57 protein-coding genes and 3 pseudogenes (1 of these 60 only partly in view) are annotated in these 55,341 nt (G+C 70.9%); 32 read left to right on the top strand and 28 right to left on the bottom strand.

The annotated features are described in order from the left end of the window. A partial coding sequence (locus tag ABEA33_RS05865; RefSeq protein WP_345525744.1) for a hypothetical protein occupies positions 1–242 on the bottom strand: 242 nt, incomplete at its 3' end. Between the two features lie 112 nt (positions 243–354). Beyond that, positions 355–2,265: a fibronectin type III domain-containing protein gene (locus tag ABEA33_RS05870; protein WP_345525745.1), complete on the bottom strand. Its 1,911-nt coding sequence runs from the start codon at positions 2,263–2,265 to the stop codon at positions 355–357. Positions 2,266–2,454: 189 nt separating this feature from the next. On the opposite strand from ABEA33_RS05870, the gene ABEA33_RS05875 reads away from it, so the two are divergent. Further along, positions 2,455–3,435: a hypothetical protein gene (locus ABEA33_RS05875; protein ID WP_345525746.1), complete on the top strand. Its 981-nt coding sequence runs from the start codon at positions 2,455–2,457 to the stop codon at positions 3,433–3,435. A gap of 33 nt (positions 3,436–3,468) precedes the next feature. Here ABEA33_RS05875 and ABEA33_RS05880 read toward each other — a convergent pair whose 3' ends face one another. Beyond that, positions 3,469–5,613 (bottom strand): MMPL family transporter, encoded by a 2,145-nt coding sequence (locus tag ABEA33_RS05880; protein WP_345525748.1) that lies wholly within the window; start codon positions 5,611–5,613, stop codon positions 3,469–3,471. Between the two features lie 351 nt (positions 5,614–5,964). On the opposite strand from ABEA33_RS05880, the gene ABEA33_RS05885 reads away from it, so the two are divergent. After that, positions 5,965–7,470: an acyl-CoA synthetase gene (locus tag ABEA33_RS05885; protein ID WP_345525750.1), complete on the top strand. Its 1,506-nt coding sequence runs from the start codon at positions 5,965–5,967 to the stop codon at positions 7,468–7,470. A 72-nt stretch (positions 7,471–7,542) separates the two neighbouring features. Here the strand turns inward: ABEA33_RS05885 and ABEA33_RS05890 are convergent, their stop codons facing one another. The 3 genes from ABEA33_RS05890 to ABEA33_RS05900 are packed head-to-tail and all read right to left on the bottom strand — an operon-like array spanning position 7,543 to position 10,219. Continuing rightward, positions 7,543–8,433 (bottom strand): phosphatase PAP2 family protein, encoded by an 891-nt coding sequence (locus ABEA33_RS05890; RefSeq protein ID WP_345525751.1) that lies wholly within the window; start codon positions 8,431–8,433, stop codon positions 7,543–7,545. Beyond that, positions 8,430–9,866: a hypothetical protein gene (locus tag ABEA33_RS05895; protein ID WP_345525752.1), complete on the bottom strand. Its 1,437-nt coding sequence runs from the start codon at positions 9,864–9,866 to the stop codon at positions 8,430–8,432. The genes ABEA33_RS05890 and ABEA33_RS05895 overlap by 4 nt, the downstream gene beginning before the upstream one ends. Further along, on the bottom strand, positions 9,863–10,219 hold the full coding sequence (locus ABEA33_RS05900; RefSeq protein WP_345525753.1) for a YidH family protein: 357 nt from the start codon (positions 10,217–10,219) through the stop codon (positions 9,863–9,865). The genes ABEA33_RS05895 and ABEA33_RS05900 overlap by 4 nt, the downstream gene beginning before the upstream one ends. 42 nt (positions 10,220–10,261) lie before the next feature. Between ABEA33_RS05900 and ABEA33_RS05905 the strand changes: the two genes are divergently transcribed. Further along, complete coding sequence (locus ABEA33_RS05905; RefSeq protein WP_345525754.1) at positions 10,262–11,086, top strand: thioesterase family protein; 825 nt, start codon at positions 10,262–10,264, stop codon at positions 11,084–11,086. A gap of 5 nt (positions 11,087–11,091) precedes the next feature. Then, positions 11,092–11,250, top strand: coding sequence for a hypothetical protein (locus ABEA33_RS05910; RefSeq protein ID WP_345525755.1), 159 nt, complete (start codon positions 11,092–11,094; stop codon positions 11,248–11,250). A gap of 328 nt (positions 11,251–11,578) precedes the next feature. Here the strand turns inward: ABEA33_RS05910 and ABEA33_RS05915 are convergent, their stop codons facing one another. From ABEA33_RS05915 to ABEA33_RS05925, 3 genes are all read right to left on the bottom strand, one after another. Continuing rightward, positions 11,579–11,761: a hypothetical protein gene (locus tag ABEA33_RS05915; RefSeq protein ID WP_345525757.1), complete on the bottom strand. Its 183-nt coding sequence runs from the start codon at positions 11,759–11,761 to the stop codon at positions 11,579–11,581. 38 nt (positions 11,762–11,799) lie between these two features. Next, entirely contained in the window at positions 11,800–12,264 is a 465-nt protein-coding gene (locus ABEA33_RS05920) for a VOC family protein (RefSeq protein WP_345525758.1), read from the bottom strand. A gap of 72 nt (positions 12,265–12,336) precedes the next feature. Beyond that, positions 12,337–13,236 (bottom strand): hypothetical protein, encoded by a 900-nt coding sequence (locus ABEA33_RS05925; protein WP_345525759.1) that lies wholly within the window; start codon positions 13,234–13,236, stop codon positions 12,337–12,339. A 25-nt stretch (positions 13,237–13,261) separates the two neighbouring features. Here ABEA33_RS05925 and ABEA33_RS05930 point away from each other — a divergent pair, with 25 nt between their 5' ends. The 5 genes from ABEA33_RS05930 to ABEA33_RS05950 are packed head-to-tail and all read left to right on the top strand — an operon-like array spanning position 13,262 to position 17,009. Then, complete coding sequence (locus ABEA33_RS05930; RefSeq protein ID WP_345525760.1) at positions 13,262–13,660, top strand: (deoxy)nucleoside triphosphate pyrophosphohydrolase; 399 nt, start codon at positions 13,262–13,264, stop codon at positions 13,658–13,660. A 4-nt stretch (positions 13,661–13,664) separates the two neighbouring features. Then, entirely contained in the window at positions 13,665–13,961 is a 297-nt protein-coding gene (locus tag ABEA33_RS05935) for an SPOR domain-containing protein (protein WP_345525761.1), read from the top strand. A 52-nt stretch (positions 13,962–14,013) separates the two neighbouring features. Beyond that, on the top strand, positions 14,014–14,922 hold the full coding sequence (gene mshB / locus ABEA33_RS05940) for an N-acetyl-1-D-myo-inositol-2-amino-2-deoxy-alpha-D-glucopyranoside deacetylase (protein ID WP_345525762.1): 909 nt from the start codon (positions 14,014–14,016) through the stop codon (positions 14,920–14,922). A gap of 5 nt (positions 14,923–14,927) precedes the next feature. Continuing rightward, positions 14,928–15,263, top strand: coding sequence for a DUF6113 family protein (locus ABEA33_RS05945; RefSeq protein ID WP_345525764.1), 336 nt, complete (start codon positions 14,928–14,930; stop codon positions 15,261–15,263). 9 nt (positions 15,264–15,272) lie between these two features. Beyond that, entirely contained in the window at positions 15,273–17,009 is a 1,737-nt protein-coding gene (locus ABEA33_RS05950; protein WP_345525765.1) for a VanW family protein, read from the top strand. A gap of 3 nt (positions 17,010–17,012) precedes the next feature. Here the strand turns inward: ABEA33_RS05950 and ABEA33_RS05955 are convergent, their stop codons facing one another. Both ABEA33_RS05955 and aspS read right to left on the bottom strand, forming a co-directional pair. After that, the gene (locus tag ABEA33_RS05955) at positions 17,013–18,215 is read right to left on the bottom strand and encodes an AGE family epimerase/isomerase (protein ID WP_345525767.1); all 1,203 of its coding nucleotides are present in this window, start codon (positions 18,213–18,215) and stop codon (positions 17,013–17,015) included. After that, positions 18,212–19,501, bottom strand: coding sequence for an aspartate--tRNA(Asn) ligase (aspS, locus tag ABEA33_RS05960; RefSeq protein WP_345525768.1), 1,290 nt, complete (start codon positions 19,499–19,501; stop codon positions 18,212–18,214). The genes ABEA33_RS05955 and aspS overlap by 4 nt, the downstream gene beginning before the upstream one ends. 206 nt (positions 19,502–19,707) lie before the next feature. Here aspS and ABEA33_RS05965 point away from each other — a divergent pair, with 206 nt between their 5' ends. Continuing rightward, on the top strand, positions 19,708–20,673 hold the full coding sequence (locus tag ABEA33_RS05965; RefSeq protein ID WP_345525769.1) for a DUF389 domain-containing protein: 966 nt from the start codon (positions 19,708–19,710) through the stop codon (positions 20,671–20,673). Here ABEA33_RS05965 and ABEA33_RS05970 read toward each other — a convergent pair. Beyond that, a complete protein-coding gene (locus ABEA33_RS05970; RefSeq protein WP_345525770.1) occupies positions 20,670–21,617 on the bottom strand; it encodes a GNAT family N-acetyltransferase in 948 nt (315 codons plus the stop codon). The genes ABEA33_RS05965 and ABEA33_RS05970 overlap by 4 nt on opposite strands. Before the next feature lie 60 nt (positions 21,618–21,677). Between ABEA33_RS05970 and fdxA the strand changes: the two genes are divergently transcribed. Then, the gene (gene fdxA, locus ABEA33_RS05975) at positions 21,678–22,004 is read left to right on the top strand and encodes a ferredoxin (RefSeq protein ID WP_345525772.1); all 327 of its coding nucleotides are present in this window, start codon (positions 21,678–21,680) and stop codon (positions 22,002–22,004) included. After that, a complete protein-coding gene (dapC, locus tag ABEA33_RS05980; RefSeq protein WP_345526290.1) occupies positions 22,004–23,113 on the top strand; it encodes a succinyldiaminopimelate transaminase in 1,110 nt (369 codons plus the stop codon). Before fdxA ends, dapC begins: the two co-directional genes overlap by 1 nt. Here dapC and ABEA33_RS05985 read toward each other — a convergent pair. From ABEA33_RS05985 to ABEA33_RS06020, 8 genes and pseudogenes are all read right to left on the bottom strand, one after another. Next, positions 23,102–23,284: a DUF5999 family protein gene (locus tag ABEA33_RS05985; protein WP_345525774.1), complete on the bottom strand. Its 183-nt coding sequence runs from the start codon at positions 23,282–23,284 to the stop codon at positions 23,102–23,104. The genes dapC and ABEA33_RS05985 overlap by 12 nt on opposite strands. Before the next feature lie 138 nt (positions 23,285–23,422). Next, entirely contained in the window at positions 23,423–24,385 is a 963-nt protein-coding gene (locus tag ABEA33_RS05990) for a VldE C-terminal domain-containing protein (protein ID WP_345525776.1), read from the bottom strand. Positions 24,386–24,420: 35 nt separating this feature from the next. After that, positions 24,421–24,837: pseudogene (locus ABEA33_RS05995) on the bottom strand (transposase); the annotation flags it as partial. 397 nt (positions 24,838–25,234) lie between these two features. Then, positions 25,235–26,002: an SDR family NAD(P)-dependent oxidoreductase gene (locus ABEA33_RS06000; protein WP_345525778.1), complete on the bottom strand. Its 768-nt coding sequence runs from the start codon at positions 26,000–26,002 to the stop codon at positions 25,235–25,237. A gap of 86 nt (positions 26,003–26,088) precedes the next feature. Next, positions 26,089–27,240 (bottom strand): annotated as a pseudogene (locus tag ABEA33_RS06005) (transposase). 131 nt (positions 27,241–27,371) lie between these two features. After that, the gene (gene dapD / locus ABEA33_RS06010; protein WP_345525780.1) at positions 27,372–28,343 is read right to left on the bottom strand and encodes a 2,3,4,5-tetrahydropyridine-2,6-dicarboxylate N-succinyltransferase; all 972 of its coding nucleotides are present in this window, start codon (positions 28,341–28,343) and stop codon (positions 27,372–27,374) included. Positions 28,344–28,354: 11 nt separating this feature from the next. Continuing rightward, entirely contained in the window at positions 28,355–28,849 is a 495-nt protein-coding gene (locus ABEA33_RS06015) for a mycothiol transferase (protein WP_345525782.1), read from the bottom strand. A 46-nt stretch (positions 28,850–28,895) separates the two neighbouring features. Continuing rightward, positions 28,896–29,195, bottom strand: coding sequence for a hypothetical protein (locus ABEA33_RS06020; RefSeq protein WP_345525783.1), 300 nt, complete (start codon positions 29,193–29,195; stop codon positions 28,896–28,898). 481 nt (positions 29,196–29,676) lie between these two features. Between ABEA33_RS06020 and ileS the strand changes: the two genes are divergently transcribed. Next, positions 29,677–32,889 carry an isoleucine--tRNA ligase gene (gene ileS, locus ABEA33_RS06025; RefSeq protein WP_345525784.1) on the top strand — a complete coding sequence of 1,071 codons (3,213 nt, stop codon included), beginning with the start codon at positions 29,677–29,679 and terminating at the stop codon, positions 32,887–32,889. A 72-nt stretch (positions 32,890–32,961) separates the two neighbouring features. Here the strand turns inward: ileS and ABEA33_RS06030 are convergent, their stop codons facing one another. Continuing rightward, positions 32,962–33,753 (bottom strand): ABC transporter permease, encoded by a 792-nt coding sequence (locus ABEA33_RS06030; RefSeq protein ID WP_345525786.1) that lies wholly within the window; start codon positions 33,751–33,753, stop codon positions 32,962–32,964. A 47-nt stretch (positions 33,754–33,800) separates the two neighbouring features. Beyond that, the gene (locus ABEA33_RS06035; protein ID WP_345525788.1) at positions 33,801–34,745 is read right to left on the bottom strand and encodes an ATP-binding cassette domain-containing protein; all 945 of its coding nucleotides are present in this window, start codon (positions 34,743–34,745) and stop codon (positions 33,801–33,803) included. Between the two features lie 91 nt (positions 34,746–34,836). Between ABEA33_RS06035 and ABEA33_RS06040 the strand changes: the two genes are divergently transcribed. Beyond that, complete coding sequence (locus ABEA33_RS06040) at positions 34,837–35,598, top strand: TetR/AcrR family transcriptional regulator (protein ID WP_345525790.1); 762 nt, start codon at positions 34,837–34,839, stop codon at positions 35,596–35,598. Here ABEA33_RS06040 and ABEA33_RS06045 read toward each other — a convergent pair. Next, positions 35,585–36,436, bottom strand: a complete 852-nt coding sequence (locus ABEA33_RS06045) for an LLM class F420-dependent oxidoreductase (protein ID WP_345525792.1) — start codon at positions 36,434–36,436, stop codon at positions 35,585–35,587. The genes ABEA33_RS06040 and ABEA33_RS06045 overlap by 14 nt on opposite strands. Before the next feature lie 62 nt (positions 36,437–36,498). Between ABEA33_RS06045 and ABEA33_RS06050 the strand changes: the two are divergent. From ABEA33_RS06050 to ABEA33_RS06075, 6 genes and pseudogenes are all read left to right on the top strand, one after another. Continuing rightward, positions 36,499–36,933: pseudogene (locus ABEA33_RS06050) on the top strand (SRPBCC domain-containing protein); the annotation flags it as partial. Between the two features lie 36 nt (positions 36,934–36,969). After that, entirely contained in the window at positions 36,970–38,031 is a 1,062-nt protein-coding gene (gene dapE, locus ABEA33_RS06055; protein WP_425577368.1) for a succinyl-diaminopimelate desuccinylase, read from the top strand. Continuing rightward, positions 38,028–38,759 (top strand): LOG family protein, encoded by a 732-nt coding sequence (locus ABEA33_RS06060; RefSeq protein ID WP_345525794.1) that lies wholly within the window; start codon positions 38,028–38,030, stop codon positions 38,757–38,759. The genes dapE and ABEA33_RS06060 overlap by 4 nt, the downstream gene beginning before the upstream one ends. Next, positions 38,759–39,061, top strand: coding sequence for a DivIVA domain-containing protein (locus ABEA33_RS06065; protein ID WP_345526292.1), 303 nt, complete (start codon positions 38,759–38,761; stop codon positions 39,059–39,061). Before ABEA33_RS06060 ends, ABEA33_RS06065 begins: the two co-directional genes overlap by 1 nt. Positions 39,062–39,076: 15 nt before the next feature. Beyond that, positions 39,077–39,502: a hypothetical protein gene (locus ABEA33_RS06070; protein WP_345525795.1), complete on the top strand. Its 426-nt coding sequence runs from the start codon at positions 39,077–39,079 to the stop codon at positions 39,500–39,502. Positions 39,503–39,515: 13 nt separating this feature from the next. Next, positions 39,516–40,280, top strand: a complete 765-nt coding sequence (locus ABEA33_RS06075) for a M14 family zinc carboxypeptidase (protein ID WP_345525796.1) — start codon at positions 39,516–39,518, stop codon at positions 40,278–40,280. 22 nt (positions 40,281–40,302) lie between these two features. On the opposite strand, the gene ABEA33_RS06080 is transcribed toward ABEA33_RS06075, so the two are convergent. Next, positions 40,303–41,097 (bottom strand): enoyl-CoA hydratase-related protein, encoded by a 795-nt coding sequence (locus tag ABEA33_RS06080; RefSeq protein WP_345525798.1) that lies wholly within the window; start codon positions 41,095–41,097, stop codon positions 40,303–40,305. Between the two features lie 12 nt (positions 41,098–41,109). Beyond that, positions 41,110–41,886, bottom strand: coding sequence for a PaaX family transcriptional regulator (locus ABEA33_RS06085; protein ID WP_345525799.1), 777 nt, complete (start codon positions 41,884–41,886; stop codon positions 41,110–41,112). A gap of 149 nt (positions 41,887–42,035) precedes the next feature. Here ABEA33_RS06085 and ABEA33_RS06090 point away from each other — a divergent pair, with 149 nt between their 5' ends. After that, on the top strand, positions 42,036–42,203 hold the full coding sequence (locus tag ABEA33_RS06090; protein WP_082574674.1) for a DUF3117 domain-containing protein: 168 nt from the start codon (positions 42,036–42,038) through the stop codon (positions 42,201–42,203). Between the two features lie 4 nt (positions 42,204–42,207). After that, the gene (locus ABEA33_RS06095) at positions 42,208–43,755 is read left to right on the top strand and encodes a leucyl aminopeptidase family protein (RefSeq protein WP_345525800.1); all 1,548 of its coding nucleotides are present in this window, start codon (positions 42,208–42,210) and stop codon (positions 43,753–43,755) included. Here ABEA33_RS06095 and ABEA33_RS06100 read toward each other — a convergent pair. After that, entirely contained in the window at positions 43,752–44,405 is a 654-nt protein-coding gene (locus ABEA33_RS06100) for an O-methyltransferase (RefSeq protein WP_345525801.1), read from the bottom strand. The genes ABEA33_RS06095 and ABEA33_RS06100 overlap by 4 nt on opposite strands. Positions 44,406–44,603: 198 nt before the next feature. Between ABEA33_RS06100 and sigE the strand changes: the two genes are divergently transcribed. From sigE to ABEA33_RS06120, 4 genes are all read left to right on the top strand, one after another. Continuing rightward, positions 44,604–45,197, top strand: a complete 594-nt coding sequence (gene sigE, locus ABEA33_RS06105) for an RNA polymerase sigma factor SigE (RefSeq protein WP_345525802.1) — start codon at positions 44,604–44,606, stop codon at positions 45,195–45,197. After that, positions 45,197–45,673 (top strand): anti-sigma factor family protein, encoded by a 477-nt coding sequence (locus ABEA33_RS06110; RefSeq protein ID WP_345525803.1) that lies wholly within the window; start codon positions 45,197–45,199, stop codon positions 45,671–45,673. The genes sigE and ABEA33_RS06110 overlap by 1 nt, the downstream gene beginning before the upstream one ends. Positions 45,674–45,735: 62 nt before the next feature. Then, entirely contained in the window at positions 45,736–47,025 is a 1,290-nt protein-coding gene (locus ABEA33_RS06115) for a S1C family serine protease (RefSeq protein ID WP_345525805.1), read from the top strand. 38 nt (positions 47,026–47,063) lie between these two features. Beyond that, complete coding sequence (locus tag ABEA33_RS06120) at positions 47,064–48,062, top strand: class I SAM-dependent methyltransferase (protein WP_345525807.1); 999 nt, start codon at positions 47,064–47,066, stop codon at positions 48,060–48,062. Between the two features lie 750 nt (positions 48,063–48,812). Here ABEA33_RS06120 and ABEA33_RS06125 read toward each other — a convergent pair. Next, a complete protein-coding gene (locus ABEA33_RS06125; protein WP_345525809.1) occupies positions 48,813–49,049 on the bottom strand; it encodes a helix-turn-helix domain-containing protein in 237 nt (78 codons plus the stop codon). A 100-nt stretch (positions 49,050–49,149) separates the two neighbouring features. Between ABEA33_RS06125 and ABEA33_RS06130 the strand changes: the two genes are divergently transcribed. From ABEA33_RS06130 to ABEA33_RS06140, 3 genes are all read left to right on the top strand, one after another. Next, a complete protein-coding gene (locus ABEA33_RS06130; RefSeq protein ID WP_345525811.1) occupies positions 49,150–49,863 on the top strand; it encodes a hypothetical protein in 714 nt (237 codons plus the stop codon). Position 49,864: 1 nt separating this feature from the next. Beyond that, positions 49,865–51,085, top strand: a complete 1,221-nt coding sequence (locus ABEA33_RS06135; RefSeq protein WP_345525812.1) for a CpaE/TadZ family protein — start codon at positions 49,865–49,867, stop codon at positions 51,083–51,085. 100 nt (positions 51,086–51,185) lie between these two features. Further along, positions 51,186–51,929, top strand: a complete 744-nt coding sequence (locus ABEA33_RS06140) for a hypothetical protein (RefSeq protein WP_345525814.1) — start codon at positions 51,186–51,188, stop codon at positions 51,927–51,929. 13 nt (positions 51,930–51,942) lie between these two features. Here the strand turns inward: ABEA33_RS06140 and ABEA33_RS06145 are convergent, their stop codons facing one another. Beyond that, positions 51,943–52,308, bottom strand: coding sequence for a hypothetical protein (locus ABEA33_RS06145; RefSeq protein WP_345525816.1), 366 nt, complete (start codon positions 52,306–52,308; stop codon positions 51,943–51,945). A gap of 96 nt (positions 52,309–52,404) precedes the next feature. On the opposite strand from ABEA33_RS06145, the gene ABEA33_RS06150 reads away from it, so the two are divergent. The 3 genes in view from ABEA33_RS06150 to pruA are tightly spaced (at most 48 nt apart) and all read left to right on the top strand, a layout consistent with a single transcriptional unit that may run on beyond the window. Further along, entirely contained in the window at positions 52,405–53,853 is a 1,449-nt protein-coding gene (locus tag ABEA33_RS06150; RefSeq protein ID WP_345525817.1) for a WS/DGAT/MGAT family O-acyltransferase, read from the top strand. After that, complete coding sequence (locus ABEA33_RS06155; RefSeq protein ID WP_345525818.1) at positions 53,850–54,197, top strand: DUF6912 family protein; 348 nt, start codon at positions 53,850–53,852, stop codon at positions 54,195–54,197. The genes ABEA33_RS06150 and ABEA33_RS06155 overlap by 4 nt, the downstream gene beginning before the upstream one ends. Before the next feature lie 48 nt (positions 54,198–54,245). Beyond that, a protein-coding gene (gene pruA, locus ABEA33_RS06160; RefSeq protein ID WP_345525819.1) for an L-glutamate gamma-semialdehyde dehydrogenase crosses the window boundary here: on the top strand, positions 54,246–55,341 show its 5' portion. Its footprint extends 548 nt past the window's final position; only the first 1,096 of its 1,644 coding nucleotides appear in the window; the start codon lies at positions 54,246–54,248; its stop codon lies off the right edge, out of view.

Consider the following 55,341-nt stretch of genomic DNA (forward strand, 5'->3'; position numbering starts at 1 on the left):
CACCGGTCGCGACACAGCTTCGTGACCGGGATGAAGACCTTGGGCGAGTACGTGACCACCCCGGGCCGCCCGGCTGCGACCAAGCCGGCATCGCGGACCTTGGCGGCGGCCGTGGTGAGCCGGTCGAGATCGGCGCCGGTGGCTGCGAGAAGGACGGTCGCCTCGGCGACGTCGAGGGCGGCGCCACGCTCGGCCCGCGCCAGCGCTCGGCGTACCTGCTGGGGGGTCGGCACCTCGGTCACCACCTCAGGCTAGTCAGCAGCACCCAGACCCGGGACGGCCGGTCGCCTGTCGGTCGTTCCTGCGCCGGCCCGCCCCCGTGAACGGGCCGGCGCAGGATGGCGGGGGGACCGATCAGCGGCGGACCTTGCCGGTCTGCGCGCTCGTCTTGGTGGCCTTCGTGTAACCGGCCAGGGTGCCCGTGACGGCGACGCTGATCTTCTTGCCCTTGAGGGCCTTGGTCAGCTTGAGCTTGCTGTCGTCGGCCCCCTTGATGCGCTTGCCGTTGGCCGACCACGCGTAGGTCAGCTTGGTGCCGGCGGTCCACGACCCGGCCTTCGCGGTGAGGGTCTTGCCGACCTTCGCCTTGCCGGTGATCTTCGGCTTCGGGGCCGTGAGCTTGCCCGGCGTGGCCGCTGCCGGCGGCGGGCTGGTGACGGGCGGCGTCGTCGTGGGCGGCGTCGTGGTGGGCGGGTTCGAGACCGCGGCGGTCGCCGGCGAGCTGATCGTGACGCCGGCCGCGTCGGCCTTCGTGCCGATCGCGAGGACCGAGATGGACATGCCGAGGTGGTCGGCGGTCAGGGGAAGGGTCGGACCGGAGCCGATGGCGCCGCCCATCTCCCCGTTGGAGCCGTACCACTCGTAGGAGACGACGGTGCCGGCCTCCCACGCGCCGGTGCTCGCCACGCTGAGCTGGCTGCCGACGGTCGGGCTGCCCTGGACGGCGATGGCCGAGGGGGCGCTCACGTACCGGCCGTGCGTCGTGACCTGGTCCGTGGCGGGCTCGCTGGCGAGCAGTCCGTTGCTCGCCGCGACCTGGATCGTGTACGTCGTACCGGGCTGCAGGTCCTCCAGGTAGAGGTTCTGGTCAGAGGTCGTGCCGGAGGCGACGACCACATCGTCGGGGTTCCGGACGCTGTAGACGTACCGGATCGGGTCCTCCTCCCGCTCCCACGAGTACAAGCCCTCGTCCCAGGACGCGAAGAGCGCGGTGGTCGACATGGTGTCGGGCGCGGCGGACAGGTCGGCCGGAGCGGCGGGGGTGCTGAAGGCGTTCACGGCACCGTCGTCGGTGGCGGCGAAGACATCTCCGTCACCGTCGACCGCCAGCGCGGTCACGCTCGCGTCGAGGTAGACGCCGGGCGCGTCCGTCTCGTCCTCGTAGTCGGCGAGCCGGTCGGTCTCGAGCGCGAACACGCTGTCACTCTGAGCCAGGTAGAGCGTCTCGCCGTCGGGGGAGAGTGCGATCTGCTGCGCGCGGTAGCGCAGCGGGAAGTAGGTGTCGGGGCCCTCCTGCACGACGGTGACGCCGTAGCTCTGCGGAGCATCGTCGTTGTCCCGGAAGCTGAGGGCGTAGACGGCGCCGCCGGTCTGGTCGGCCACCACGTCCAACGTGTACTCGTCCGGGTTGCCCTCGGCGCCCAGGGCGACAGGTGCCCCCTCGGTGCCGGAGCCCTCGGAGTAGCTCCACAGCGTCGCGGTGGAGATCTCGTCCTCGTTCCACTGGGTGCCGGCGACGTACCAGCTCCGGACCTCGCCGGCGCCTCGGGCGTCCGCGGCCGTCGCCGTGGCGCTCTCGGCGAGGGAGACCGGGGCCACTCCCCAGGGGTCCAGGTCGAGGGTCTCGCCGCTCAGGACCTCGTAGATCCCGACGGAGTCGGTGCCGAGAACCTCGACGGAGGTTCCCTCCTGGGGCTCTCCGTCCTCCTCGAACTGCAGATCGTCGGTCGCGACGTGCCAGTAGTGGTAGTCGTCGTCGAAGGTCACGACCTTCAGGCCGGAGCCGCCGGGCTCCACAGCCGCGTCGACGGAGAAGGCCGGACCGATCGCGACCTGGGTGCCGGCTCCGACGTCCGCCACGTAGGCGGTGTCGTCGTCAATGCCGATGGCGTACACGGCGTCGTCGGTCGCGATCAGCTTGCTGGGCGCAAAGCCCAGGTCGTGCGGGTACCCGCTCGGGTCGGCGGCGACCGCGGCGCCCGGGCAGACCAACCCGGCCCCGAGCAGTGCGGCAGCGACCAGGCCGCCGGTGAGTTGTGACTTCATGTCTGAATCCCTCGTCTCGGCGCACCCGCCATCGGGTGCTGTGACGGATACTTCGGCAACTTCTCCGCAGAGTCGTGTCCGAAAGCGGCCATGTCCGACATCGGACTGTCCGATCTCGGCCATGGCCGTCTGCGGACACGCGCCGGCCGCGACGGGCTGGTTCGCTGAGTGGCGTGCAACGATCACCCGGTGCGCTCGGACCCCCACACCCGCTCCGCAGAACTCGTGTCTCTCGAGCTGCTCGGGGTGGGACTGCGCTCGCGCGCGGGCACGGTCGCCGAGCTGGCGGCCCTCGCCGTGCGTGACGAGGCCGGCGTACGCCGCGACCTCGAGTGGCTCGACGCCGAGGGCTTCGTCGACCTGCGGGGCGACCGGATCGGCTACACGGCGCCCGAGGAGGTCGTGGCCGACGTCGTACGACGGCGCGCGGGTGACCTGGGCGCCGAGATGCTCCGACACCTCGCCGACCTCGCCGAGGTGGTCGGCCAGCTCCCCGCGCTAGCCCGTGAGTGGGACACCGGCACCGACGACCCGCACCTGCTCGACATCGAGGTCTTCCACGGGCCGGAGGCGGTCGTCGATCTCTGGCACCTCCGGCAGAGCCGGGAGCCGATCCGCCGCACCGACGTCGTGCTGCCCGACGCCTCTCGCCTGTACGTCGCCGACCCGGCGATGCAGCGGGTGTGGCACGAGGCGAGCCGGGGCGAGGGGAGCTCCGCGCGCGTGATCGCCGCGATCGGGGACGCCGTCCACCCGGAGGCGCAGCAGCGCCTGACGGAGGAGCTCGACGCGGGCGTGCAGATCCGGCTGCTGCCGGAACCCCCGGGCTGGTTCTGGATCACCGACGAGACGACGGTCGCCCTGCCGATGACCTGGGGCGAGGCCTGGCCGACCTCGGTCGTCGCCGTGCGTGGGCGCGCCGTCGCCGGCATGGTGAGCTGGCTCTTCGAACGCCTCTGGGAGCGAGCTGTCCCGGCCCGCTCCGAGACCGCGGACTGGGACTCCCTGCTCACGCTGATGGAGCGCGGGGCCACTCTCGAGGCCGCGTCCCGGGCGCTCGGGATCTCCGAGCGCACCGGTCGGCGGCGGGTGTCCGAGGCGATGGACCACTTCGGCGTGAGCTCGACCCTGGCTCTCGGAGTCGCCTGGGGCGACGCGCGCCGAGGCTGACGCGCGCTGACGCGCGCCGCCGTCCGGGCGCCGTCAGACCCCGGCGGTCTCCTGCTCGGTCTCCGAGGCCGGCTCGGCCGGTGGCACCACCGGCGGCTTGCGGTCGAGCGCGCTGGGCCACCAGATCTTCCCGCCGAGGTCGAGGTTGATCGCGGTGACCAGCACGGACCGGACGATCATCGTGTCGAGCAGCACGCCGAGCGCGATGGCAGTGCCGATCTGGAGCGCGAACGTGAGCGGCATCGTGGCCAGCGCTCCGAACGTCGCCGCGAGGACGATGCCGGCCGCCGTGATCACACCCCCGGTGGATGCGAGCGCGATCAGCGAGCCGCGGCGAGTCCCCTTGGTGACGGTCTCCTCCCGGACCCGGGTCATCAGGAAGATGTTGTAGTCGATGCCGAGGGCGACCAGGAACACGAACGCGTACAACGGGAACCCGGGGTCGGTGTGCGGCCGGTCGAAGACCAGGTCGAACACCACGCCCGAGAGGCCCAGCGCTGCGGCAAAGGACAGGATCACCGTCCCGATCAGGATCAGCGGTGAGGTCAGCGCCCGGAGCAGTCCCATCAGGATCAGCATCACCGCGAGGAGCATGATCGGGATGACGACCTTGTTGTCGCGGGCCGAGGCCTCTTCGATGTCGATGGTGACGGCGGTCCAGCCGCCGACCTGGGCGTCCGCACCCTCAACGCCGTGCACCGCGTCGCGAACCTCGTGCACCGCCTCGATCGACTGATCGTCGAGAGCGTCGGCGGTGAGGTTCACCAGGATCAGCGCGGTGCCGTTCTCCTCGGCGGCGACCACCGGCTCCGCGATGCCGTCGATCCCCTTCAGCGATGCGACGACCTCGCCGGCCTGATCGGCGTTGGCCACGATCTGGGCCGGGGAGCTCGCGTCGACCAGCCCGTGCTCGACCAGGAGCTCGTTGCCCGCGACCGACTCGACGTCGTGGCCGGCGACGTAGATCTCGTCGTTGGGGATGCCCGAGGTGTCGAGGCGCAAGGCACCGAGAGCGACCACCAGCAGCACACCGGTGGTGATGATCCAGACCGTGCGAGGCCGTGGTGCGATCCGGTTTCCGGTGCGGGCCCAGAAGCCGGACTCGGTGGGCTCCGCGGTGCCGAACCGCGGGATGAACGGCCAGAACACCCAGCGGCCGCAGATAACCAGCAGCGCGGGCAGCAGGGTCACCATCACCAGGAAGGTGACGGCCACCGCGACGGCGTTGGCCGGGCCGAGTCCCGCGGTGGAGTTGAGCTCGGCGAACATCAGGCAGAGCAGGCCGACGACGACCGTCGTGGCGCTGGCGAAGATGGCCGGTGCGGCGCGGTGAAGCGCGTAGGCCATCGCCTCGTGCCGGTCCTCATGTCGGCGGAGCTCTTCTCGATATCGGGCGACCAGCAGCAAGGCGTAGTCCGTTCCAGCGCCGATCACCAGCACGGTCATGATGAACTGGGTCTGGCCGTTGATCGTCATGTCGCCGTACTTGGCCAGCAGGTAGAGCACACCCATCGCGATGCCGAGACTCACGACGGCGCAGAAGATCGGCAGCGCCCACAGCACCGGGCTGCGGTAGCTGACCAGCAGGATCAGGACGACTGCGCAGAGCGTGATCAGGAGCAGCCGTCCGTCCATGCCTGCGAATGCCGCTGCTTGGTCGGCGGTCGTGCCCCCGGCGCCCGCGACGTACACCTCGACCCCGTCGATGGCGGTGATGTCGCGGACCTCGTCGGCGACGTCGGGCATGTCCTCCCAGAGCTCGTCACCGCGGTTGATCGTGAAGTCGAGCTTCGCGACCTGTCCGTCCTCAGAGACGTACGGCGCGGGGATGCCTGCCGTCGCGGCGCTCTGCGGGGTGATGACGTTCGAGACGCCCTCGAGCTCCGCGATCTCGGGGCCGTGGCCCTCGATCGCGGCGAGGTCCTCGTCGGTGAGCCCGGACTCCTTGTAGTAGACGACGGTCGTCACCAGGTCGTTCGGGTCCTGGAACTCCTCGAGGCGCTGGATCGCCTGGGTCGACTCGGCGCTCTGGGGCAGCCACGACTCGGCCTCGTTGTTCTGCACGCTGGTGAGCTTGCCGGCGAGGGACCCGAAGATCCCGAGCAGCACGAGGACGCCCACGAGGACGATCCACTTGGTCACGCGTCCGGTGAGCTTGCCGGCGATCTGACGGTGCATGGTGTCCACTCTTTCAGGGGGCGGGGACAGTGGCATCGGGGTTTTCCCCTAGTCCGACCGATCAAGGACTGCGGACTCATCGGTCACTCGTACGACGAACGGACTAGTCCGAATGCGACACCATTTCGCGACGATCTGGGTCCCTATGCCACCGGGACGTGGATCGCTGATGTTCTAGTGGCGCGCGCACGAAATCCTTGGGCGGTTCGACGCCGCCATGGCACGCCCCTCGCTGCGTTGGCAGCACTCGGAAGACAGCCGGTATGCCGTCGTGCCGCCGCCTTGCGAGGCACGCACCCTGACGACGCCAACCATCCAACTACTTCGCACCCGCGCCACTAGGTTCGAGACATGTATCCCGGCACCTGGGCGGCTCGGACGCCCGACAAGCCCGCGCTGGTGATGGCCGGTTCGGGGCGCACCCTCACGTACGCCGAGCTCGAGGAGCGCAGCCTGCGGCTCGCGCACGTGATGCACGACGCCGGCCTGGAGATGGGCGACGTGGTGGCGCTGCTGTCCGACAACCGTCCCGAGACGTACGAGGCCTACTGGGCCGCGTTGCGCTCGGGGCTCTACATCACTGCCGTCAACCACAACCTCTCCGCCGAGGAGGTGTCCTACATCGTGCGCGACTGCGGTGCGAAGGCACTGCTCGTGTCGCCGGCGAAGTCGGAGCTGGCGGCCAGCCTCGACGTCGAGATGCCGACGATGCTGACGTTCGGGGGCGACTACGAGGACGCTCTCGCGGCGGCGACCGCCGAGCCGCTGGCCGCGCAGCCGCACGGCGACGACCTGCTCTACTCCTCGGGCACCACCGGCCGGCCGAAGGGGATCAAGCCGCCGCTGCCACCGATCGCCGTCGACGAGCCCGGCTACGTCTATCCCACCGTGTTCGGTGCCCTCTACGGGTTCGACGAAGACACCGTCTACCTCTCCCCGGCACCGGCCTACCACGCGGCGCCGCTGCGGTTCGGCGGCGTGATCCACACGCTCGGCGGCACGCTCGTGATGATGGAGAAGTTCGACGCCGAGGGCGCGCTGCGTGCGATCGAGCGCTACCGGGTCACGCACACGCAGATGGTGCCGACGATGTTCGTGCGGATGCTCAAGCTGCCCGACGACGTGCGGGCGTCGTACGACGTGAGCTCACTGCGCGTCGTCGTCCATGCCGCTGCGCCGTGCCCGGTCGACGTGAAGCGCCGGATGATCGAGTGGCTCGGCCCGATCGTGCACGAGTACTACGCCTCGACCGAGTCCAACGGCGCGACGTTCATCGACTCGCAGGCCTGGCTGAGGAAGCCCGGCTCGGTCGGCACGGCGCTGATGGGCACCGTCCGGATCTGCGGCGACGACGGTGGCCTGCTCGGGCCTGGAGAGGTCGGCACCGTCTACTTCGAGCGCGAGCAGCGGACCTTCGACTATCACAACGACCCCGACAAGACCGCGTCGACGCAGCATCCCGAGCACGACAACTGGACGACCGTCGGCGACCTGGGCTACCTCGACGAGGACGGCTACCTCTTCCTGACCGATCGCAAGGCGTTCATGATCATCTCCGGCGGCGTGAACATCTATCCGCAGGAGATCGAGGACCTCTTCAGCCTGCACCCGGCGGTCACCGACATCGCCGTCATCGGGGTCCCCGACGACGAGATGGGGGAGCGGGTGGTGGCGTTCGTGGAGGTCGCACCCTCGGCCGTCCCCGGTGACGAGCTCGCGGCCGAGCTCACGGCGTACGCCCGCGAGCGCATCGCGCACTTCAAGGTGCCGCGGGAGTTCCACTTCCGCGACGAGCTGCCGCGCACGCCGACCGGGAAGATGGTCAAGGGCAAGCTGCGGGACGAGTACGCCGGATAGCCAGTGTCGCGCGCACGAGATCCTTGGACGGTTCGACGCCGCCAACCATCCAACTATCTCGCACCCGCGCCGCTAGGCCGCTCGCTTCCGCTCCCACCGGCCCACGCCCACCATCACCAGCCAGGCCAGCAGGCAGCCGGCGATCGCGTCGATGACGTAGTGCTCGGCGAAGTAGGTCAGCGCGAGCGCCATCGCCAGGGGGTAGAGCAGCAGCAGCCAGCGCCACGGTCGCCGCAGGCGGGAGATGCCGTAGAACGCCACCAGGCAGGCGATCCCGCAGTGCAGGGAGGGCATCGCGGCGACCTTGTTGGCCATGCCCCACATGATCATCGTCTGCCGGTGCAGGTCGACTCCGAGGACTTCGAGCTGGGACCACCCGCGTGAGGTGATCCGGGAGACCTCGGGCAGGTAGCCGTCGCGGGCCGCCATCCACGGTGGCGCCATCGGGTAGGCGACGTAGATCGCGAGACCGGCGAAGAGCAGGGTGATGTAGCGGCGCAGCCACCGGACCCACTCGTCGCGGTTGCGCACCCACAGCACTCCGGCCAGGGTCAGCGCGACGAGGAAGTGGGAGGCGTAGACGGTCGTCAGGAGCACGTCGTACCAGTGCGGCGGGAGCGTCTTGAGGCACGGCTCGCCGCACCAGTTCTGCTGCAGCCACACCGTCGGCACGGTGCCTCCGAAGAGCCAGTCGTCGACTCGGATCGGCATCGAGTAGTGCGGGGCGATCCCGACCTCGTCGGCGAGTCCGCGGCCGAGCCAGTAGAGCACCATCAGCAGCAGCGGCCTCCACCAGTCGCGCCAGAACGCGAGGTGGTCGCGCGGGGTCTCCTCGACCTGCCAGGCGATCGTGCCGAACCAGATCCACACGACCACGCCCGCTGGGTCGTTGGGGATGCCGACGAACCAGCACCAGGCGAGGAGCAGCACGGCGTACGCCGTCGTGGCGGTCCTTCGGGTCACTGTGCGTCCTTGCGGTAGATCGTCCAGCCGTCCGTCGTCGCCTGGAGGTCGTAGTGATCCGCGAGGATGCGATCGGCGTTCGTGCCGTCGATGCCCCACGAGCCGAGGGACTTGCCGGCGATCACGACCCAGGTCGGCCGGTCGGGGCCGTCGAGGAGCTCACCGAGGTCGTGGAGCTCCGGGTCGTGCACCCGCACCGGCAGGCTCCACAGGTCCGGATAGGGGCTGCGCAGCCCGGTCGCCTGCAGGATGTTCGGAGCGCCGAAGGCGACGACGGCGGTGTCGCCGGGCGTGGCGTGATCGTCGAGCCACGCGATGACCGGGTGCTCGGGGCGCTGGATCGGCTGGACCGCCACGAAGGCGAGCGCACCGACGGCCGAGACCGCCATCAGTGTGTACGCCGCCGCCAGGACGCGCCGCCCGGGCAGCGGCCGCTGGCAGGCGGCGGCGGTGAGCAGCACCAACCCCGGGACCAGCCCCATCAGGTAGTGCAGCCAGTAGCTGCCGCCGCCCAGCACCACGAACAGCTCCCACGCCAGTGTCGCGAGGGCCGGCCCACGCAGGTCGACGACTCCGGGGGCAACCCGCGTCGGCAGCCGCCGGGCGAGCACGACGGCCAGGATCGGGGCACCGGTGGCGACCAGCGCGAGCAGCATCGCGCCGAGGCGCCGTGGGGTGGTGTCGGTCGCGGAGCTCGCGATGACCGAGGCGGCCTGCTGGCGGAAGACCACGACGGCATCCCACAGCTCACCCGGGTCGGTGCCGCGTGCCGCGGCCGCCCAGATCGCGATCCCGACGGCTGCCGCGGCCCCGACGGTGACGCCGAGCACCGGCCGGGCGCGGCGGCTGACCAGGCACAGCACGACCACGAACACGAAGACGTCGAGCAGGCTCTGCTTCACCAGTGCACCGCCGGCACCGGAGGCACCGGCGAGCACACCCCACCACAGCGCAGCATGTCCCGACTCCGACCGGACGGCGCACGTCGCCGCGACGATCCCGCCGAGCAGGAAGGGCAGGCCGAGCACCTCGCCGTTGACGACCGTGCCGCCGAAGAGAGGCGTGGCGGTGAGGAGGGCGGCCGTGGCGGCGGTCAGGACCGGAGCCGACGGCCGGTCCGGTGCACCGAGCCGGCCCAGGACGCCGCTGAGCACCACCGTGGCGACGACCGCGAGGATGCCGAGCCCGCGGAGCGCCCACCCGCCGCCGGCGGCGTCGGCGACAGCGGCCAGCGCGATCAGCCCGGGCGGACGGTCGACGAAGTAGTCGCCGTACAGCGACGAACCCGGCGACCACTGTGCGGCCAGCAGCAGCAGGCCGCCCTCGTCGGGGCTGAGCCTGCGGCCGGCGTACGGGAGCCAGCAGAGTCCCGCGACAACAGCCAGGGCCGCGACCCGGGCGCGCGCGGACCGGGTCCAGTCGGGTGCTGTCACGCCGCGAACGAGATGGCGAGCAGGACCGCGCCGACGAGCACTGCGCCGGTGAGCAGGAATCCGAGGTTGAATGCCGGCAGCGGTGTGCTCGTGCGCATCGCTCGCTCGACCCGCGCCCAGCGGATCATCGCGAAGGCGGTGACCAGACCGCCGAGCAGCACCAGGGCGATCGCGAGGACGTTGCGGACCCAGGTCGTGTCCGGGAGGCCCAGCGCGTGCAGGGCGACGCCGCCCGCGAGCATCGCCAGCGCGGTGCGCACCCAGGCCAGGAAGGTGCGCTCGTTGGCGAGCGTGAAGCGGGGGTCGGGCTCCTGCCCGGCGTCGTAGACCCAGTGCGGCCGACGTTGCGTCATGGCCCCATCCTTCCGTATGCGTCGCGCCCTAGGCTCGTCGGCGTGACGTTCGAGTTCGACACCCACACCGAGGTCCAGTCCAACGGCGACGGGAGGTACGCCGCCGAACTCGACCCGGGATGGGTCGTCGGTGGCGGCGTCAACGGCGGCTACCTGCTCGCGGTGATCGGTACGGCGCTGCGTGCGAGCTTCCCGACGAAGCCGGACCCGCTCGCCGTCTCGGCCTACTACCTCTCGGCCGGACGACCCGGTCCCGCCGAGGTTGCCGTCGACGTACGCCGTGAGGGGGGCAGTGTTGCGACCGCGTCCGTCGAGCTGCGCCAACAGGTGGGCCAGGGCGACGAGACCCGGATCGCCGCGCTCGCGACGTACGGCGACCTCGACCGGCTGGGTGACGACGTGCGAACCACGGCCGAGGAGCCGGTCCTACCGCCGCCGGACGAGTGCGTCGCCAATGCGTTCGCGCCCCCGGAGATCCTCGAGATGGCCCCGATGATGGGCCGCTTCGACATGCGCTTCCACCCCGAGCAGGTCGGGTGGGCTGTCGGTCAGCCGAGCGGCCGAGGTGAGATCTCGGCGTGGTTCCGGCTCATCGACGGCCGCGAGCCCGACCCGGTCACGCTGCTGATGGTCCTGGACGCGCTGCCGCCGGTGACCTTCGACCTGGGCATGATGGGCTGGGCACCCACCTTGGAGCTCACCGCTCACGTGCGGGCGAAGCCCGCGCCCGGTTGGCTCAAGGTCCGGCACGCGACCCGCAACATGGCTGGCGGGATGTTCGAGGAGGACTGCGAGGTCTGGGACTCCGCCGGCCGCCTCGTCGCCCAGAGTCGCCAACTCGCCCGTCAGCCGCGCCCGATCGGCTGAGACTCGTGTCGCGCGCGCTGAGCTTCGGATCCGTGGCGGCGGCGTACGAGCGGTTCCGGCCCGGCTACCCCGACGAGCTGGTCGACGAGGTGCTCCCCGAGCGGGTGACGCTGATGGCCGACCTCACCCTCCACCTCGCCAGGATGTCCGACACCGTCGGTTGAGGTGTGAGGCGCGGTACGCCGTCCCCGGTGGTTGAGGTGCGAGGCGCGCCAGCGCCGAGCCTCGAAACCCCCGCAGCGTGGGCAGGGCGGTGGGTGGCGTGCGGGGGTCTCGACAGGCTCGACCGCCGGAGGGGGCGGTGGGTGGCCTGCGGGGGTCTCGACAGGCTCGACCGCCGGAGAGGGCGGTCGGTGGCCTGCGGGGGTCTCGACAGGCTCGACCGCCGGAGAGGGCGGTCGGTGACCTCCACCGGCTGACCTGGCTTCTCGGTTGTTCACACGTTCGTCCTCGGCCGTCTCGCCACCATGTGGCGTCGACGACCGCACCGCCTCAGCCAGCGTTGGTCGGGCACCCCGGGTTGGTGCAGACTCGCTCATCGACGGTGGAGTCGCCGTCCCCGACGAAGCCGTCCGGATCGCCGACCTGGCCTCCGGTTGCGGCGACGGGCTCCTCACGAGCAACCAGTCGGACCTCGGAGCCACAGACCGAGCAGGGCTTGGTGTCGAAGTACATGCCGGTCAGGTACCCACGAGAGGGACTCCGAAGCCGTCCTACTGCGGCTCGCGGTCGGTGTCGGTCCTGAACCCCTCGTGCTGGACGCGCTCCTCCAGGCTCTCGAGCTCCTGGAAGAAGGTCACCTGCCATCCGGCCGGGCCCTGGACGCGCGCGTTGAGGGTGCGGAACGGTGTGGTGACCGGCGGGGCGAGCGTCGTCGCGCCCGCGTCCTCGGTCAGGGCGACCGCGGTGGCGGTGTCGTCGACCTCGAGGGCGAGCCTGAGGACGACGCCGTCCGCCGGCGGCGCCCCTTCGACCTCGTCGATGTTCCGCGCGTGCACTGGGGACGCGACCTCGATGGTCGCGATGCCGGCGTGCAGGATCGCGACCCGGTCGTCACCGCCCGAGGCGAACGCAGGCTGCTCGGGCATCCCGAGGACGTCCCGGTAGAAGTGCACGGCCTCATCGAAGTCGTCGGTCTCGATGATCAGACGCAGCTGTCGTGGCGACTGAGTGCTCATGCCCGACATCGTCTGCTTCACCAGGGGGTCAGGGTCAACCGCCGAGACGACTGCGCACGTCCCGCGAGGGCGTCAGCCGAACGACGATCGCCGCATCGAGACCACCCAGCGGCGCCGTGGATGCTCGGTGACCGTCCAGAGCCGGTCGGTGCCCGCGTCGTACGCGAGGTCCTCGGGCCCCATCGGCAGGGCCCGCCGGCGCTCCCGGAAGCCCCCGGTCTCGCCCGACCAGACCGAGCCCAGCGCCCACGGGCCGTGGGACGAGGTGAGGTAGAGCCGACCGCCGACACGCGCCACCCCCTGAGCGCGTACGACGTCGTGGCGGATCACGGTGGCGTCGCCGCCGTCGATCGGGACCTCGGCCAGGCGACGCGTCTGACGGCGGTTGCCGTACTCGCCGACGACCAGGTTGGGTGGCTGGGTGGCGTCGTCGACCGACACGAACGAGAACCGCAGCGGCTCGCCGTCGTCGGCGACCGGTGCGAGCCGGAAGCGGACGGGCAGCAGGTGCTCACCGTCGTCGCCCCGCACCACGTCACCGGTGTCGCACACCCAGAGGCCGGCTCGGGTGGCGGCGACGTACAGCCGGGACCCGTGCCAGCCCAGGCCGCCGGCGTGCACCCGCAGCGGCTCGTGCCCGGATGCCGTCGGCACGACCAGCGTGACGTGGCGGTAGCGCCGTTTCGTCGGCGACAGGAAGGAGATCCGGACGCCACCCTTCTTCGCGTACCAGGAGACCGCGACGTGGCGCCCGCCCGGCTCCACCGACACCCCCTGCGGCCACCACTCGGGGTCGCGGCGGTCCGCGCGGTCCCAGGTCCAGGCGCGGTGCCGGGTGAGGCAGGGCGCCCAGGTGCGCCACAGGCGCCGGTCGAGCTCGCCGAGCACGGCGGCCAGGCCGACGCGGCCGCCGTGCCGCTCGGCGAAGGCGTCGACCTCCGTGGTCAGCTCGGCTGTGCGGGCGAGATGCACGTCGCGAACGGTAGCGTCCCCGGTCATGGACGCAGCCAGGATCGCCGTCGTCGGAGCGGCGATCGTGCGTGGCGGCCGGGTGCTCACGGCCCGTCGTACGACGCCGCCGGAGGCCGCAGGCCGCTGGGAGTTCCCGGGTGGCAAGGTCGAGCCGGGCGAGAGTCCGCAGGCAGCCCTGGTCCGCGAGATCCGCGAGGAGCTCGGCTGCGCGGTCGAGGTCACCGGCTGGCTCCCGGGCGAGGTGCCGATCGGGGAGCGACACGTGCTGACGGTCGCGCTCGCCGTACTGACCGAGGACGGAGACCCCGACGCCCGTGAGCACGACGAGATTCGCTGGCTCACGGTCGCCGAGCTGGACGACGTCGACTGGCTGGAGCCGGACCGGCCCTTCCTCCCGCACCTGCGGGCCGTGCTGGGAGGATGAGCGGGTGCGGGGCATCTTCCGGGGCATTTTCTTCGACGAGGACGACGCGGCGGCGGTGGTCGCCCGGTTGCGGTCGTCGGGCTATGACGCGCACGTCGAGCGCGAGCGGCTGTCCGGAGAGGACGACGACGAGGACCACCCCTGGGCTGTCCTGACGGACGCTCCGGAGCTGGTGCTGGACCTCCTCGTGGACGAGTACGACGGCTGGCTCGACGTCGCGGACTCCACCGTGGTCGAGCCTGTCGCGACTCCGCCGCTCGAGCTCCCGACCGCACCGCGGAAGATCAAGCGCCCCTCCTGACGTTGCGGGACTGGACACACTCGTTGTCCGACCCCCTACCTAGGATCACCACATGTCTGCTGACCAGCGCCTCCTGCTCGTCCACGCGCACCCCGACGACGAGTGCATCGGCAACGGCGCCACGATGGCGAAGTACATCGCCGAGGGGCGCCACGTCACGCTGGTGACCTGCACCGCCGGGGAGATGGGCGAGATCCTGGTGCCCGAGCTCGAGCACCTCGCTGCCGACAAGGAGGACCGCCTCGGCGAGCACCGTCGCGGCGAGATCGCCAACGCGATGCAGGTCCTGGGCGTCACCGACCACCGCTGGCTCGGTGGCTTCGGACGGTTCCGCGACAGCGGGATGAAGTGGCACGAGGACGGCTACGCCATCCCGGCTGATGACATCCACGACAACGCGTTCTGGGCGGCCGACCTGACCGTCGCCGCCGACTACCTGGTCGAGATCATCCGCGAGGTGCGCCCGCAGGTCCTGGCGACCTACGACCCGTTCGGCGGCTACGGCCACCCCGACCACATCCAGGCCCACCGGGTGGCGATGTACGCCGCGCAGCTGGCCGCGGTGCCGTCGTACCGCAAGGACCTCGGCGACCCCTGGGAGATCGCCAAGATCTACTGGAACGCGATGTCGGAGAGCCGGATGCGCGCCGGGCTCCGGGCGCTGCGCGACGCCGGCGACACGACGAGCTTCGAGGGCATGGACCCCGACGGCCCGCTGCCGCCGTTCGTCACCGCCGACGACAACCTCGCGGCCGCCGTCGACGCGCAGGACCACGTCGAGCAGAAGCTGGACGCCCTGCGCGCCTACCCGACCCAGGTGACCACCGACGGTCCGTTCTTCGCGCTCTCCAACAACGTCGGCAGCACGGCGTGGGGCGTCGAGTTCTACCGGATCGTCAAGGGCGAGCTGGGCGAGCTGGGCGAGGACGGTCTCGAGACCGACCTGTTCGCCGGCCTCTGATCCACGTGAAGCTCCTCGTGGCCGTCGGGCTGCTGCTGGCGGGTGCGGTCACCGGCCTCACGGCGGTCGCGGTCCACGAGCTGGTGTGGGGGTTCGTGCTGGCCCTGGTGGCGACCGCCGTCACCGTCTTCGCGCTGCCCGCGGGCTGGTGGAGCAGGTTGGCGTTCGTGGTCGGCTGGGTCGTCATGGTCGGCTGGCTCACGGTGCCGCGGCCCGAGGGTGACTACCTCGTCAGCCAGGACTGGCAGGGGTACGGCGTGCTCGCCTTCGGCATGGTGTTGCTCGTCGCTGGACTCGCGACGCTGCCCCGCCCCGGCGGACCGCCAACGGACGCTCCCTAGGATGACCGCGTGACGAAGCCCTCCACCGCCCGCGAGTCCGCCGGCGGCAAGGTCGTGATCCTCCTCCTGGGCGGGCTGCTGCTCCTCGCGGCGGGCGCGTACGCCGCGGCGTACTACCTGGCCGGCGACAAGCTGCCCCGCGGCACCACCGTCGCTGGGGTGGAGATCGGTGGTCAGACCCCGGCGGAGGCCGAGGAGACGCTGACCGCCGGGCTGGCGGACCGCGTCGACCGCCCGATTCCGGTCAGCGTCGAAGGTGAGTCCGTGACGGTCGACCCGACGGACGCCGGCCTCACCGTCGACGTGGCGGCCACGGTCGCGGAGGCCGGAGGGGAGAAGAGCTGGTCACCGGCGCACCTCTGGAACTACTGGACCGGAGGGGACGACGAGGACCCGGTCGTGACCGTGGACGAGCCCGCGTTCGAGGCGGCCCTCGACGGCCTGGCCGACAGCGTCGGCACGCCGGCGACGGACGGTGCCGTGACGTTCAAGGGAGGCCGGGTCGTGACCACAGACCCGGCGCCGGGAGAGGGCTTCGACCCGGACACGACCCGGACCGCGATCCTCGGCTCCTACCTCTCCGAGGACGATGAGGTCGCCGAGCTCGAGACCGTCGAGGTCCAGCCCGACATCGACCAGGCCGACGTCCAGGCAGCGCTGGAGACGTTCGCCAACCCGGCCATGTCCGGCCCGGTCACGCTGGTCTTCGGCGACTCACCGGTCCAGCTCCAGCCCCGCGACTTCTCCGCGGCGCTCGGGATGAAGGCCGAGGGCGGCGCCCTGGTCCCGGACCTCGACGTCGACAAGCTCGCGAAGCTGGTGGCCGCCGGAGTCGGCGAGGAGGACGCGGCGGTGGACGCCACGGTCAAGCTCGTCAACGGCAAGCCGAAGGTCGTCCCGGCGAAGCCCGGGGTCACGTTCGACCCGGAGGCCGTCAGCAGCGCCTTCCTGCAGCTGGCCGCCAGCGCCGGGGACGACCGCGAGATGAAGGTCGAGGCGACGGTCGCGGAGCCGGACTTCACGACCGCCGACGCGGAGGCCCTGCAGATCAAGGAGCGGGTCTCCACCTTCACGACGTACTACCCCTACGCGGAGTACCGCAACGTCAACATCGGGCGGGCCGCGGAGCTCATCGACGGCACCGTGCTCAAGCCGGGCGACACGTTCTCGCTCAACGACATCGTGGGCGAGCGCACCGTCGAGAACGGCTTCACCACCGGCTTCATCATCAGCAACGGCCTCTTCAAGGAGGACCTCGGCGGCGGTGTCTCCCAGATGGCCACGACGACCTTCAACGCGATGTACTTCGCCGGCCTCAAGGACATCGAGCACAAGCCACACTCGGTCTACATCGATCGCTACCCGGAGGGCCGCGAGGCCACCGTGGCCTGGGGAGCGGTCGACCTCCGGTTCCAGAACGACACGAAGTACGGCGTGCTCGTCCACGCGACCGTGCAGCCGGGCAGCGGGTCCTCGCAGGGCGTCGTCACCGTCTCGATGTACTCCACGAAGACGTGGGACATCACCAGCAAGACGTCAGGCCGCTACAACTACCGGTCGCCGAAGACCCAGACCCAGAACACCTCGGACTGCGTGCCCAACACCGGGTACGACGGGTTCGACGTCGACGTCACCCGCTACTTCCACAAGCCGGGCAGCGACGCCGTGGAGAGGTCCGAGAAGTTCCACACCAGCTACATCGCCTCCGACACGGTGATCTGCAAGCCGCCGAAGGGCGACGGCTGACCGTCAGCAGGCCGTGCCTGACGGTCGTCTGTCCCGCAGGGCAACCGCGAACGCCGGCGACACCGGCAGTCGGGGCACCAACGTCGCCTGGATCGCGTGGTAGACGTCGGGCTTCCCGGCCCAGGTGCCCGAGGCCGGGCGGTTCTCCGGGTCGAGCTCGTGGTGCCACGAGCCGCGTTCGCGGTCGATGAGGTGTTGGTCGGCGTACGACCACCAGACGTCCTCGCAGACGGCGTACGCCGGGTCGCCGGTCACCTGCGCGAGGGTCGCGGCGGCCGCGATCGCCTCGGTCGCGACCCAGTGCATCCGCTCCCGGACGACCGGCGTGCCGTCCCAGTCGACCGTGTAGACGAAGCCCGCGGCGCCGTCGACCGCCCACCCCTCGCGGACGCCTGCGTCGAAGAGCGCCACCGCGTCGGCGAGCATCCAGTCGGGCGCGTCGTCGCCGAGTGCGGCGCGCAGCCCGAGGGTCAGCCGGCTCCACTCGAACCAGTGCCCCACGGTCGCGCCGTACGGCCGGAAGGGGTGTGTCGGCTCGTCGCGGTTGTAGCCCAGCTGCGGGCGCCAGTGCGCGTCGAAGTGCTCCGGGATCCGCCAGTGGTTGGCCCGCGCGAAGCCGTGCACGACGGTGGTCACGATCTGCCGGGCCCGGTCGCGCAGTCCGGCGTCGCCGGTCACGTCCGCCGCTGCGAGCAACGCCTCGACCGCGTGCATGTTGGCGTTGACGCCGCGGTAGTCGTCGAGCACCGTCCAGGCCTCGTCCCACTGCTCGACGACCATGCCCGCCTCGGCGTCCCAGAAGTGCCGGTCGAGGACGTCGAGGGCCTCCCTCAGCAGCTCGGCCGAACCGGGCCGCCCCGCCGCCGTGGCGGACGAGGCGGCGAGCACGACGAACGCGTGCTCGTACGCCGTCTTGGACCGGACCGTCGGGCCGTCACCGTCGACGGCTGCCCACCAGCCGCCGTGCTCGGCGTCGCGCATCCGACCGGTCAGCGCGGCGATGCCGTGGTCGACGAGCTCGGCGGCGTACGGGCGGCCCATCAGGTGCGCGAGCGTGAAGACGTGGGTCATCCGGCAGGTGATCCACAGCTCGACCGGCCGGCCCAACAGCGGGTTGCCGTCGTCGTCGAGCCAGGCGAAGCCGCCGTCCGGATGGGCCGAGGCTCGGGCGAACTCCAGCAGGCGGTCCGTCTCCTCCTCGATCATGGGGTGAGCCTATGGAGGTCCCGGGGAAACAGCGTCACCTCACGGATGTTCGAGACCTCGGTCAGCCGCGCGGCCCAGCGCTCCAGGCCGATCGCGAACCCGCCGTGCGGCGGCATGCCGTGCACGAACGCCTGCAGGTAGGCGGCGTACGTCGCCGGGTCCTCACCGCGGGCCCTGATCGCCGCGTCGTACGCCGACGGTCGGTGCAGCCGCTGCCCGCCGGTCACGAGCTCGAGCCCCCGGAAGAGCAGGTCGAAGCTGTTGCTCCAGTGTTCGTCGCCCGGCTGGGGATGTGTGTAGAACGGTCGCTTCGCCATCGGGTAGCCCTCCACCGCGAGGAAGTCGCTGCCGTGCTGCTCCAACGCCCAGGCCCCCAGCGCGCGCTCGTGCTCGGGGGCGAGGTCGGGCTCGTCTTCCGCTGCCCCGACCAGGGCGAGCGCGTCGCGGAAGTGGATCACCGGGATCTCCGCGGGCACGACCGGCACCTGGGCTCCGGCGCGCTCGGCCGCGCCCGGGGCGTGCTCGTGCACGCCGGCGACCATGCCCGCGATCACGTCGCGCAGCACCCGCAGCACGTCGCGGTGGTCGTCGATGAACCCCAGCTCGACGTCCAGCGAGACGTACTCCGCCAGGTGCCGCACGGTGTCGTGCGGCTCCGCGCGGAAGACCGGACCCACCTCGTAGACCCGCTCGAAGACGCCGACGAGCTGCTGCTTGTAGAACTGTGGGCTCTGGGCGAGGTACGCCGGGCGCCCGAAGTAGTCGACCTCGAAGACGTTGGCGCCGGACTCGGTCGCCGACGCCACGAACTTCGGGGTCTGGATCTCGGTGAAGCCCGCCGCGTCCAGGGTCGCGCGGAACCCGCGGACGGAGGCGGCGGCCAGCTCCCACCGGGCGCGCTGAGCGGGGTGCCGCCAGGTGACCGGCGCGTGGTCGAGCAGGGTCGGCAGGGATGCGTTCAGCTCCGGGCGCCAGAGCTCGACGGGCGGGGTCGCGGCCGGCTCGGTGAGCGGCGTGATCACCGGGTCGGTGAGCTCCATGCCACCGGGCGCCTGCGGGTTGGCCGTCGCCGTACCGACGACCTCGACGGTCGTCTCCTCGGGCGGCAGGGCGCTGCCGTCGCGGACGACCACCTGCGCCAGGCCGCTGCGGTCGCGGACGACGAGGAAGGCGACGGTGGCCAGCTCACGTCGCCGATGGACCCAACCTTGCAGCCGGACGGTCTCGCCGGACGTGGCGTGGGGGAGTGCTGCGCTGAGTGTGCGTGCGGGGGGCGTGCGTTTCATGAGGTTCACCTCCAGGGAGAGCGGAAGCCCTGGAGATGTGGGCGGGGGCAAGTTCGCGGTGCCACCACATCTTCGCCAGGGAACTCTGCCGCAGCAGGGGCCTGGCCTCTCGTCAGTTCGTCGTACGCACGGGCATCTTGATCTCCGCCGGCTCGCGGGAGGCTTGTCAGGCCTCGAGACACCGTCGTCAGCGTACGCTGCGGCGCGTGGTCGTGCACTTCCGATTGACGTCGCCGCCGACGCTCACCAAACAGGTCGTGCACCTGCTGCGGGACTTCGACTGGGTCACCAACGTCACCCTCCAGGAAGGCGTCGTCCTCCAGCCCGTCGGCGACCTGGTCGAGTGCGACGTCGCCCGCGAGAAGGCGGGCGTGCTGCTGAACCGTCTCAACGGGCTGGGTCTCGACCGCGCCGGCGGGATCGTGGTGACCACGCCGACCGGCACGCCGTTCGAGGCGGCACGCCGGCTCGAGGCCGCGGCGCCCGGGCATCCCGACGACGCAGTGATCTGGGAGGCAGTCGTCGCCGAGGCCGAGGCAGGAGCCGTGCCGACGGTGTCGTTCCACGTGTTCCTGCTGATCGCGGTCGCGCTCGCCGCGGTTGCCGTCATCACCGACTCCGCGGTGCTGGTCGTGGGGGCGATGGTGGTCGGCCCGGAGTACAGCGCCGTCGCCGCTGTCAGCGCGGGCATCGCGCTGCGCCGGTCGGGGCTCGTCCACCGTGGCATGCGGCTCCTGGTCCTCGCGTTCGCGTTCGCCGTCGCGGTGATCGCGTTGCTGTCGCTGATGGGCCGTTGGACGGGACTCATCACGCTCGACGAGGTCACCAGACCGCGACCCAACACCGGCTTCATCTGGCACCCCGACGAGTGGTCGTTCATCGTCGCCCTCCTGGCCGGCGCGGCCGGGGCCCTCGCCCTCGCGGTGTCGCGGTCGGCGACGATGGTCGGCGTCTTCATCAGCGTCACGACCGTCCCCGCCGCCGGCAACCTGGCCCTCGGACTGGCGTTCTTGGACGCCGGCGAGATCCGCGGGTCGGCCGCCCAGCTCGCGGTCAACATCACCGGCATGGTCATCGCCGGCGCTGTCGTGCTGGTGCTGATGCGCCGGTGGTGGGCCCCGCTCACGGCCTGGTCCGAGCGGGTGTTCGGCCGCCAGGCCGACCTCGACTAGGTGGGACGCCCGGTGGTGGAGGTGGGCGGCGCCAGGTAGCGGTAGGCGTGGTGGGTGACGAAACCCAGCCGCTCGTAGAGCCCGAGGGCCGCGACGTTGTCGCCGAGCACCTGCAGGTACGCCGTCGTCGCGCCGCGCTCGGCACCCCAGTCGAGGAGCGCGGCCATGACGGCCACGCCGAGACCCTGGCGGCGGTGCTCGGGCGCCACCTCGATGCCGCGGAAGCCCACCCAGTCGTCGCCGTACGCCGCCACGCCCAGAGCCCTCTCGCCGAGATGGACAGTGACCACGTCGCCGTCCTCGTCGTACGACGCCGTCTCCACCGATGGTCGAGCTTGTCGAGACCCCCGCAGCGAACGCATGGCCTGAGCCACCGGAGCGATCTGGAAGAGCGTGTCGGCGTCGTTGCTCTCCAGCACCCAACCGTGGCCGCGGAAGAGCGCGTCCTCGGGGGAGTCGGGCAGCACGGCCGCGATCGGTCGCCCGGTCCGCGACGCGTAGAACTCGACGACCCGTTCGAAGTCGCCGTCGACGCCCGACGGCGCGACCGCGAGCACCGAGTTGGCCCGCCGGGCCGTCGAGGTCGGGGAGTGCCGCAGGGTCCAGTCGCCGAGCGGCTCCGTCGTCAGGTCCGGCCACAGGGCGAGCGCTCGTCGCTGGGCCGCCAGCGGGGTGACCCGATGACGGGCCGAGGGACGCGGCGGGACCGGCTTGCCCGAGACGATGTCGGCGAGCGCGATCGTCACCGCCGGGCCGGTCTCCGGCTGCACGACACAGACGCCGTCGCCCCAGGACAGGCAGGTGCCGAGCAGGTCCGTGAGGGCCGGTCCGCCGCTCGGTCCGGTCTCCCCGCGGAGCACCCGTCGTACGACGACGCGCTGCCCGATGATGTGTGGACCAAGTATATGCTTGGTCACATCGTGAGGTCGGTCGGCGGATGACACGTCGGGATACTAGGCTGTGGGCGTAACGCGTGCTCCCCGTCTTGTCTCCAGGAGGAATCAGTGACCTACGTCATCTCCCAGCCGTGCGTCGACCTCAAGGACCGCGCGTGTGTTGACGAGTGTCCGGTCGACTGCATCTACGAGGGCAAGCGGATGCTCTACATCCACCCCGACGAGTGCGTCGACTGCGGTGCCTGCGAGCCGGTCTGCCCGGTCGAGGCGATCTTCTACGAGGACGACGTCCCCGAGGAGTCCAAGGGCTACTACGACGCCAACGTCCACTTCTTCGACGACCTGGGCTCGCCCGGCGGCGCCGCGAAGATGGGCGAGATCGACCACGACCACCCGATGGTCGCCGCGCTGCCTCCGCAGGAGACCGAGCACTGATCGCCGGGCGCGACCGCCGCGTCTCGGCACGGCTGCCCGACTTCCCCTGGGACGCGCTGGTCGAGTACGCCGAGCGTGCCCGGTCGCACCCCGACGGGATCGTCGATCTCTCGATCGGCACGCCGGTCGACCCGACGCCAGCGGTGGTCCAGGACGCGCTCCGCGCGGCCGCTGACTCGCCGGGCTATCCGCTCACCATCGGCACGGTCGCGACGCGGCAGGCCTGCGTCGACTGGCTGGCCCGCCGCCACGGCGTCACCGGCCTGGGGCTCGACGGCGTGCTGCCGACCATCGGCTCCAAGGAGCTGGTCGCCGCGCTGCCCGGCCAGCTCGGCGTCGGACCGGGCGACCTGGTCGCGTGGCCGGAGCTCGCCTACCCGACGTACGAGGTGGGTGCGGCGCTCGCCGGCGCCCGTGGCGTCGCCACCGACTCGCTGACCTCGCTCGGGCCCGAGACCCCGGCCCTGCTCTGGATCAACTCGCCGTCCAACCCGACGGGGCGGGTGCTGCCCCCGGAGCACCTCAAGAAGGTCGTCGACTGGTGCCGTGAGCGCGGCACGATCCTGGTCTCCGACGAGTGCTACCTCGAGTGCGCCTGGGACGCGACGCCGATGTCGGTGCTGCACCCCTCGATCAGCGGCGGTTCGCACGAGGGCATCCTCGCGGTCCACTCGCTGTCGAAGCGCTCCAACCTGGCCGGCTACCGGTGTGCCTTCGTCGCCGGTGACCCGGCGCTGGTCGGCGAGCTGCTCGCCGTACGCAAGAACCTCGGGCTGATCATGCCCGGCCCGCAGCAGCTCGCGATGGCCGCCGCCCTGGACGACGACGAGCACGTCGTCGAGCAGCACGCGCGGTACGCCGCGCGCCGGGCCAAGCTGCGCGAGGCGCTGGAGTCGGCCGGCTTCCGGGTCGACCACTCGGAGGCCTCGCTCTACCTCTGGTCGACCAAGGACCAGGACTGCTGGGAGACCATCGCCTGGCTCGCCGAGCGCGGCATCCTGGCCGCCCCGGGGTCGTTCTACGGCGCCGCGGGCTCGCGGCACGTCCGGGTGGCGTTCACCGCCACGGACGAGCGGGTCGACGCGGCGGTCGCCCGTCTAGCCGGCTAGCGCGATCGTGGCGTCGTGCCCGTCCGGCGTCAGGTAGTGCCCGTCGTCGAACAGGATGACGCCGTTGCAGAGGCGGCACCAGCCCTGGTCGCCGTGGTGATCGGCGACCACCTGAGCGCGGCAGCAGTCGGCGGCGGTGGTGTCCGGACAGGTCGGTGAATGGGTGCACATCGGCGGTCTCCAAAGGAACGTGGTCTACGTCTCCATCGGCACGTGGTCGGTGAAGCCTGAGCAGTTGTGGTTGCTCACTCCCAGCATGCGTCGGGCCACCGACATCCGCAGGCTGTTCCCACAGCCGGGTGTCGTCGACTACGGGAACACGTCGACGTGCACGTGGTCGCGGTGCTCCAGGATCGCGCGGTCACCGGCCCTCTCGGGCGGGTTGTAGTCCCGCCACTCGTCTCCGGACTTCCAGCCTGCCGTCCAGATCCGGCCGTCGAAGATCACGGTCTTGAGGTCCAGCCGGTCGGCCTGGGCGACAAGGTACTGGGCGATCGCCCACCCGCGGATCTTGTTCGCCCGGCTGATCGGCCGGACGAAGATGTCGACGGCCCGTCCGTCGTAGTGGGCGGAGCCCTCCATGTGCCCGGTCTGAACGCCGCCGGGCGCGAAGCCGCCGAGCGGCGGGTCGTCGAAGACCTCCGTCACCTCCCGGCGGACCACTTCGGCGCGCTTGGTCAGCCCGGACTTCGTGAGCCGGGTCGCGGTGGCGTCGACGGTGCCGCCGAGCCGGCAGCTGAAGGCATGCGGCGAGTTGCCCGTCAGCGCCGAGGCGAGCACGCGGGCGTCGGCCTCGTGGTCGGCGTACGCCTCCGGGAAGCCGGAACGCTGCACCCGCTGCGCCGCGACCGTGACCCGCATCCCCTCGTAGCCGTCGAGCTTCGCGAGCTCGTCGTAGAACGCGTTCGCGGCGTAGTAGGGATCGAGGATCTCCGCGCGCGTCCCCCAGCCCTGGGACGGCCGCTGCTGGAAGAGTCCGAGAGAGTCGCGGTCGCCGGTCTCGAGGTTGTAGAGCTTCGACTCCTGGTACGCCGTCGCGAGGGCGATCGTCGCCGCGCGGGCGGGCATCCCACGGTCGATCGCGACGGCGGTGATGAGCGCGGCGTTCTCGGCCTGCTCCACGTCGAGGGTGACCGTGCGTCCGTCGACCGTGGCGGTGCACTGGTCGGGCCGGAAGATCGGTGCCACCTGACGCAGCAGGCCGTAGCCGACAGCGGCGGCGACGCCCACACTGGCGAGGCCGACCAGGGCCACGCCCGTGCGGAGCTTCATGGAGCCAGTGTGCGGATGTGTCCCAAAGCCGCTCTTCACAATCCAGGGTGTAGTCGTGGTCTGAACCCGCCGGACTCGAGTGGCGATCTGGCGATGTAGTTGGTGAGGTTGCGGAACCCGAAGGCTGAGCCGCGGAGGTGCCCGAGGCGTCCGTTGATCGCCTCAGTCGGCCCGTTCGATGTGCCGGGCCGGTCGAAAGTAGGCCAGCAGTCGTCGGCGCGCTTCTTCAGTGTCCGGCCCAGCGTGACGACCTCGCTCAGTACGGCCGGCACGCCGTTGCTGACGGAGTCGATCAGCTTGACCATCAGCTCGCGGCCCTTGACCCGGTCCGGCTCGCGGTAGGCGCCGATCATCCGTTGATAGATGCTCCAGGTCGCCTCGACCTCGACGTGCGCATCGACCGCGAACAGCGCACGGAGCCGGTCGGTCTGCTTGTCGGTGAGCAGGTCGCTGGCCGGTCACCTCGAGCCCGAGTTCGTCGAGACGACAGAAGGTGGTCAGATCAGCGCATGCGAACCCAGCAGGGCTCGCCGCAACGGTAGCGTCGGGCACGTCGAGGTCTCCCAGATGAGCGTGTAGGAGCCTTCATCCTCGGGAGGCCTCGACGCCTACCCGATCAACGACGCGCCGACGACGTCACTACGTGCCCACACCCTGGATTGTGAAGAGCCTGTAAAGGCCTCCAGGTTGATGAGGCCGTTCAGTGACAGCTCCACCTCGCCGCTGGATGCCGCCACCGTTCACGCAGACTGATCGATGTCAAGCAGGTCGACCTTCCGGGACATCAGGTGGTGCAGGAGAGCGAATGCAATGGACGCGTTGCAGCGGACCGTTCCGCTTGTGCATCGCTCATTTTCTGCCGACTGTCAGCACGCCACCATCGACGGGCAACGTGTGGCCGGTGATCCGGCGCGCTTGTTCGGAAGCGAGGAACAGCACGGCGTCAGCGATGTCGTTCGGCTCGATGAAGCCGGGAATCGGGTTATAGTTCTCCGTTGCTTCCCGGTAGGCGACAGGGTCTTCCTGCGCGGCCATGAATGATTCCAGCAACGGGGTCAAGGTCCCACCGGGCGCGACGCAATTCACCCGGATGTTCCGGTCCGCGTATTCCAAAGCTGCTGAGCGAGTCAGTCCTACGACGCCCGTCTTGGTGAAGGTGTAGGGCGATATGTTGCTGACGCCAGAAAGGGCAGCCGTCGAAGCCGTGTTGACCACCGATCCGCCACCGCTTTGCAGGAGCTTTGCGATGCCGTACTTCAACACGAAGAAGAACCCATCTCCGTTGATGCGACTCACTCGCGACCAGTTCTCGATGTCAGTCTCGTGGAGTGGTTGTGGCTTGTCGTCGATACCGGCGTTGTTGAAGATGACATCGATTCTCCCGTATCGGTCGAAGGCTTCGTCGAAGGCCTGCTCAACTGCTGAGGGGTCGGCAACGTCGGCGCAGATGGCAAGAGAATCCGGAAGCGACTCCGCCACTGCTGTCGCGGCGGCGCGCTCGATGTCGAGGACGACTACATGGGCGCCCTCTGCTCCGAACCGTGCTGCCGTCGCTGCACCGATCCCGGAACCTCCGCCGGTGATGACTACAGTCTTTCCGTCGAAACGGTTTTCCACTTATCTGCCTCTCTGTTCTGTAAGAAATCTCTGCCCGGACATGGTAGTGGGTGCCCCGCAAAGCACGCCGGCGCCCGTTTAGGGGCTCATCCCAATCGAGGGTGTAGTTGAGGTCTGAAGCCGCCGGTCTCGAGCAGCGATCTGGCGATGTAGTTGGTGAGGTTGCGGAATCCGAGTGCGCTGCCGCGGACGTATTCGAGCCTGCCGTTGAGCGCCTCGGTCGGTCCGTTGCTGGTGCCGGGTCGGTCGAAGTAGGCCAGCACGTCGGCGGCTCGCTTCTTCAGGGTCCGGCCCAGTGCGATCAGCTCGGTCAGCGCCTTCGGCACACCGCTGGTGAGGTCCGCGATCAGCGTGGCCATCAACTCGTGTCCACGGCGGCGGCCCTCGTGCCGGTAGGCGGTGATCAGGCGCTGGTAGATGCCCCAGGTTGCCTCGACCTCGACATGGGAGTCGTCGGCGAACAGCACACGCAGCCGGTCGGTCTGTTTGTCGGTGAGCAGTCCGGCGCCGGTGTGCAGCGTTCGCCTCGACTTGTAGAGCGAGTCGTCCTTGAACCCGCGGTGGCCGTGGATCGCGAGCTGGACCCGACGTCGGCAGCGGTCCAGGTCTTGAACGCCTGCTTGGAAGCGGCCCTCGACCATGTCGAGCAGTCATGCCGGCCCGGAGCTGTCACGGACCGGGGTGAGGTTGATGACCACCGTACTTGTCGCCACGTCGTGTGTGCCTCCAGACGTGCTCGTCGACCCCGATGACCTTCACGCCGTCGAACCGGGCCGGGTCGTCGACCAGGACCCGCTTGCCCTCGGCCAGGGTCGCGTTGTTAGCGGTATCCCACGCAACCCAAGACCCTCGGCAACCCGAGCCACGGTCAGGTGTTGGACCACGATGCCCGCCAGCGCCCACCGCAACCCTCCGCGGGACAGCTTCGCGCGCGGCTCGGCCGCAGCGGTCATGTCCTGGCGCCCCACGTGGCCGCACTCTCGACACCGGTAGCGCCGGACAGCGACTTCGAGTGTGGTGGGACGCCAGCCCAGCGGCTCGTGCGCGAGTCGGCGGATCACACTGTCGCGCACACGACCTTCCGTGCCACAGCGCCGGCACCACTGATCGGGCTCGATGACTCGGCACGCGAGGACCGCCCTGCCGGGTTCGAGCCGTTGGCCGATGACAGCGAGGCCGAGGCCGTCGAGTCGAGCGAAGGTGGTCAGGTCAGGGCGGCCGAAGCCGGCCGGCGGGATAGCGTCGGGCACGTCGAGGTCTTCCAGATGCCAGGCGTAGGAACCTTCATCTTCGGAAGACCTCGACACCTACCCCGGGACCGACGCGCCAGCCCGGCCCACACCGTCATGTGGGAGGAGCCCCCAAAGCCTCAGTTGGCGTGCAACGCGGCGTTGAGCTCGACGCCCGTGCTCTTCCACGGGACCGCCTCGATGGCGCCGGTGACCGAGTTACGGCGGAACAGCACGTTGCTGGCGCCCGACAGCTCGACCGCCTTGACCACCTGGGTCCGGCTGTGGGCCGGGTTGGTGTCGGCGACGGTGACCTTGGTGCCGGCGGTGATGTAGCAGCCGGCCTCGACGACGCAGTCGTCGCCCAGCGAGATGCCGATGCCGGCGTTCGCGCCGAGCAGGCAGCGCTCGCCGATCGAGATGACCTGCTTGCCGCCGCCCGAGAGAGTGCCCATGATCGAGGAGCCGCCGCCGATGTCGGAGCCGTCACCGACCACGACGCCCGCGGAGATCCGGCCCTCGACCATGCTCGCGCCGAGCGTGCCGGCGTTGTAGTTGACGAAGCCCTCGTGCATGACCGTGGTGCCCTCGGCGAGGTGGGCGCCGAGGCGGACCCGGTCGGCGTCGGCGATGCGGACGCCCGCGGGCAGGACGTAGTCGACCATCCGCGGGAACTTGTCGACGCCGAAGACCGTGAGGTGCCGGCCGTTGGCGCGCAGCCGTGCCCGGGTCAGCTCGAAGCCCGCGACCGCGCACGGGCCGGCACTGGTCCACACGACGTTGGTGAGCAGGCCGAAGATGCCGTCCAGGTTGATCGAGTGCGGGACGACCAGGCGCGACGACAGCAGGTGCAGGCGCAGCCAGACGTCCTCGGTCGTGGTCGGCGCGGCCTGCAGGTCCGCGATCTCGACCAGCAGCACCTCGCTGGTGGTGTTGCGCTCGTCATCGCGCGTCTGGAGGCGACCCAGCTCCGCCGGGGTGATCGCGTCCACCGGCTTCGTGCCCAGCGCCGGCTCCGGGAACCACACGTCGAGGACGGTCCCGGACGCGTCGAGGGTGGCGAGGCCGAAGCCCCATGCAGTTGAGGGGGCAGTCGAGGGAGTCGCAGTCACAGCAGCACAGGCTACTGGCCCGTCCGCCCGTCGATGCACTCGCGCAGCAGGTCGGCGTGGCCACAGTGCCGCGCGTACTCCTCGATGAGGTGAACGACGACCTCACGCATCTCCAGGTCACCGTCGTCGTGCTGTCCGAGGTGGTCCATGGGGTGGCTCGCCTGGAACTCTTGGGCGTACGCGACCTCGGTGCGCCACGCCGACCATGCCTCCGCCACGACCGCGTCATCGGCGACGGCGCCGTCGAAGTCGGCGTCGCGGTGCTCGTCCTTGCCCCACATCTTGGGCAGCTCGAGATTGTGGTCCATCACGCGGCGCCACCACGAGTACTCGACCGCGGCCAGGTGCCGCAGCAGGCCGAGCAGCGACAGCGTCGACGGTGGCACCGACCGGGTCGCGAGCTGCTCGGCGTCCAGTCCCTCGCATTGACGCTCGAACGTGGCCCGGAAGTGGTCGAGGTACTCGCGGAGGACGGCTTCCTCGCCGCGAGTCGTGTCGCCGGTCATGGCCTCAGCCGACCACCTGGCGGTGCGCACCGCAAGCGGATTCGCGTCACGAGCGCGGCGCGGCCTCGATCGCCGCGAGACGCTCCTCGAGCTCCCGGATCCGGTCGTAGAGGTCGACCAGGGTCTCGCCGTTCGCGACCACCCCGGGCTGGTGCCGGTGGCGACGGACGAACTCCTCGCGAGTCTCTGCACCGGCCCCTGCGGCGTTGCGATCCAGCGTGGCCAGGGCGGTCGCCGAGGCGGCGGCGGTCGCCTTCTGCAGGCGGGTGACCAGGATGCCGCCGAGGATGATCACGACCAGGGCGGCGAGCGGGATCAGCAGCCAGATGTACGGGTTGGTCGACATGGTGCCTCCCGAGACGATGGAGCAGGACGTGGAGTCAATCGCCTCCCGATGTCACTCGGCAAGTGGGGTCTCGTGCTGCGACACACTGCACCCGTGAACGCCGCCGCAGTCATCGCCCTCGCAGCTGGGATCGCCGTCGTCGGGTCGCGGCCGGGTGACTCCGACTCGAACTTCTCGTCCGGCGCGGGCGCGGCCACCTGGGGTCGGCGCTCCGAGGGAATCCGATTGGCGGGGCGCGTCGGCCGCGCCGTACGCTGTGCCCACAGGCGCTTGAGCCGTCATCAGCGGTGAGCCTCCGGAAGAACAGCATGGTGGTTGAGAGCCTCGAAACCACCGGGCCCAGTAGAACCGGACGGGTAGGCCCGTCACAGCCGTTTGAGTGGTCGTCCTCCGGGTCGGCAAGCAGGGTGGTACCGCGGCCTCCGTGATCAGCAGAGCGTCGTCCCTGTGGTTGGCAGTCCCACCACAGAGAGACACCCCGATGACGTACCCCAAGGTCGATGGCGCCGTTCCCTCGAGTCCCCGCTTCCCCGAGATCGAGGAGCGGATCCTCAAGTACTGGGAGCAGGACGGCACCTTCCAGGCGAGCATCGACCAGCGCGACGCGGGCGAGAACGGCGCTAACGAGTTCGTCTTCTACGACGGCCCGCCGTTCGCCAACGGCCTCCCGCACTACGGCCACCTGCTCACCGGCTACGTCAAGGACCTGATCCCGCGCTACCAGACGATGCGCGGCAAGAGGGTCGAGCGCCGCTTCGGCTGGGACACCCACGGGCTGCCCGCCGAGCTCGAGGCGATGCGCCTCAACGGCATCAAGACCACCGACGAGATCGTCGAGATGGGCATCGACAAGTTCAACGAGGCCTGCCGCGCGTCGGTGATGAAGTACACCGGCGACTGGCGCGAGTACGTCACCCGTCAGGCGCGCTGGGTCGACTTCGACAACGACTACCGGACCATGAACCCCGACTACATGGAGTCGGTCATCTGGGCCTTCCAGCAGTTGTTCGAGAAGGGACTCGTCTACGAGGGCTTCCGGGTGCTGCCCTACTGCTGGAACGACGAGACGCCGCTGTCCAACCACGAGCTGCGGATGGACGACGACGTCTACCAGATGCGGCAGGACCCGGCCGTCACGGTCGGGTACGACGTGACGACTCCCGGTGACTTCCAGGGCGCCAAGCTGCTCGTCTGGACGACGACGCCGTGGACGCTCCCGAGCAACCTGGCGGTGATGGTCGGCGAGGACATCGACTACGTGGTGGTCGAGGTCGAAGGCGTTCGCTACATCCTGGCCGAGGCGCGCCTGGCGTCGTACGCCCGCGAGCTCGGTGACTCGCCGGAGATCACGTGGCGCGGCAAGGGGTCCGACCTGGTCGGACTGGTCTACACGCCGCCGTTCACGTACTACGCGGGCCACGAGAACGCCTTCCGCGTCGTCCCTGCCGAGTTCGTGACGACCACGGACGGCACGGGGATGGTGCACACCGCGGGCGCGTTCGGTGAGGACGACAAGATCGTCACCGACCGCGAGGGCATCGAGGCAGTGATGCCGGTCGGCAAGGACGGGAAGTTCACCTTCCCCGTCGTCGACTACGAGGGCATGCTCGTCTTCGACGCCAACCTGCACGTCATCGACCACCTCAAGGCCGCGACCGCGGGCACGGGGGAGACCGGGTCGGTGTCGCCGGGCACGGTGCTGCTGCGCCGCGAGACCTACGACCACAGCTACCCGCACTGCTGGCGCTGCCGCGAGCCCCTCATCTACAAGGGCGTCTCGTCGTGGTTCGTCGAGGTGACCGCGATCAAGCAGCGGATGCTCGACCTCAACCAGGAGATCAACTGGGTCCCGGACCACATCCAGGACGGCCAGTTCGGCCGCTGGCTGGAGAACGCCCGCGACTGGTCGATCACCCGCAACCGCTTCTGGGGCTCCCCGGTGCCGGTGTGGAAGAGCGACGACCCGGCGTACCCCCGCATCGACGTCTACGGCTCGTTCGAGCAGATCGAGGCCGACTTCGGCAGGCTGCCGCTCAACCACCAGGGGGAGCCCGACCTGCACCGCCCGTACGTCGACGACCTGGTGCGTCCCAACCCGGACGACCCCACGGGCAAGTCGATGATGCGCCGCGTCTCCGACGTGCTCGACGTGTGGTTCGACTCGGGCTCGATGAGCTTCGCCCAGGTGCACTACCCCTTCGAGAACGAGGAGTGGTTCGCTGGGCCAGATGACGGCTCCGCCGTGGGCCACTTCCCGGCGGACTTCATCGTCGAGTACATCGGCCAGACCCGCGGCTGGTTCTACACGCTGCACATCCTGGCAACGGCGATCTTCGACAAGCCGGCGTTCGAGAACTGCATCAGCCACGGCATCGTGCTCGGCTCCGACGGCAACAAGATGTCGAAGTCGCTGCGCAACTACCCCGACGTGCGCGAGGTCTTCGACCGCGACGGTGCCGACGCGATGCGCTGGTTCCTGATGTCGTCGCCGATCCTGCGCGGCGGCAACCTGGTCGTCACCGAGCAGGGCATCCGCGACTCGGTGCGCCAGGTGCTGATCCCGCTCTGGAACAGCTGGTACTTCTTCCAGCTCTACGCCAACGCCGCCGGTCAGGGGCAGGGGTACGACGCCGCCGTCTCGACGGCGTCGACGGACCCGCTCGACCGCTACCTGCTGGCCAAGTGCCGCGACTTCGTCGAGGAGATGACGGCGTCGCTGGACGCGTACGCCGTGGCCGACGCGTGCGACGCGACCCGGTCGTTCCTCGACGTGCTGACGAACTGGTACATCCGGCGCTCGCGCGACCGCTTCTGGGACGACAACCAGGCGGCCTTCGACACGCTCTACACGGTGCTCGAGGTCGTCTGCCGGGCGACGTCGCCGCTGATGCCGCTGACGACCGAGGAGGTCTGGCGCGGGATGACCGGCGGTCGCTCGGTGCACCTCGCCGACTGGCCCCTCGTGGACGAGCTGCCGGCCGACGACGACCTGGTCGCCGCGATGGACCTGGTCCGGGAGGTCTGCTCCGCGGCGTCCGCGCTGCGCAAGGCGCGCAACCTGCGCAACCGGCTGCCGCTGGGGTCCCTGACCGTCGTCGTGGACGACCCGGCCGCGCTGGCCGGCTTCGAGGCGATCGTCCGCGACGAGGTCAACGTCAAGGACGTCCGCCTGCTCGCGGCCGAGTCCGACGAGGCCGCGTCGTACGGCGTCGAGCAGAAGCTCACCGTCAACGCCCGCGCCGCCGGGCCGAGATTGGGCCGTGAGGTGCAGGTCGCGATCAAGGGCTCCAAGTCCGGCGACTGGTCGGTCGCCGAGGACGGCACCGTCACCGCCGGTGGGCTGGCCCTCGAGGAGGGGGAGTACACCCTCGAGACCGTCGCCGGCTCGGCCGACGCCGACTCCGCGACCGGTGTGCTGCGCAGTGGCGGCTTCGTCGTCCTCGACACCGAGGTCACGCCCGAGCTCGCTGCCGAGGGTCTCGCCCGCGACCTGGTCCGGCAGATCCAGCAGGCGCGTCGTGACGCCGGCCTCGACGTCTCCGACCGGATCTCGCTGACCATCGGTGGCTCGGAGGACGTGCTGGCCGCGGCGGAGACCCACCGCGACCTGATCACGTCCGAGACGCTGGCGACGGCGTACGAGCTGGTCGCCGCGGACGTCGCCGAGCCGACCATCGAGGTCGCCAAGGCCTGAGATCGCCGGGACGTCATACGGACAGAGCATCCGCTTGCTCCGTCCGTATGACGTCCGCCGGCGGCCGGGCCGCTACCGCGACAGGTTCCGATAGGCCCGGGCCGACAGCGGCAGGAACACCAGCGTCAGCACGAGCGGCCAGGCGAAGGCGACCAGTACGGCGTGGTGGGCCAGGACTCCGTCGGTGATGCCGGTCGGGTTGCCGAAGAGCTCCCGGGCGGCGGCTGCGGTCGCGGAGACCGGGTTCCACTGCGCGAGCGTGCCCAGCCAGGTCGGCATGGTCTCGGGCGCGACGAAGAGGTTCGACAGGAATCCGAGCGGCCAGACGATCACCTGTACGGCGGCGAGCGAGCCCTCGCCGCGCAGCACGAGGCCGAGGTAGATCCCGATCCACAGGACCGCGAACCGGAGCCAGAGCAGCAGCGCGATCGCGAGCGCGGCGTTGGCCAGGCCGTCCTCGATCCGCCAGCCGACGACCAGCCCGCCGACCACCAGCACCGCGAGCTGGACGGCGGAGTTGGTCAGGTCGGCGACCGAGCGGCCGAGCGGGATCGCGACGCTGCTGATCGGCATCGAGCGGAACCGGTCGGTGATGCCGCGCTTGGCGTCCTGCGTGATCGCGGCCATCGTGGTCTCGACGCCGAACAGCATGGTGAGGGCGAACATGCCGGGCAAGAGGTAGGCCAGATAGTCGCCGCCGCCGGGCACCTCGATCGCGCCACCGAAGAGGTAGCCGAAGACCAGCAGCAGCATCAGCGAGAAGAGGATGCCGAAGACCGGCGTCCACGGTTCGCGCTGCCAGTGCCGCAGGTCGCGCTGGGTGACGATCCAGCCCTGGTGCAGCGTCGTCAGGGGCGTGCTCATCGGGGTCCCCGCGGGAACCGAGCGAAGCGAGTGTTCTCGTGGGGTGATCATCGGGCCACCTCCGCGGTTGTGGGGTCGGTGAGATGCAGGAAGACCTCGTCGAGCGTCGGCCGCCGCAGCAGCACGTCGTCGACCTCGAGCCCGGCCGCGTCGAGAGCCCGGACCGTCGCGAGGAGCGCGGCGGTGCCGCCCTGCTCGGCGGCCTCGACCGTCACCCGGCCGGTGTCGGCGTCCAGCGGCGCGCCGAGGGCACGCGCCACCGCGGCACCGGTGTCGCCGGGGGCCGTGACGATCACCCGGTCGCCGCCGAGCCGGTCCTTCAGCTCGGCGGCGGTGCCCTCGGCGATGACCCGGCCAGTGCCCATCACGGTGATCCGGTCGGCGAGCTGGTCGGCCTCGTCGAGGTACTGCGTCGTCAGCAGCACCGTGGTCCCCTCCGCGACCACGCGCCGGATGGCTGCCCAGACCTCGTTGCGCCCGCGCGGATCGAGCCCGGTCGTCGGTTCGTCGAGGAAGAGCAGGTGCGGGCGGCGGATCAGGCTGGCCGCGATGTCGAGCCGGCGCCGCATCCCGCCCGAGTACGCCGCGACCTTGCGACCACCTGCCTCCGCGAGGCCGAACCCGGCGAGCAGCTCGTCGGCGCGGGATCCGGCCTCCCGGCGTGAGAGTCCGTGGAGCCGGGCGAGCATCACCAGGTTCTCCCGGCCGAAGAGGACCTCGTCGAGGGCGGCCGACTGACCGACGAGGCCGATCGCTCGGCGTACGGCGGCACCCTCGCGGCGTACGTCGTGGCCGGCGACGCGCACCTCGCCCTCGTCGCAGCGGGTGAGGGTGGCGAAGGTGTGCACCGCGGTGCTCTTGCCGGCGCCGTTGGGTCCGAGCAGCGCGTGCACCGTGCCGGGCGCGACCTCGAGGTCGAACCCGTCGAGGGCGAGCGTGTCGCCGTACAGCTTGCGCAGTCCGCGGGCGACCAGGGGAGTGGGAGAGGGCATGGCGGCTCCTAATTTCGTACGATGTACGGAGTTGAATGCCCGGACTCTAGCATTTGTTCCGTACGCCGTACGAAGAAGTTAGGATCCGTACGTGCCCACCGACCCGGATCCCGTGCTGCGCCTCCTCTGGCGCCACGTGGTCCCGGCGTCCGACGCCGCTCCGCGCCGGGGCCCGCGGCCGAAGGTCTCGGTCGACGAGGTGGTCGACGCCGCCGTGGAGCTCGCCGACGCGGAGGGGCTCGCAGCGTTGTCGATGCGCTCGCTCGCGCAGCGACTCGGCATGGGGGCGATGTCGGTCTACGGCTACGTCGCGAACCGCAACGACCTAATCGTGCTGATGGTCGACCAGGTGCTCGGAGAGGCAACCCTGCCGCCGATGAAGGGCGACCTGCGGACCCGGCTCCGCCTGGTCGCCGAGGCCCAGCTCGCCGACTGTCGCGCCCATCCCTGGCTGCTCGACGTCGCCGGTCTGCGCCCCTGGCTGGGGCCGAACGCGGCCGACCGCTACGAGTGGCAGCTGGCCGCCGTCGACGGCATCGGGCTGTCCGACGTCGAGATGGACCAGACCGTCACGCTGGTGGCGGGCTTCGCCGCCAACGTCGCCCGGGCCGAGCACGCCGTCCGGGTGGCCGAGCGCGAGTCGGGGCTGACCGACCTCGAGTGGTGGGAGGCCAACAGCGGCGAGCTCGGCGAGGTGATGGCGCACCGCGACTACCCGCTCGCCGGCCGGGTCGGCAGCGCCGCCGGTGAGGCCTACCAGGCCGGGACCGACCCGCAGCTCGAGCGCGAGTTCGGGCTCGAGCGCATCCTCGACGGCATCGAGGTGTACGTGGCGTCGCTCAGGAGCCGCTGAGCCCCAGGCGGCCGGCGAGGCGGTCGAGCGAGCCGAGCACCTCGGCCTCGGCCTTGTCGGGCACGCCCCAGATCAGCTCGGTGGCGCCGGCCTCGGCCCAGGCCATGAGGTCCTCGGGGTTCGGCTTGAAGGCGATCAGGATCCGGATCTCCGGGGCGCCCGCGCGGCCGGCGTCGGCCCAGGCCTTCTTGAGAGCCTCGATCTGGCCGGAGATGTCGGACTGGGTCGGCGTGGTCATCCAGCCATCGGCGTTGGCCGCGATCCAGGCAAAGGTCTTGGGGCCGCCGCCGGCGCCGATGATCAGCGAGATGTGGCCGGCCGGCTTGGGGAAGGCCCAGGAGGGTCCGAACGACACGAACTCCCCGTCGTACGACGCCTCCTCCTGCGTCCACAGCGAGCGCATCGCCTCGACGTACTCCCGCAGCACGGTCCGCCGCTTGGCGGCCGGCACGTGGTGGTCCGAGAGCTCGTCGGTGTTCCAGCCGAAGCCGGCGCCGATCTCCACGCGTCCGCCGGAGAGGAAGTCGAGGGTGGCGATCTGCTTGGCGAGCGTGATCGGGTCCGACTCGACCGGCAGCGCCACCGCCGTGGAGAGCTTGATCCGCGACGTCACCTGCGCGGCGGTGGCCAGCGAGATCCACGGGTCGAGGGTGCGCGTGTAGCGGTCGTCGGGCAGCGTCTCGTCGCCGGTCCCCGGGTGGGCTGCGGTCCGCTTCACCGGGATGTGGGTGTGCTCGGGCACGTAGAACGTGTCGAAGCCCCGCTCCTCCGCGGCCATGGCGAGGGTGGCCGGCCGGATGCCGCGATCGGAGGTGAAGAGGACGAGTCCGTTGCGCATGGCGACAGCCTAGACGGATTTCTAGAACGTGTTCCACTTAGTCCGTCCTTAGACTCGCCGGCGTGTACTCCTCTGCGGTCGTCGGTCTGGTCCCCGCTTCCCGAGCGGTCGTCTACCGGGCCCTCCTCGACCCCGCGGCGATCGCCCAGTGGCGGGTGCCGGACGGCATGACCGGCGAGGTGCACGAGCTCCAGCCGTACGTCGGCGGCCGGATCCGGATGTCGCTGTCGTACGACGACCCGACGGCAGCCGGGAAGTCGGGCGGGGCGACCGACACCTACAGCGGGGAGTACGTCGAGCTGGTGCCCGACGAGCGGGTCGTGGAGCGGGTGGCGTTCGAGTCCGACGACGCTGAGCTCGACGGCGAGATCACGATGACGACGACCCTGAGGGATGTCGCCGGCGGCACCGAGGTCGAGATCCGGATGGACGGCCTGCCCGACGTCGTACCGGCCGACCAGAACGAGCTCGGCTCGAGGATGGCGCTGGAAGCGCTCGCGCGGCTGGTTGGCTCTGCTGATTGGATGGGTCGCGTGACGACCCTCGACCTGACGACCGACGCAGTCTCGCTCACCGAGCAGCTGGTCAACATCGAGTCCGTGAGCCTCGACGAGCAGACCATCGCCGACGCCGTCGAGGCGGCGCTGCGCGGCCTCGGCCACCTCGACGTCGTACGCCGCGGCAACAACATCGTTGCGCGCACCGACCTCGGCCACGCCGAGCGAGTGGTGATCGCCGGCCACCTCGACACCGTCCCGGTCAACGACAACCTGCCGGCCCGGCGCGAGGGGGCGATCCTGCACGGGCTCGGCACCTGCGACATGAAGGGCGGCGACGCGGTCATCCTGCGGATCGCCGCGACCGTCCCGAAGCCCAACCGCGACCTGACGCTGATCTTCTACGACGCCGAGGAGATCGCGGCCGAGCACAACGGCCTGCGCAAGCTTGCCGAGACCGACCCAGACCTGCTCGCCGCTGACTTCGCGATCCTGATGGAGCCGTCCAACGCGGGCGTCGAGGCGGGCTGTCAGGGCACCCTCCGGGTGGCGGTGCGTACCACCGGCGAGCGAGCCCACACGGCCCGCGCCTGGCGCGGGTCCAACGCCATCCACAAGGCGGGCGCCGTCCTCCGCCGCCTCGAGGACTACCAGCCGCGCAAGCCGGTCATCGACGGGCTGGAGTACCACGAGGGCCTCAACGCCGTCTTCGTCCGCGGCGGCGTCGCCGGCAACGTGCTGCCCGACGAGTGCGTCGTCGAGGTCAACTACCGCTTCGCCCCGGACTACTCCGAGGCCGACGCCGAGGCCTACGTCCGCGAGTTCTTCGAGGGGTACGACGTCACGCTCACCGACTCGGCGCCCGGCGCACTGCCCGGGCTCGACGTACCCGCTGCCAAGGCGTTCGTCGACCTCGTCGGGGGAGAGGTCAACCCCAAGTTCGGCTGGACCGATGTCGCTCGATTCAGCGCCCTCGGCATCCCGGCGGTCAACTTCGGTCCGGGTGACCCGATGTTCGCCCACAAGCAGGAGGAGCACGTGCCCGTGGAGCACATCGAGCGCTGCGAGGCCGTGCTGACCAGGTGGCTGACGTCGTGAAGTCCAAGCGCAAGGGGCCGGTCCTGCAGCGCCGCAGCCAGATCGACACCGGCACCACCGACCAGCGCCTGCTCGACTCCCGCGGCCAGACCGACTGGGTGCACACCGACCCGTGGCGGGTGCTGCGGATGCAGGCGGAGTTCGTCGAGGGCTTCGGTGCGTTCGCCGAGCTCGGTCCCGCGATCGCGGTGTTCGGATCGGCCCGTACGCCCGTCGACAGCCCCTGGTACGCCGCCGCAGAGATCGCCGGACGACGCCTCGTCGAGGAGGATTTCGCGGTCATCACCGGCGGCGGCCCCGGTGCCATGGAGGCCGCCAACAAGGGCGCCTGCGAGGCCGGCGGCGTCAGCGTCGGCCTCGGCATCGAGCTCCCGTGGGAGTCCGGTCTCAACGAGTGGGTCGACGTCGGCGTGAACTTCCGCTACTTCTTCGCTCGCAAGACGATGTTCGTGAAGTACTCCCAGGGCTTCATCGTGCTCCCGGGCGGGGTCGGCACCCTCGACGAGCTGTTCGAGGCGCTCACGCTGGTGCAGACCGGCAAGATCACCGACTTCCCGATCGTGCTCGTCGGCTCGTCGTACTGGCAGGGCTTGCTGGACTGGATGCGCGACACCTCGCTCGCCAACGGCACGATCAGCCAGGTCGACCTCGATCGGCTGATCCTCACCGACGACGTCGACGAAGCCGTCGGCCTCATGGTCTCCGCACGGAAGGCGCACCGCTCGTGATGTGGTTCTTCGCGATCCTGGTCGTGCTCGCGCTCGGCGGGGTGGCCCTCCTGGCCGCCGGCCGCGGCGCCCCGATGGTCGAGGTGTACGACGACCGCCCCGACTCCAGTGTGCCCGCGACGGGACCTCTGACGGGCGACGACCTGCGCCGGGTCCGCTTCTCCCTGGCCTTCCGCGGCTACCGGATGTCGGAGGTCGACGCCCTCCTCGACCGGCTGGCCAGCGAGCGGGAGCCGAGCCGTGACGAGAGCCGACAGGCCGAGACCACGGAGTCGCCACGTGGCGACGACCACACGCAGTAGGGCACACTTCGCTCCGTGTCGACCGAGGTGATCGTGTACGTCCTCACCGTACTGGCGGCTGTCGTCGTGGTGCTGACCCGGCTGCGGCTGGGGCGCGGCAGCGGAGGTGCGGGCCGGCTCGACATGGGCCGGGGCCTGGTCAATGTGCACACCGTCGCCGGCCTGCTCGCCCTGGTGTCGTGGGTCATCTTCCTGGTCGCGTCCGACGACTCGTTCCTCGGCAGCGCGAGCTTCGGCATCCTCTCGCTGGCCTGCTGGTGGGTCACGGTGATCGCCGGCCTGCTGATCCTCGTGCGGTGGCGACGACCGCGTGGTCGCCACGCCTCGCAGGGCGCCGCCGACTCCTGGTCCGACGGCCCCGGGCTCTCGATCCTCGCCCACGTCGGCATGCTGGTGGGCGTCTGCGTTTTCACGTGGGCGTACCTGACTTCCGTGGTGTGACAGGGTTCCGGCCATGCGCCTCGGGATCGTCCTAGCCACCGCCGCACTCCTCGCCGGATCGCTGGCCGCCGGATCAACGGCCGGTGTGGCGACGTACGCCGCGCCGATGCCGGTCGACCGACCTGCCGTGATCGAGCGGGTGGTGATCGGCCACTCGGTGCAGGGCCGTCCGATCGCCGCGTGGCACCTCGGGCAGCCGGGCAAGCGGCGGGTGCTGCTGATCTCGACCATGCACGGCGACGAGGGCAAGCCGCGCCAGATCCTCGGGGCACTGCGCGACGGCCGTCCGATCCGCGGCATCGACCTGTGGGTCGTCCCGGTCTACAACCCCGACGGCCTGGCCCGCGGCACCCGCAAGAACGCCCGCGGCGTCGACCTCAACCGCAACTTCCCCTACCGGTGGGCCGACCTGGACGGCTCCTACGAGTCCGGTCAGCGCGCGGGCTCCGAGCCGGAGACCCGAGCGATGATGCGCTTCCTGCGTGAGGTGAAGCCGTCGCGGATCATCAGCTTCCACCAGCCGCTGTACGGCGTGGACACGGACACCAAGAACGCCGCGTTCTCCCGCCGGGTGGCCGACAAGCTCAACCTGCCGCGCAAGTCGTTCACCTGCGGCGGCGTGTGCCACGGCACGATGACCGGCTGGTTCAACAGCCGGTTCAAGGGCGCGGCCGTCACCGTCGAGTACGGCCACCGGCCCTCGTCGCGCCACCTCAGCAGGACCGCGCCCGGGCAGGTGCTGCGGGTCTTCGAAGCGCGTCGGGAACGTGACAGGTAGCCGGTCGGCTCACGAGGTCTCGCTAGCGTCCCTCGAAGACTGGGTTCTCCTTGGCCACGAACGCCGCGACCGCGGCGCGGTGGTCGGCCGTCGCGCCGGTCTTGGTCATCATCGCGCTCTCGAACTCGAGTGCCTCCTCGAACGAGTGGCCGGCGGCGTACGCGACCGACTGCCGCATCGCGCCGAGCGCGACCGTCGGACCGGCGGCGAGCCGGGCGGCGAGCGCACCGACCTCGTCGGCGAGCTGGTCCGCCGGGACCACCTTGGTCGCGAGCCCGAGCTCCAGCGCCTCGGCGGCGCTGATCGTGCTCGGGAAGTAGAGGAGCTCCATCGCCTTGGCGCGGCCCACCAGCTGCTGCAGGTGGTAGCTGGCGCCGGTGTCGCAGGACAGCGCGACGTTGGCGAAGGCCAGGTTGAAGCCCGCCGTGTCGGCGACGATCCGCAGGTCACACGCGAACGCCAGGCTGGACCCGGCGCCGGCGGCGACCCCGTTGACGGCGGCGATGACCGGCTTCGCCATCCCGGCGAGCGCGGTCACGGTCGGGTTGTAGTGCTTGTCGACGGTGGTGAAGAGCGCGTCGCTGCCGCCGTTCTCGAGGAGGTCGATGTGCTCCTTGAGGTCCTGGCCGGTGCAGAACGCCTTGCCGCTGCCGGTCAGCACGACACACCGGACGGCCGGGTCCTCGGCCATCTGCTCGACGGTGTCGCGCAGGAGCTCCTTGGTCTCGATGTTGAGGCTGTTGTACGCCGCGGGACGGTTCAGGGTGATGGTGCCGATGCCGTCAGTGACGTCGAGCAGCACGGGGGAGTCGGTCATGCCCGCATGATGTCAGGCGCTCAGGCAGCGGGCCACGAAGCGGTCGGTGCCGGGCTTGAGTCGCGTGGCCGCCGAGGCGAAGAGGGCGGCGGCGTCCCGGCCCGGCCAGTCGCCCGGCAGCAAGGCCTCGGGCAGGCCGGGGTCGTCGAAGAGGAACTTCCGCCACTCGTGCACGAGGTGGAAGCGCGCCGCGAACGCCGCCTCGTCCTCGTCGTCGTGGGCCTCCAGGTGCCGCATGACCAGCCCGTCGGCGGACGCCAGCCAGCCTTCGTACGCCGCGCGGAGGCTGCTGAGGTCCCACGCGCCGGTCGGCTCGGGGTCGAAGCCGTCGGCCCAGGCGGTCCGTGCCGTGGCACCGGCTCGCTCGAGGACCGGCCCGAGCTCGGCGCGGGCGAACGGGCTCACCCACACGTTGTCGGCGAGCTCGGCGTAGCCCACGAAGGTCAGGTCGGCCCGGAGGCGGTTGCGGGTGGCGCGGGCAGCCGGAGCGTCGACGAAGGCGAGGTGCCAGCGGCCGTCCCACGTGGGCAGGTGCCGGCGGTAGACGCGGTCACCCGCCTCGTCGAGCCGTCGGTTGGCCTGCTCCGTGGTCCGGTAGCCGCGACCGCTGCTGAGCTGGACCGGTTCGAGCCAGCCCTGCGTGACCATCCGCGAGATCGCCGTACGGACCGCTGGCGCCGCGATGCCCACCGGGTTGAGCAGCCGGACCACGGCCGCCACCGGCGCCTCGCTGCCGCGGGCGCGCAGGTGGTCGCCGTAGACGTCGAAGAGTGCCGAGCGGGCCTGCATGGGCCGAGTCTGCCAGCCGAGGTTGTGCCCATGGGTGCGCCCTGTGCTCCAAGTCACCGCTTCATAGGGGATAATGGTTCGGCACATGGCGCAGCGAGCTCGCTCGGAGGCTCGTCTGGCCCCTGACACAGGTGAAGGAAGGTGCGCGGATGGCGGCGATGAAGCCGCGGACGGGCGACGGTCCGCTGGAGGTCACCAAGGAGGGACGAGGCATCGTGATGCGCGTCCCGCTCGAAGGTGGTGGCCGTCTCGTTGTCGAACTCAACGCCGAGGAGGCCGGCGCTCTCGGGGATGCCCTCAAGGATGTCGTCGGCTGACGCCGTGTCGGCCCCCCAGGTACAACTTCCGAGCCAGGTCTCACCTCCCGACTTCGCGCTGAGCGCGACACCGCCCCATGGTGTGGTCGGGGTCGAGGTGGTGGCGTTGCCGGTCCTCCCGGGCGAGGACGGGTCCGCACCGCTGCTGGGACCGGGTGGCGCCGACCTCGCAGACCTGCTCGGCATCGACCTCTTCGGCGTGCTCGAGGTGGCCTCGGCCACCGGGCACGCCGGTGAGGTGACGAGCGTGCCGGTGCCGCTCGGCAGCCCGGACAACGCGGAGCTCACGAGCGTCCTGATGATCGGGGTCGGCGACCAGCGCGCGCAGGACTTCCGTCGGGCCGGCGCCGCGCTGGCGCGTGCGACCCGCGACCGGGGCGCGGTGGCCACCACGATCCCGGCGATCGCCCCTGACGAGGCGGTCACGCCGTTCGTCGTCGGGACGATGCTCGGCTCGTTCGGCTTCCACTGGCGCTCGGGCCAGCCCGAGCAGCGTCCGGTCGGGCGGGTGGTGCTCGCAGACCTGTCCGACGACCTCGAGCCGGTGCTCGCGCGTGCGGTCGCCGTCGGCGGTGCCGGATGGCGCGCACGGATGCTCGCCACGGTGCCGTCCAACCTGAAGAACCCGGCCTGGCTCGCCGACCAGGCCCGGCGGATCGCCGACACGCACGGTCTCGACTTCCGGGTCTGGGACGAGCAGCAGCTCGCCGCCGAGGGCTTCGGCGGCATCGCCGCGGTCGGCCAGGCCTCCGCCACGCCGCCTTGCCTGATCCGCCTCGACTACGCGCCGCCCAAGGCCGGCCGTCGTACGCCGACCGTCGTGCTGGTCGGCAAGGGCATCACCTTCGACACCGGTGGCCTGTCGATCAAGCCGGGCGAGGCGATGATCAACATGAAGCGCGACATGACCGGGGGCGCCGTCGTGCTCGCCACCATGGCGGCTCTCGGCGCGGTCGGCTGCCCGGTCCGTGTGGTCGGGCTGGTCCCGGCCGCCGAGAACGCGATCGGCGGCAACGCGCTGCGCCCCGGCGACGTGATCCGGCACTGGGGTGGCCGCACGTCGGAGGTCACCAACACCGACGCCGAGGGCCGACTGGTGCTGGCCGACGCGCTGGCGTACGCCGTCGCGGAGATCAGGCCCGACGCCGTCGTCGACGTCGCCACCCTCACGGGCGCGATGAAGGTCGCGCTGGGTCAGCAGGTGGGCGGCTACTTCGCCAACGACGAGCTCCTCGCCGGCCTGATCGGCGATGCCGCCGACGTCGCGGGCGAACCCCTGTGGCGGTTCCCTCTGTCCGAGTCCTACGAGGCCAAGCTCAGCTCCACGATCGCCGACGCCGACAACGGCGCGGGTGGTCCGGGTGCGATCACGGCCGCCCTGTTCCTCCAGCACTTCGTCGGGGAGACCCCGTGGGCCCACCTCGACCTGGCCTCGGTCGGCGACGCGCCCGAGGACTCCCACGAGTGGACCAAGGGCCCGACCGGCTTCGGCGCCCGGGCCCTGCTGGAGTGGCTGGGCTCAGCCGCACCCCTCGAAGGCATGCGCCACTAGGGCGTCGACACCTCGGCGTCGGGGCTCCACTCCTTCTTCGCGAGGAGCAGCCCGTCGCCGACGGGCAGGAGCAGCGGCACCAGGCCGTCGTGCTCGGCCACCTCGCGGCCCAGGTCACGGATCGCGACGGTCTCCTCGTCGCGCTGGGCGGGGTCGGCCACGCGGTCGTGCCAGAGCGCGTTGTCGAACGCCACCACGCCGCCCGGGCGCAGCAGCCGCAGCGCCTCAGCGAGGTAGGCGGAGTACTCGCGCTTGTCGCCGTCGCAGAAGACCAGGTCGTAGTGGCCGTCGGTGAGACGCGGCAGGACGTCCAGGGCGGCCCCGGAGATCGTGCGTGCGCGCTGCGTGGCGAAGCCGGCCTCGGAGAACGACTGTCGGGCCAGCCGCTGGTGCTCGGTCTCGATGTCGACGGTCGTCAGCACGCCGTCGGAGCGCATGCCCCGCAGCAGCCACAGCCCGGAGACGCCGGTGCCGGTGCCGATCTCGACCACCGCGCGAGCGTCGAGCGTCGATGCGAGGAACCGCAACGCGGCGCCCCCACCCGACCCGATGGCGACGACGCCGACCTCTTCGGCGCGGGACCGGGCGGCGGCCAGCACAGCGTCCTCGGCGACGAACTCCTCGGCGTACGACCAACTCGACGGCTTCACAGGCTCAACGTATCGCGCCAGCGGGACGCCGGGCGGGAACACCGGCCGTGCCTCGCTCGTTCTCCCGCTTGAAGCCCCACGGCGAGCCCGGACGAGGGACACTGGTCTCACAGGCTTCTCTCAGCACAGGTCCCTACGGTGAGGAAGGACAAGACCCTGTTCGGCGGAACTGCGCGACAGCGCGACAAGGAGGTCCCGGTGGAGACAACCCCGGACCAGCACGTGCCCTCGTGGGACGAGATCGTCGAGCGGCACTCCGATCGGGTCTACCGGCTCGCCTACCGCCTCACCGGCAACCGTCACGACGCCGAGGATCTGACCCAGGAGGTGTTCGTCCGCGTCTTCCGGTCGCTGTCGACGTACACACCGGGCACGTTCGAGGGCTGGCTGCACCGCATCACCACCAATCTCTTCCTCGACCAGGCCCGCCGCAAGCAGCGGATCCGGTTCGACGCCCTCTCCGACGAGCGCGCGGAGCGCCTCACCTCCTCCGCACCGACGCCCGACCTGGCGTACGTCGACCGCACGTTCGACGACGACATCGAGCGCGCCCTCGCCACCCTGCCCCCGGACTTCCGGGCGGCGGTCGTGTTGTGCGACGTCGAGGGCCTCACCTACGAGGAGATCGCCGAGATCCTCGGCACCAAGCTCGGCACCGTCCGCTCCCGCATCCACCGTGGGCGCGCGATGCTGCGCACCGCTCTCTCCCACCGAGCCCCCGGCGTGGGCCGGGTGCGGTATGCGGGGCCCGAGTCGGAGCAGCTCCTGTCCGGCTGGGGGTCCGCACAGTGATGGGCCCAGTCGGCCACCTCGGCACCCGCGTCAGCGCGCTGCTCGACGGGCAGCTGTCGCCGGAGGACACCGAGCGGGCGTGGGCGCACGTCCACACCTGCCACGTCTGCCGCGACCTCGTCGAGCGTGAGGGCTGGATCAAGACGAGCCTGGCCGGCCTGTCGTTCGGGTCGACCTCGGCCCCCGACGGCCTCAAGGGCTCGCTGCTCGGCGCGCTCCCGGCAGGACCGTGCGGTGCCGACTGCCTGATCGAGGATCGTGACCACCGCCGCCGGCAGTTCGGGCTGGTCGCCCTCGGGGGCGGTGCCGTCGGCGCCGCCGTGATGGGCGTCTTGGCGCTCGGTGTGGCCCCGGCCGACGCGCCGACCAACGATCGGCGCGTTCCGCCGGCGTCGATCACGCACACCCAGCCTCCGCGGACCCCGGCGCCGAGCGACCCGAACCTCGCCCGGTCATCGGCTCTGCGGCAGCACTGACCCCGACTCATTCCGGACGCCCCCGGGCGCATGGGACTTCCCCGACGGGACATGATGGCACCGTGAGTCACGACGAGGTCCCGCCGTCCGGGTCCGACGCTGAGCCGACCCGGCCGCTGCTGTTCCCGCCACCGGCGGGCCCCGCGCCGAGCTGGCTGCCGCCGACCAACCAGGCCCCGCCGTACCCGCAGCCGTACGGACAGAGCCTGCCGCCTCAGCCGACCGCGCCGCCGAACCGGCACGCCGTCCCGCGCGGCCGGGTCCCCGGCTGGCTCTGGCCGGTCGTGTGTGTGCTCGCACTGATGCTCGGCGTCCTCGGCGGACTCGTCGGAGGTGCGGCCTACCAGGAGCTCCGGGACGAGCCCGGCACCGTGAGCGGTGGTCTCGCGGACGTCGACACGGTCTCCGAGCCGCCGCTGGAGCCCGACAACGGCTCGATCGCAGCGGTCGCGCAGCAGATGCTGCCGAGCACGGTGCAGATCATCGCGGAGTACGACGGCAAGGAGGGCGGCGCGACCGGCTCCGGGTTCGTGCTCGACCGGCAGGGTCACGTGATCACCAACAACCACGTCGTCGCCGATGCCGCGTCCGACGACGGTCTGATCGAGGTCGTCGACCAGGACGGCGACCGGTACGACGCCACGATCGTCGGCCGCAGCCCGGTCTACGATCTCGCCGTCCTCGACGTCCCGGACGCGCGCGGCCTGGCGCCGGCAGCGCTCGGCTCGTCGCGCACGCTCGTGGTGGGGGAGGGGGTCGTCGCGATCGGCTCGCCCCTCGGGCTGAGCTCCACCGTCACGGCCGGGATCGTCAGCGCCCTGCACCGGCCGGTCACCACGGGCGACTCGAGCAACGACTCGTCGTACATCAACGCGGTCCAGACCGATGCCGCGATCAACCCCGGCAACTCCGGCGGTCCGCTGGTCAACCTGCGCGCCCAGGTCGTCGGCGTGAACTCCGCGATCGCCACCACCGGCGGGTCGATCGGCGGAGATTCCGGCAACATCGGTGTCGGCTTCGCGATCCCCATCGAGCAGGTCAAGATCACCGCAGACCAGATCCTGCGCGACGGCGAGGCGCGCTACCCGGTGATCGGGGCGAAGGTGAAGACGGGGGAGTCCGACGGGAAGGGCGCCGAGGTCGACTCGATCGTCCCGGACACGCCCGCGGACACCGGCGGGCTCGAGGAGGGCGACGTGATCACCGAGGTCGACGGCGCCCGGGTGACCGACGGCATCGCCCTCATCGTGGCTATCCGGACCCACCAGCCCGGCGAGAGCGTGACCTTCACGGTCCTCCGCAACGGCAAGGAACGCTCGCTGACCCTCACCCTCGACGGCGAGGTCGGGTAGCCGGCTTCGACCCCGGAGGGTGTGGCTAGGGTGCGACCATGAATTTCGAGGTCCGCAGGCCGGTACGTCGCTTCGCCAGCGCCCTGGTCGATCGCCTGCCCGCTCCGCGCGACCGTGCGGCCCGCCAAGTCGTGCGGTCGACCCGGGTTCTGGTCACCGGGCGACCGGCGCCCACCACGAAGCCGAAGAAGAAGGCCCGCCGGACCCCGAAGGTGGCTCGCGGCGCGAAGGTCTTCGCGCCCCCTGGACGCTACGACTCGCCGATCGTGGATGTGAGCGAGATCCGCGGGGCCGGGAGCGATGCCGGCACGTTGGTCGAGATCCCCGGCATCGACCTGGACATCGCGCGCCACGACGCTGTCTGGGAGGAGTGGCGTCCGTTCGCGGAGCAGTGGGAGCAGGCTCCCGAGGTCGCCGCCCGCCGCTACCACACGGACAACATCATGTTCGGTCCGGAGAGCGCCGCCCTGCTCGCCGGCGCGCTAGGCGCGATCCGGCCGCGGCGCTACATCGAGATCGGTTCCGGGTTCAGCTCTGCCGTCGTCCTCGACGTCAACGACGAGCAGCGCCCGGACGACCGGATCCAGTGCACGTTCATCGAGCCCTACCCCGACCGCCTCAACTCGATCCTGCGCCCCACCGATCGCGACCACTGCACGATCCTGGTCGAGAAGGTCCAGGACGTTGATCTCGAGGTCTTCGACCAGCTCGAGTCGGGGGACGTCCTCTTCATCGACTCCTCGCACATCGCCAAGAGCGGCAGCGACCTGCTGCACGAGATCTTCGAGGTGCTCCCGCGCCTCGCGTCCGGAGTGTTCGTTCACTTCCACGACGTCATGTACCCGTTCGACTATCCCCTCACCTGGATGGTGAAGCAGAACAGGTCATGGAACGAGCCGTACTTCCTGCGCGCGTTCCTGATGTACAACCCCGAGTACACCGTCCACTTCTGGTCCGACTTCCACGGGCTGTTCGGATCGCACGTCGACGGTCAGAACGTCCAGCGCTCCAGCTCGATCTGGCTACGACGTACCTGACGCTCCCGGTGGTTGAGCAGCGAGCTCCGGCGGGCGTCGTCGAGGCCCCCGCACTCGAGGGCTCTGTCTGGGTTGCGGGGGTCTCGACAGGCTCGACCACCGGAACTCGCGCGGGCCGTGTCTGGGAACCACCCGCAGCGAAGAGAGGGCGGGCGTCCCGGTGGTCGAGCAGCGAGCTCCGGCGAGCGTCGTCGAGACCCCCGCACCCGAGGGCCCTTTCTGGGTTGCGGGGGTCTCGGCAGGCTCGACCACCGGGGGTCGCGCGGGCCGTCACCTCGCCGGCCCCTCAGCGATGACGTGACGTTCGCGTTGTTCGAACGTTCGTGCAACGCAGAACCTCGAATGGAGCTTGGCCGCCGTCGGCTGACAACGGGGGTGTCCCGGTGGTCGAGCAGCGAGCTCCGGCGAGCGTCGTGGAGTCCCCGCACTCGAGGGCCCTGTCTGGGTTGCGGGGGTCTCGACAGGCTCGACCACCGGGGGCCGCGTGGGCCGTCACCTCGCCGGCCCCTCAGCGATGACGTGACGTTCGCGTTGTTCGAACGTTCGTGCAACGCAGAACCTGGAATGGAGCTTGGCTGCCGTCGGCTGACAACGCGGGTGTCCCGGTGGTCGAGCAGCGAGCTCCGGCGAGCGTCGTCGAGACCCCCGCACCCGAGGGCCCTGTCTGGGTTGCGGGGGTCTCGACAGGCTCGACCACCGGGGGCCGAGCGCGGTGGTCAATCGCCGCGCCAAAGCCGAAGCCGGTCGCCGCTATGCCTCGGGCTCGGCGTCCACGAACGGGTGCTCGTCGACGAAGGTCCGGGTCTCGGAGTACATCCGCTGGATGAACTCCTCGAGCTGTGTCGACTCCACCCGCCACTGACCGCGGCCGCCGATCTTGATCGCCGGGAGGTCGCCGCGGCGTACGAGCGCGTAGACCTGCGCGCTCGACGTGTTGAGCACCTCGGCGACGTCGGCGAGCGTGAGGAAGCGTGGCGAGCCGGACATGAGTCCCATGGTCGCATCTCAGGCAGCCGACCCGCGTCGCGGCTCGCGAGCCTGTGGATGGCCGGGTTTCACATCTGGCGCGAAGGGTGATCATGTCGTCGTGAGTCTCGGGGTCAGGTACGACGACCCGGATGCCGGCAACCGCGCCGGTGCCCGGGCGGTATCGGCCGTGCCCCCCGCTGCGCGTGCCACGACACCTGGCTGGCGCGACCCACGTCTGTGGGTCGGCCTGCTGATCGTGGCGGCCTCGGTGGTGGCAGGGTCGAGGTTGTTGGCCGCGGCCGACGACACCGTCGCGGTCTGGGCGGTCGCCGCCGATGCCGGGCCGGGCGCCGCGCTGACCGAGGGCGACCTGGTCGTGCACCGGGTGCGGTTCGCGGAGTCGGACGACCTGGCCGGCTACTACCGGGTCGATGACACGCTGCCGGGCGAGCTGCGGCTCGTGCGCGGCGTCGGGGCCGGTGAGCTGCTCCCGCGGGGCGCGGTCGGTGCGGCCGACCAGCCCACCGACACCGTCGAGCTCCCGGTGGCCGTCGAGTCCGACCAGGTGCCGCCGGCCGTGCAGGCCGGCTCGGTCGTCGACGTCTATCTGGTGGGCGATCCGGCGCGAGGCGAGGCAGCGGCCGTAGAGCCGGGCACGCCGGTGCTGCAGGAGGCGACGGTGGTCGACGCCCCGACCTCAGACGGCGGGTTCGGCGGCGCGGCCGGGCAGCGACAGCTGGTGCTGGCGGTCCCGCAGGACGACGCCGCGGCGTACTTCGCCGCCGTCGCCGCATTCGAGAGCCCGTTGCTGACCGTGGTCCGCCGAGGCTGACGTGGTCGAGCGGGTCGTCGTTCTGATCGTGGCCTCTGGCGCCGCCTGGGAGCCCGAGGCGCTCCGGTTGCTCGGCGACCACCCACGCATCGTCGTGCTCAAGCGGTGCGTCGACGTCGACGACCTGCTCGCCGCGGCCACCGCGGGCCAGGCCGACGTCGCGGTGGTCGGTCTGGACGCGCCAGGGCTGGACCGGACCGCCGTGGACCACCTGCGTGCCCACGCTGTGCGACCGGTCGCGATCGCCGCCGGCGGCGCCACCCTCGACGGCGGTCGGCTGCGGGCCGGACGGATCGGCATCCCGACCGTGGTCACCGACGACCAGCTCGCCACCCTCGCCGATGCCATCTGCTCCGACGACCGGCCGCCCACGGTGGTCCGGCGCCCGGTCGACCCGGCGCCGATCGGACCACCGGGAGGGCACGAGCCTGCGGCCGCCGGTCGGGTGGTGGCGGTCTGGGGGCCGGCCGGAGCCGGGCGCACCACGGTCGGAGCCGCGCTCGCCGCGGAGATGGCCCGACGGCGGCGCCGGGTCGTGCTCGTCGACGCCGACCCGTACGGCGGGGCGGTCGCCCAGCAGCTCGGCATCCTCGACGAGGTCTCGGGGCTGCTCGCCGCCGTACGCCTGGACGGCGCCGGACAGCTCGCGCAGCGGCTCGGATCGGTGCAGCGCGGCCTGGACCAGTACCTCAGCGTGGTCACCGGGCTGCCGCGGGCCGACCGCTGGGTGGAGGTCCGGAGCGGCACCGTGGAGCACCTGTTGTCCCTGCTCAGCGCGGGCGCCGAGGTCGTGGTCGACACCGGCTTCAGCGTCGAGGAGGACCAGGTCCCGGACCTGGGCGGCCGGCCCGGGCGCAACCAGATGACGCTCGAAGCCCTGAACGCGGCCGACGAGGTGCTGGTCGTCGGTGGCGCCGACCCGGTCGGGCTGTCTCGACTGGCGCGCGGGATCGTCGAGCTGCGCGAGCGCCGCAGTGGCCGGCCGGTGCAGGTCGTGATCAACCGGATGCGCCCGTCGCTCGGCTGGAGCGAGCGGGAGATCGTCGCAATGGTGTCGGGGTTCGCCCGCCCGAGTGCCGTGCACTTCCTGCCCGACGACCAGTCCGCGGTCGATCGAGCACTGGTCTCCGGGCGCACCCTGGTCGAAGGGGGCGACTCCGATCTGGGCCGTGCTGTGGGTCGGGTCGCCGACAGCCTGCTGCCCGAGCTGGTCGAGACCTGATCGAGACAAAACCCGGCGGCTCGGATCCCTCAGGCCCCGCCCGCCGCGGCCGAACCTTCCCCTGTGGGAACTCGATGACCTGGAGCCGGCGGCCGCCGAGATGGAGGCGCGCCTGCTGTACCCCAGCGGACGCCGTACGCCGGCCATCTCGCCGCTCCTGGGGTCCGTGGTCCCTGCCTTGCTGCCCCGGATGTCGCGAGTCGAGCTGGAGATGCTCGGCTCCATGCGTGGGCCGGTCAGCCCGACCGTGCTGCCCGCCGGAGCTCCGCCCGACCTGCTCGTCGGGCAGGTGCGGATCCGGGCCAGCCTGGTCCGCTTCTACCTCGACCTGATGCCCGGCCTCGACCGGATGCACCGCAACGGCGTCGACGCCCTCTGCGACGTCGCGACCGTGCTGCACCTCGAGCGCTGGATCCAGCCGGCGGTCGCCAAGGAGACGATGCGCCCGCTGCGTCAGCTCGTCGGCCCGGAGGGGGAGCTCGGGTTCGGCCCGGAGTACGACCAGGTGCTCGACGTACTGCACGGCATCGCCGACTTCACCGGCAGCTCACGCCGGGTCCAGGCCGTGACGCAGGTGTGGGCCAGTCGCCCCGAGCTCTACTGGGACGGCATCGCCGACACCTTCCTCGCCACCTCCAGCGTCACCGGCCGCCAGTCGTCGCTGCGGATGATCACCCGGGTCACCGCCGTCACGAGCGCGACCGTACGCCGCAGCCCGGTCTTCCGGGCGACCCGTCTGCGTGCCGCAGCCGTGATCCTCGCCGATGTCATCGACGATGACCTGGTGGACGCGGCGAGCGAGCCGTGGCTGGCCGGCATCTCCGCCGGCCCCACCCTGGCCTGAGCGCAGCCGGCCGTCAGCGGACCTCGAGCTGGACGATGACCTTGTCCAGGTGGTGCGACTCGACGTCGACGGTGCCGGGCTGGTCGATGCCCGTGATCGTCTGGGTGGACTCACCGGCGGGGTACTCCAGCTCCTGCTCGGGCGAGGAGTGCACGTGGATCTCGCCCGCCACGTCGGCCGTGATGTCGAGCTGGATGTCCTGGCCCGTCGAGACCTCGATGCGCTCGCCGTTCGGCGTGACGCTGTCGCCGTCGAAGGTCACCTTGATGACCTTGGGGTCGGACGACCCGGAGCCGGACGGGGTCTCCTCGTCCCCGCACGCGGTGGCGAGGGCGAGGGTGACCAACACGAAGGCGGCGGCTGCGAGAGAACGGCGCATGCTGTCAGAATCCCATGGTGCGCCAAGCGTCGGTACGGTGACCCTGGCGCCGGTGTGGGGCACCTGACGCTGACACACACAGAAGAGGGGCAGCACATGAGTGAGCGGCTACGCCCGCGGGATGTGGCTCTGCTGGCCGAGGAGTCACCGACGACGCCCATGCACAACGCAACGATCGAGATCTTCGAGCCCGGGGCCTCGGGCTTCGACTACCAGCGGCTGGTCGACCTGGTGCACGACCGCATCTCGTTCGTCCCGCGCTACCGCCAGCGGATCCAGACCGTCCCTGGCCGGATCGCCAACCCCATCTGGGTCGACGACGAGCACTTCGACATCGGCTTCCACGTACGCCGCTCGGCGCTGCCGCGGCCGGGCACCCTCGACCAACTGCGCGAGCTCGTGTCCCGGATCGTCTCCCGTCCGCTGGACCGCAGTCGCCCGCTGTGGGAGATCTACGTCGTCGAGGGTCTCGCCGACGGCCAGTTCGCGCTCCTCACCAAGTCGCACCACGTGCTCGTCGACGGCATCGACACCGTCGACATCGGCCAGGTGCTCCTCGACACCAGCCCGGACACCAAGGAGCTCGGTGCCGACGAGTGGCGGGCACGTCGCGGCCCCTCGCCGTTCTCGCTGATTGCCGGCGCGGTCAAGGACTCGGCCACCGACGTCGACACCGTCGTCGACACCGTGCGTACGACGACGGGCGCGGTGCTCCGCGGTGCCGCCGGCGGCGCCCGGACGACCGGCCGGGTGATCGACGCGCTGACGAACCGCACGCCGCGCTCCGAGTCGCCGATCATCGGACCCCTCTCGCAGCAGCGCCGGGTGGTGACGGTGCGCACCGACCTCGCCGACCACCGCAAGGTGCGCGAGGCGCACGGCGGCACGATCAACGATGCGGTGCTCGCGACCGTGACGGGTGCGCTCCGGGCCTGGCTGATGACCCGCGGCGAGTCGATGCGCGGGATCCGGAAGATCCGGGCGCTCGTGCCGGTCTCGGTCATCGACGACGAGCTCGAGGCGACCGCGCTCGGCAGCCCGATCGCGGCTCACTTCGTCGACCTGCCGGTGGGTGAGGCCAGCCCGCTCGTGCGGCTGCACCAGGTCTCCTACTCCTTCCAGGCCGACAAGGAGTCCGGTCGCGGCATCCCGGCGGCCCGGCTCGCCGGCATGAGCGGCTTCGCGCCGGCGACCTTCCACGCACTCGGCGCCCGCGTCGCCGGGGCCGAACGCCGCAAGGGCTACCAGCTCTGCGTCACCAACGTGCCCGGTCCGCAGGCGCCGTTGCACGCCGCCGGCGCCCGGATGGTCGCGACCTATCCCGTCCCGCCGCTCTTCGAGGGCCGGCCGTTGGCGATCGGCGTGACGTCGTACGACGGCGCGGTGTTCTACGGAATCAACGCCGACCGCGACATGCTGCCGGACGCCGACCTGCTCGGGCAGTGCGTCCGCGAGGCGCTCGACGAGCTCGTCGACTCGGCTGCCCCGAGCCGCAACCGGGCACCGCGTGGGCGGCGCAAGCGCAAGACCCCGGAGACGCCATGACGACCCGGGTCTACCTGCCGCTGACCATCGCTCTCCTCGCCGAGCTGCACGCCTCCGGCGAGACGCCGGTGACCGACGAGACCGTGGTCGCGGAGGACGACAGCGAGGACGGTGAGTACGCCGCGCTGATGACGGCCGCCGACGCCTCGACCGAGCTCCTGGCCGGGCCGGGTCGCCGCGTGGTCGTGGTGGCCGAGCTCGAGAAGGAGCCCGAGACCGGCTGGACGATCCCGCTGCGCCGGATCGTGGCCGTGCACGCGGATCCCCAGGACCGCCCGGTCGACGCCGATCCCGACGAGGACCTGGCCTGGTACGGCGTCCAGGAGATCCCGCATCTGTTCTGAAGACAGAGGGTTTGGGCGCCCGCGAGCGGGAGTGAGAGCATCGCAGGCATGGACGCTGTGACCACCCCTCCTGCACCGATCAATGAGCCGAACCTGACGTATGCGCCGGGCTCTCCCGAGCGGGAGGAGCTGCGCGTCGAGATCGAGCGGCTCGAGAAGAAGCAGAAGAATCTGCGTGGCTACGTGGGTGGCCGCTGGAAGGCCGGTGGCGGTGCCGAGGTCAAGGTCGTCCAGCCGCATGACCACCAGCATGTGCTCGGCGTGCTGAAGAACTCTACGCAGGCCGACGCGAAGGCGGCGATCAAGGCCGCGGCTGATGCTGCGCCCGGCTGGCGTGAGATGGACTTCGACGACCGCGCCGCGGTGCTGCTCAAGGCTGCCGATCTGCTGGCCGGTCCGTGGCGCCAGCGCCTCAACGCGGCCACCGTGCTGGGCCAGTCGAAGACGCCGTTCCAGGCCGAGATCGACTCGGCGTGTGAGCTGATCGACTTCTGGCGCTACAACGTCACCTACGCGCGCGAGATCCTCGCCGACCAGCCGATCGCGAACAGTCGCGGCGTGTGGAACCGCACCGACCACCGCCCGCTCGAGGGCTTCGTCTACGCGATCACGCCGTTCAACTTCACCGCGATCGCGGGCAACCTGCCGACCGCGCCGGCGCTGATGGGCAACACGGTCATCTGGAAGCCGTCGCCGACCCAGCAGCTCGCCGCGTCGCTGACGATGGAGCTGCTCGAGGAGGCCGGGATGCCGCCCGGCGTCATCAACATGCTGCCCGGCGACGGCCTCGAGGTCTCGGAGGTCGCGCTCGCCCACCCGGACCTGGCCGGCATCCACTTCACCGGCTCGACCCCGACCTTCCAGCACCTGTGGCGCGAGGTCGGCAACAACATCGAGCGCTACCGCTCCTACCCGCGCATCGTCGGGGAGACCGGCGGCAAGGACTTCATCGTCGCCCACCCGTCGGCCGACCCGGCCGTGGTGGGTACGGCGATGATCCGCGGCGCGTTCGAGTTCCAGGGCCAGAAGTGCTCGGCCGCGTCGAGGGCGTACGTCGCCCGCTCGGTGTGGAAGCGGATGAAGGACTCGTTCCTCTCCGAGATCGAGACCATCACCATCGGTGACCCGACGGACTTCACCCTGG

This window comes from Nocardioides endophyticus (assembly GCF_039543845.1).
GTDB classification, from domain to species: domain Bacteria; phylum Actinomycetota; class Actinomycetes; order Propionibacteriales; family Nocardioidaceae; genus Nocardioides; species Nocardioides endophyticus.

Bases quoted from the DNA above. Each gene is read 5' to 3' on its own strand.
- ABEA33_RS05870 (WP_345525745.1), bottom strand. From the start codon at position 2,265: ATGAAGTCACAACTCACCGGCGGCCTGGTCGCTGCCGCACTGCTCGGG.
- ABEA33_RS05880 (WP_345525748.1), bottom strand. From the start codon at position 5,613: ATGCACCGTCAGATCGCCGGCAAGCTCACCGGACGCGTGACCAAGTGG.
- ABEA33_RS05885 (WP_345525750.1), top strand. From the start codon at position 5,965: ATGTATCCCGGCACCTGGGCGGCTCGGACGCCCGACAAGCCCGCGCTG.
- ABEA33_RS05900 (WP_345525753.1), bottom strand. From the start codon at position 10,219: ATGACGCAACGTCGGCCGCACTGGGTCTACGACGCCGGGCAGGAGCCC.
- ABEA33_RS05915 (WP_345525757.1), bottom strand. From the start codon at position 11,761: ATGTACTTCGACACCAAGCCCTGCTCGGTCTGTGGCTCCGAGGTCCGA.
- ABEA33_RS05920 (WP_345525758.1), bottom strand. From the start codon at position 12,264: ATGAGCACTCAGTCGCCACGACAGCTGCGTCTGATCATCGAGACCGAC.
- ABEA33_RS05930 (WP_345525760.1), top strand. From the start codon at position 13,262: ATGGACGCAGCCAGGATCGCCGTCGTCGGAGCGGCGATCGTGCGTGGC.
- mshB (WP_345525762.1), top strand. From the start codon at position 14,014: ATGTCTGCTGACCAGCGCCTCCTGCTCGTCCACGCGCACCCCGACGAC.
- ABEA33_RS05955 (WP_345525767.1), bottom strand. From the start codon at position 18,215: ATGATCGAGGAGGAGACGGACCGCCTGCTGGAGTTCGCCCGAGCCTCG.
- aspS (WP_345525768.1), bottom strand. From the start codon at position 19,501: ATGAAACGCACGCCCCCCGCACGCACACTCAGCGCAGCACTCCCCCAC.
- ABEA33_RS05985 (WP_345525774.1), bottom strand. From the start codon at position 23,284: ATGTGCACCCATTCACCGACCTGTCCGGACACCACCGCCGCCGACTGC.
- ABEA33_RS05990 (WP_345525776.1), bottom strand. From the start codon at position 24,385: ATGAAGCTCCGCACGGGCGTGGCCCTGGTCGGCCTCGCCAGTGTGGGC.
- ABEA33_RS06015 (WP_345525782.1), bottom strand. From the start codon at position 28,849: ATGACCGGCGACACGACTCGCGGCGAGGAAGCCGTCCTCCGCGAGTAC.
- ABEA33_RS06020 (WP_345525783.1), bottom strand. From the start codon at position 29,195: ATGTCGACCAACCCGTACATCTGGCTGCTGATCCCGCTCGCCGCCCTG.
- ileS (WP_345525784.1), top strand. From the start codon at position 29,677: ATGACGTACCCCAAGGTCGATGGCGCCGTTCCCTCGAGTCCCCGCTTC.
- ABEA33_RS06030 (WP_345525786.1), bottom strand. From the start codon at position 33,753: ATGAGCACGCCCCTGACGACGCTGCACCAGGGCTGGATCGTCACCCAG.
- ABEA33_RS06035 (WP_345525788.1), bottom strand. From the start codon at position 34,745: ATGCCCTCTCCCACTCCCCTGGTCGCCCGCGGACTGCGCAAGCTGTAC.
- ABEA33_RS06045 (WP_345525792.1), bottom strand. From the start codon at position 36,436: ATGCGCAACGGACTCGTCCTCTTCACCTCCGATCGCGGCATCCGGCCG.
- ABEA33_RS06065 (WP_345526292.1), top strand. From the start codon at position 38,759: ATGTGGTTCTTCGCGATCCTGGTCGTGCTCGCGCTCGGCGGGGTGGCC.
- ABEA33_RS06075 (WP_345525796.1), top strand. From the start codon at position 39,516: ATGCGCCTCGGGATCGTCCTAGCCACCGCCGCACTCCTCGCCGGATCG.
- ABEA33_RS06080 (WP_345525798.1), bottom strand. From the start codon at position 41,097: ATGACCGACTCCCCCGTGCTGCTCGACGTCACTGACGGCATCGGCACC.
- ABEA33_RS06085 (WP_345525799.1), bottom strand. From the start codon at position 41,886: ATGCAGGCCCGCTCGGCACTCTTCGACGTCTACGGCGACCACCTGCGC.
- ABEA33_RS06090 (WP_082574674.1), top strand. From the start codon at position 42,036: ATGGCGGCGATGAAGCCGCGGACGGGCGACGGTCCGCTGGAGGTCACC.
- ABEA33_RS06110 (WP_345525803.1), top strand. From the start codon at position 45,197: ATGGGCCCAGTCGGCCACCTCGGCACCCGCGTCAGCGCGCTGCTCGAC.
- ABEA33_RS06120 (WP_345525807.1), top strand. From the start codon at position 47,064: ATGAATTTCGAGGTCCGCAGGCCGGTACGTCGCTTCGCCAGCGCCCTG.
- ABEA33_RS06125 (WP_345525809.1), bottom strand. From the start codon at position 49,049: ATGTCCGGCTCGCCACGCTTCCTCACGCTCGCCGACGTCGCCGAGGTG.
- ABEA33_RS06140 (WP_345525814.1), top strand. From the start codon at position 51,186: ATGGAGGCGCGCCTGCTGTACCCCAGCGGACGCCGTACGCCGGCCATC.
- ABEA33_RS06145 (WP_345525816.1), bottom strand. From the start codon at position 52,308: ATGCGCCGTTCTCTCGCAGCCGCCGCCTTCGTGTTGGTCACCCTCGCC.
- ABEA33_RS06150 (WP_345525817.1), top strand. From the start codon at position 52,405: ATGAGTGAGCGGCTACGCCCGCGGGATGTGGCTCTGCTGGCCGAGGAG.
- ABEA33_RS06155 (WP_345525818.1), top strand. From the start codon at position 53,850: ATGACGACCCGGGTCTACCTGCCGCTGACCATCGCTCTCCTCGCCGAG.